We start from the raw sequence: 51,908 nt of genomic DNA, 5'->3' as shown, positions 1-51,908 counted from the left end.
CTACGATACCGAGATCGCGTCGGTCGGCTTCGATCATCGCAAGGCGATCCAGCCGGTCGTCAATCATCTGCTCGATCTCGGCCATCGCGACGTCGTCGCCATCATGGCGTTCCTGAACGTGAGCGATCGCGAGCGCGATCGCCTGGCCGGCATTGAGCATGCCTTTGCCGGCCGTGGCGTCAGGTTTCCGCGCGACCGCGTGATCTTTGCCGGTGGCAGCGGCCTGCAGGATGGCCGCAACGCGTTCCGTACCGCGCAGGTGCGCTTTCCCAAGGCGACCGCGGTGATCTGCGCCAATGATCTGCTCGCCGCGGGCACGATGATGGAATGCGCGGCGCGCGGCCTCTCGGTGCCGCGCGATCTGTCCGTGGTCGGCTATGGCGATCTCGATATCGCGGCGGCGATGAACCCCGCTGTCACGACCGTCCGGACCCCGGCCGACGAGATGGGACGCATGGCCGCCAACAGCCTGCTGGCGACGCTTGCCGGCGCCGGCGGCGTGCAGCACATCGAACTCGCCACCGAATTGATCGTGCGCGGCAGCACCGGTCCGGTCAGGCCGACCTGAACCCAAGGAGGATTTTTCGTGAACGCGCTCCCGCCCAAGCGGCCATCATCAGTGCCCTATCTCGACAAGGTCTACGACGTCGCGTTCACGCCCGATGTCACCTATGGCGTCGGCGGCGTCGGCTATGTCGCGGGGCAGGGACCGGCGCGCTATCGCGACCTCAAGCTCGACGTCTACCGGCCCCTCAGCGACGACAAGGTGCTACGACCGGCGCTGATCCTCGCCTTCGGCGGCGCGTTTCACCGCGGCACCAAGGGCGCGGAAGTATTCGAGGGCGAGAATCCCAGCACGGCGATGGCGGACTATTGCCGCGAGTTCGCGCGCCGCGGTTACGTCTGCTTCTCGATCGACTATCGGCTGATGCAGGAGGCGCCCGATCCCGGCGTCACGCCGTTCCTGCTGCCGGGCCAGCCCCAGAACACCGACCGCATCGACTTCGTCCGCAACATCCTCGGCCTGCCGCCGTGCACGCCGCAGATGATGGCCGACACGCTGGAGGCCGCGACCGACGATATGACGAAGGCCGTCAATTTCGTGCGCAACCGCTCGCAGGCCTATGGCGTCGACGTCACGCGCATCGTCTGCGGCGGGTTCTCGGCGGGGGCTGGGATCGCACTCAATTCCGCGTTTGCCGAGCGGGCACCGGTTGCCGCGGTTGTCGCACTGTCCGGCCGTATCGCCGGCCCGACCATGGACGTTCATCTGACGGACGGTGCGACGGCGCCGGCTGCGCTGCTGTTCCATAGCGAACATGATCTTCCGGTGATTCTCGGCGGCATCGCGGAGATGCGCGATCATTTCAACCGCGTTGGAATAGCCAACCGGTTTGTCCACGTCGCCGACGCCGATCATTTCTACCGGCGGACCGCGACGGTGCAGCGCGCCGATGGAAAGGCGAGCGACGTCGAGACGGCGATGGCCGAATTTCTCTACGACACGCTTCGCCTTGCGGGCACCGTCACGGCTGCTGCGTGATGTCTGATCCGACAGTCACCATCGCGACGCTCGAAGCATTTGCCGACGCCTGGAATCGTCACGCGATCGACTGATGTCGTTCATGGCTGACGATTGCGTGTTCGAGGCCAATGCCGGACCTGATGTGTCAGGCACGGTATTCCGCGGCAGGGACGAGGTGCGCCGTGGCTTTATGCGCGCCTGGCAAGCCTTCCCGGATGCGCGTTGGAGCGATGCGCGTCACTTCATCTCGGGTGACCGCGGCTGCTCGGAGTGGATTTTTTCCGGGACCGGCGTCGACGGCAAGATCATCGAAGTCGCCGGCTGCGATCTGTTCCGGTTTCAGGGTGACAAGATCGCGGTGAAGAACTCGTTTCGCAAGCATCGGAGCTGAGATCGCGCCTGAACGTTCAAGTGCGCCGCCACGGCGTGACGCTGACATCGTGCGCGGCGTCGATCAGCTGCGACTCGCCGGCGTGAAGCCCGTGCGCGGCGAGCACCTGCTGTGGGGTGCGGGCGGGGACGCCGGGAAAGCACGGCTCGCCGTCGGGGATGCGCACGCGCGGCGCGACCGACAGCCAGAACGTGTCGTAGCGGTCCATGAACATGCCGAACACGCTGGGGCCGCCGATGATCGCGACGGTGCCCGATGTGACGCCGGCTTCGCGGCTTGCTCTCTCGAAGGAACAGCCGGCGGGATTCCACAACAGCGCCTTTGGATTGGTCGGGTCGGGCGCAATGGCCTCGACCTCGCCGGTTAAAATGATGCGCCGGCGCTTCGGGGCATTCGGCTGCTCCTCCTCGGAGTGGCGGCCGTGCACGACCAGATCGGCGCGATCGAGAGCTGCGGTGAAGAACCGCTTGTCGCCCTCGATCTTGAGATCGTCAGGCATCACATTATGCGCATTGGCCAGCCGGCCGTCGGCGGAGACGATGACATAACCCTCGATACGCAGCGCCGGCACGCGTCTTGTCGTCCGCTGTCGGCGCTTACTGGTTGACCGTGGTGACGACGCTGTCGACCGGCCGCGAGCTCACGGTCGGCAGCTTGACGTCCTTGGCGAGCTCCTGCTCGTATTGCGGCAGCACCGTCGCCGGGAATTTCGCGCGCATCGCGACCACCTTGTAGCCGCCGGCCTTCAACTGCGTCAGCAGTGTCGGCAGCGCCTCCGCAGTGTGCTTCTGGAAGTCGTGCATCAGGATGATGCCCTTGCCGAGCTTGCTGAGCCTCTTCATCACGGTGTCGATCACGGCTTGCGAATTCTTCGACTTGAAGTCGAAGGAGTCGAGGTCGCAGGAGAAGATTGCGATGTTGCGGGTGCCGAGATAGGTCACCATCTGCGGCGGGTGCTGCAGTGCGGGGAAGCGGAAGAACGGCGCGGGCGAGACCTCGAGCGCCCATTTGACCGCAGCCAGTCCGCGCTCGATCTCATCCTTCCTCTGATCATCGGTCAGCTTCTTGTTGCTCTGATTTTCGTGCGACCAGGTGTGCGAGCCGACCGTGTGGCCGGCCGCATAGACCTGCCGCAGGATCTCGGGATGGTAGGTCGCGTGCTTGCCGATCGGGAAGAAGATGCCCGTGGTGCATTCATCCGCCAGCGCCTTCAGGACCGCCGGCGTGTTGGCCGGCCACGGACCATCGTCGAAGGTCAGCACCACCTCGTGGTCGCGCAGGAAGTCGAGCTGCTTGAAATGCTCGAAGCCGAAGCCCGGACCGCCCGTGGTGTCGATCTCGACGGTGCGGGCGACGCCGAGCGCATTCGGATTGTTGCAGGCGGCACGTGCCGGCTGCGGGGGTTGCTGCGGCGGGGCCGGAGCTGCGGCGACGGGGGCCGGGGCAGCAGCTGCAGGTGCGGGAGCTGCCGCCTGTGGTGCGGCCGCTGGCGCGGCGCCCTTGGCTGCCGGCGTCTGGGACCAAGCTGCACTCGACGCGAGCAACGACACCGTCCCCGCGAAAATCAGACCTGCCGCAATGCGCATGGTGTGTTCCTTGCTGATCCCGCTCCCGGTACGGCCTGTTGCCGTGGCCGGGCGGCTCTCACCCCGTAACGAGAATACCCTAGTTGGATCGCCGCCGCCAAGGCAACGGACGTGGCGGCTTTGTGTCCAAAATCCCCGCCCGATCAGTTAATTCCGGGGATTACCACGCATCACGCCGCCGCGAGAGTCCGGGCGATTGCGGTCTTGATCCGTGTGTCCTCTGGTGTGACGGACTCCGGGAAGATGTCGGCGATATAGCCGTCGCGGCCAATCAGGTATTTGTGGAAGTTCCAGCGGGGCACGTCCTTCGGTCGCGCCTCGGCCGCCCATCGATAGAAGGGATGCGCGGTGGCGCCCTTGACGACCGCCTTGGCTGCGATCGGAAAGGTGACGCCATACTGGTGCTGCGCCGTCTCGGCGATCTCGGTCGGGCCGCCCGGCTCCTGACCGCCGAAATCATTGGAGGGGACGCCGATGATGACGAAGCCGCGATCGCGGAATTCGGTCCAGAGATCCTGCAGGCCGGCATATTGCGGGGTGAAGCCGCAGAGCGAGGCGGTGTTGACGATCATCAGGGGATGGCCGGCATAGTCGGCGAGGCGGATGTCGCCACCTGCCAGCGCCGGGAACGAGAAGGCGTAAGCCGTGATCCGGCTCATCGCGGGCAGCTCGGCATGCACGGCGCGCGAGCCGGCCGCAGCAGCCAGTCCCGCCACGATCAGTGTCCTGCGGTCGATCATGGTCATGTCCCCGGACAGATTGTGCGGGGATCATAGTCCAGGTTGCAGGTCTGAAGCTTCAAGATGCCGTCATTGCGAGCGAAGTGGGCTACGAGTGTTCCGCCAAGCTTAGCGCAGCGGCACGATGAAGTCGGTGCCTTCGCCGGTCTCGCCCTGGTTCACGCCGAGGTCGGAAACGATGATCGATCCGCCGGTGCCCAGCATGTCGGTGATCCGCGCCATCGTGTCGGTGGGAATGGTGATGCGGTCGAGCGCCTCGGTCGGGCTGTTCACCGTGGGCTGCGGCTTCGTCTCGATTGCCGCGGCGCCCGTCATCTTGTGGCGGCGGGAGGGCCGATCCTCGTCGTCGATCCGCGCGGCATTGCGGGTCGGCAGCGTGACCACCGACCAGTGCAGCGCATTCGTATCGGTCTTGTCGGCTTCCGCCGTGAACACATGCGTGCCCAGCGGCCGGTCGCTCGCCGCGATCGTCACCGGCGAGTCGAACAGCGGCGCAAAGTTCTGCCGCACGTAGAGCTTGGAATCCTTGCGGCTGATATAGACCGCGATCTGGCCGGTGCGCTTCGGCACGTCGGCCTTTGCAAGGGCCGGCAGCCGAGCCGTGTCCTTCTTCGCGTCGGGTGCGTCGGCCGCCTTCACCGGCTCGGCGGGCTTGTCAGTGTTCTTGGCTGCATCGACCTTCGGCGCCTCGGCGCCGGCAACGTCGGGCTTGGCCGTATCGGATTTGGCGGCATCCGCCTTCGGTTCATCAGCCTTTGGTTCATCAGCCCTGGCTTCGACCTTCACATGGTCGCTTGCGGAGATCTCGGTCTTCGCGGCGTCGGAGCTGGCGGTAACAGGCGTTTCACCGATCGTCTTCTTGTCAGCGGCCGCACTGCTGTCGCGGGCGGCTGCATCGGTGGACTTGCTCTTGGCCGGCTTGTCCGTGATTGCGGAGGTTGCGGGCTTGTCAGCGGCGGCCTGCGCGTCCGGTTTGGCGTCGTCGGCCTTGGCTAAATTGGCCTCGCTTTTGACGGCATCCTTGGTCGCTTCCTTGGTCGCTTCCTTGGTCGCTTCCTCGGGCTTGTCGGCGACGGAGGAGGCGGCATCCGACATCGTCGCCGACGCGCTGGCGGCCGGCATCGCGCCGCTGGCATCAGCGGTATGGGTGTTGTCGCGCAGCGAGGCCTGTTCGACATGACCGACCGTCGAACGCAGCTCGAGGCTGGTCTCCGGCTTGTCCGCGCCCTTGTCGCCCTTCACGCCGAGCGGCGCATCGCCCTTCGGAACATCGCCGGCGACCGGTTGCGGGACGACCCGCTGCGTCACCAGCAGCGGATGCGAGAAACTCTCCGGAGAGATTGTGCCGGGCGTGACGATCACGCGGGCGCCCAGCCGGGTCCAGTTGTACATCTTGACCGCGAACGCCATCGGCATGCGGATGCAGCCATGGGAGGCGGCATAGCCGGGCAACACACCGGCGTGCATCGCGATGCCCGACCAGGTGATGCGCTGCATGTACGGCATCGGCGCGCCGCTGTAGATGTTGGACTGGTGGTATTTCTGCTTCTGGATGACGCTGAACGCACCCATCGGGGTCGCATGCCCCTTCATCCCCGTCGACACCGGGCTTTCGGCGTACAATCCATTGGCGTCGTAGACCCGCACCCTCTGCTGCTCGATCGAGACGTTGATGATCACCGCGCCCTGCGGCTTGGTGCCGGTTTCCTTCTCGGCGCCGGCGTCCTTCCTGGCCGGATTGCGCCGCGGCTTTGGCCGGTGTGGCGGTGGCGCTGGCTCAGCCTGGCTGCCGTAATAGGTGGTGTCGCCGTTCCAGTAGTAGAGCGCCGCATCGGCCGGCGCGGAGGCGCCGACGGTGCCAGCGGCGGTCAGAATCGCAAACTGCCAAAACCGCTCATTTGCGAAATCAAAAATCGAAGTCCGACGGCCGCTTGCGCGCATATTCCGAATCCCAGTCCAGACTAATCTGTTGGTTGTTGCAGACGGAAAACACGTTCACCAGCACAAGGGTCCTAACCCCTGCGTGATCGCGTGATTTTCACGGAAAGCGTAACAAAAAAGCCTCACATAAGGTTAAAGCGGCGCTGACATCACCAACCTGTTTGCGCCTACCGGTGCGGCCTTTGCGCACTACATAGGCCGAGACCCACCCGCGGAGACCTTTATGACGTCGAGAAGTGTGAGCCTGTGTGACCTTCGTGTTCTGTCTCGTTGGGGGTCTGCGTTGCTGCTTCTGGCGGTGGCCCTGGCGCAGGCCGGCCCGGCGACTGCCGCTGACGACCCGGACCTGATCTTCCGCCGCTCGACGGTGTTCAAATGGCTAAGTCCCAACGACAAGCTCGCGACCTATGGCGTCGACGATCCCGAGGTCGAGGGCGTCGCCTGCCACTTCACGGTACCGGAGAAGGGCGGCTTCAAGGGATGGATTGGCGTAGCCGAGGAAGTCTCTGATATCTCGCTGGCTTGCCGGCAGATCGGGCCGATCCGATTCAAGGACAAGATGAGCCAGGGCGACGACATGTTCAGCAAGCGCCGATCGCTGTTCTTCAAGAAGATGCAGATCGTCCGCGGCTGCGATGCCAAGCGCAACGTGCTGGTCTACATGGTCTATTCAGACCGGCTGATCGAAGGCTCGCCGAAGAACTCGACCTCGTCGGTGCCGATCATGCCCTGGGGGGCGGCCGACGCCAGCGTGCAGAAATGCGGCGAGTTTATTCAGTAGCCAAAACAGATGGTTCGGCTGCGAACTTCAGCCTATGCGCAAATCGGCTATCGGCTCAGCTCTTAACTTGCCCGAACTGCCGGGCACGGAAGTCGAAGCCGGACCGTTCGGGCCGGACATTGGTGTCGCGGCACCCCACCAGCCGGACCAGCTTTTGCGGCGCGCATTCATTGTCGCCCATGACATGCGCGCCCTGATGCGACATCGCGCCCGCCATCTGTGGCTCGCCGGGCTTGCGGGTCGCGGAATCCTTACCTGCACCCATGTTGCCATTGCCCACGACTGACATCCTTCGTTGGATTGGGGGACGACAACGTGCCACCACGAAGATGGTTGCACGGCGGGCACATCAGTCGGCGGGAACCCAGATGCGGTTCACGGGTCGACTTTGCTGCGCTGCAGTCTGTCTCACCAGAGGAACGTTAAGAAAGCGGCAGTGACCGCGGTCCGCCCAACTCGGGCTTTTGGCTCGAATTTCATGCGCCGCGGATCGATCCGAATAGCTCCAGTAAGGCGGTACCGCTGAAATTACTCGTCTTTTTTGGCCAATGTTTCGTCGCACCGTGGCTGACGAAACAATTCTCGCTCCCACGAAACCATTTTTTGCTTTTGGCGCAGAACTCCGGAAACGCCAGATCGTTATCAAACCGTCAACCAAACGGCGGCGACGCCGATCGCAATACCGGAGACAGACAAATGCGGACCATCAGCTTCATCCTCGCCTTTGCCTTCGTGTTGGCCGGTCCGTCGCTGGCGGGTTCTTCGGACAATGGTCTGCCCGGCATCGGCACCTTCTCCTATAACGGCTCGCCGATTTCGACCTCGACGCCGGTGGTGATGGCCGCCAACTAACCGCGACAAGCAAACCGAACAAAATCGCCGGTAAAGGCTCCATATGTTGCTTCGTATCTGTTCCGCGGCCATCCTCACGTCCTTCGCCTTCGCTGGCGCCGCGCAGGCTCAAACTCAGCTTCCCCTCGAGTCGGTGCAGCTTCGTACGCTGTTCAAGATGCCCGACCAGCGTGAGGAATTCGTCCGGCAGTGCGTGCCGCATATGGCGGGTCGTTGGGCGCACCCCGATGCTGTTTGCGGCTGCTTGCACGACCATGCCGCAGCGGTTGTCGATGACGCCGATCTGCGTCAGGCCGTCTTGCGTGGCATCAGCGAGACCGGCGTGCCGACGATCGAGACCGACTGGGTGCCGCGGTCCAAGCAGTCCGAGATCGGACCGACTTTCACCAAGATCGCCAAGCCGACGCTGCAATGCATGTTCGAGCCGTCGACGACGACGAACTGAGCGGTACGCTCTCAAAGCGACGACGAAAATTGCGCCTCGCAAATGCGGGGCGTTTTACTTTTTGGCAAACCGCGGCACGCAGGTGATGCTGCGCACCACGCCGTTCTGGTTCAGTTGCGCGCCCGTGACCAGCTTGATCTTCCCAGCCGGGCACGATCCGTCATCGACCAGCACGCGCTGACCGACGCGCAGATCCACGATGTTGCGCTCGTGCGAAACGGCCTGGGCCTGTTGGGCCGAGGCGCCGAAATTGGTCGCGACAATTGAAAGGGCGCTGAACAGCACGCCGAATCCCATGCGCTGCACCGCGGCCTCCCTCACTTGTTCTGGATCTTCAGCCCGTCAGGGCCGACATTGATCTGGAGGCCGTCGGGCTGCTTCTTGGACTGATAGACGTTGTAGCCGAGTACGCCGACCACGACGATCAGCGCGCCGATGATCAGATACAGGACGTTGCGATTGCCGGGCATCCAGTATCTCCAACGATGGCGCCGATTGAACGCGGCGACCTTAGTCAGGCGGTGCCGATTCTCATAGGGCGCGGCCTTGCTTGCGCGGGCTTCGATGATTTGCGGTGGGCACGCAGCGCAGCCAATGAGGCCTTTGCCAATTGTTCCGCCGACGCAACGAGCTGCGGAACCGGATGACCGGAGAATCCGAGCACGAAGCCCGGCAGCGGAGGAGCGCGGTGATAGGTTTCGGCGAGCAGCCAGCCGCCGACGCCGGCGGCCGCCTTCGCCTCTGCTGCAACGAGCGGATCGGTCGACGGCGCGAGGCGTGCCACCAGATGCAGGCCTTGCGAGGGGACCGGAACCGTGAGTTCGCCTTCGGAAGCTGCCGCCAATGTCGACGCCAGCACATCGCGCGCGTCGCGATAGAGTTTGCGCGACTTGCGCAGATTGGCGGCGAAGGCGCCGGAGTTCAGCATGTCTGCGACCGCGCCTTCCATCAGCGTACCCGGAAAGCGGTCGAGCGCGGCGCGCGCTGCCGTTACCGGACCGACCAGTTGCTCGGGCAGGGCGCAATAGCCGATCCGCAATCCCGGAAACAGCGTCTTGGCAAAGGTGCCCATGTAGATCACGCGGCGCAAATGATCGATGCCGGCAAGCGACAGCAGCGGCGCGCCGTCGTAGCGGAACTCGCTGTCGTAATCGTCCTCGAACACGAAGGCGCCGGCCTCCTTGGCCCAGTCGAGCAGCTCAAGCCGACGCGGCATCGACATCTGCACGCCGAGCGGAAACTGATGCGACGGCGTGACATAGGCGGCGCGCGCTGTCGGTGCGGATGCGCGTCCCTTGGCAACCCGCATGCCCGACGCATCAACTGGCACCGGGACCGGACGATAGCCGCAATGCTCGATCGCGCGCCGCGCCGCCGGATAGCCGGGATCCTCGCACCAAACCTGGTCACCGGGTTTGAGGATCGCGCCGAGCACGATGCGCAGCGCGTGCAGCGTGCCCGACGCCAGCATGATTTGATCGGGATCGCAGCGCAGCCCGCGCGCCGACAAAAGGTGATCTGCGATCGCGGCGCGCAATTCGCGATTGCCGCGGGGATCGCCGTAGTGGAGATGCTCGGGTCCGAACGCGCGCAGCCGGCGGCCGGCAAACGCGCGAAAACGCTGCAGCGCGCGTGCATCGATATGGGTGCAGCCGAGCGACAGTGCGTTGTGCTGCGGCGGCTCGATCATGATCCTGGTCTTGCGGGCCGCGCCGGCTTGCGCCGGGATCCGCGCGGCGACGAAGGTGCCGGAGCCTGTGGTTGCGACCGCAAAGCCGTCGGCGATCAGCCGCTCATAGGCCGTGGTGACCGCGTTGCGGCGGAAGCCGGTCTGCTTGGCGAGCGCGCGCGACGGCGGCAGCGGCTCGCCGGGTTTCACGATGCCGCCGACGATGGCGTGACACAGCGCCTGATAGAGCCGGTGCTGCGAGGCGGCGCCCTGCGTGATATGGGGGCCTGCAAGATCGAGCGGCAGCTCGGCCTTGCCCGGCGAAGACTTGGCCGGCGCAGACTTGCCTGGCGGGGATTTGCGCAAATTGGTCGGAATTTTTCGCATGGAATTGGCACTATCGCAGACCAAATCGTCAGCTACAACTGTTCTAACGTTCCAATCCAGCGAGGCATTGCCGTGACCGAAGGCGCATCCACTCCCTCCTATCCGCTATCGTCCCGCAACCGGGTGAAGCGCCTCCACGAACGCGGCTTCTACGACCATGAGACCGTGCACAAGATCCTCGACGCCTCGATGATGTGTCACGTGTCCTACGTGATCGACGGCCAACCCTATTGCACGCCGACCTTTTTCTGGCGCGAGGGGACGAAGCTCTATTGGCACGGCTCGAGCGCGAGCCGGATGCTTAGGAACCAGACGGAGGGCGAGCGGGTGTGCCTGACGGTCGCCCATCTCGACAGCCTGGTGCTGGCGCGCTGCGGCTTCAACCACTCGGCCGATTATCGCGCGGTGATGGCGTTCGGCAGCGCCTATCTCGTTACCGATCCCGAGGAGAAGCAGCGCGCCGTCGTCGCGATGGTCGACCGCTTCTTTCCCGACCGCACCGCGACCTTAAGGCCGAGCAACAAGCAGGAGATCAAGGCGACCTCGTTCATCGCGATGGAGATCGAGGAGGCCTCCGCAAAGGTTCGCTCCAAGGGCGTCGCCGACGATGACGAGGATTACGAGTTGCCGATCTATGCCGAGCGTATCCCGGTCCGCACGGTGCTCGGCGCGCCGGAGCCGTGTCCGCGGCTGCTCGACGGCGTGACGCGGCCGGCGACGCTCGATGGCTATTCCGAAGGCCGCCTGCTCGGAGATGCATTGCGGGATGCCTATTTTGCGGAGTACCCCGCCGGCTGAGATCGGGTTACGGTGGCGCTCCCGCCTTCTGACATCCCCTGACGGAGCTGCTGCATGACTGCCGATACGCAACAACGAATCCTTGCTGCCGTTGATGAAGGGTTCGATGCGCAGCTTGCGACCACGCAGGATTTTGTCGCGATCCCCTCGACCCGCGGCGCCGAGGGGCCGTGCCAGGACATGATCGGCGATCTGCTGCGCCAACGCGGCTATGAGGTCGACGACTGGCACATCAACGTCGACGATCTCAAGGATCTGCGCGGCTTTGGCCCGATCGAGCATGATTTCTCCAAGGCGCGCACCGTGGTCGGCACCTATCGGCCGGCCACCAATACCGGCAAATCGCTGATCCTGCAGGGGCACTGCGACGTGGTGCCGACCGGCCCGCTCGAGATGTGGGCGACGCCGCCGTTCGATCCCGTCATCAAGGACGGGAGGATGTACGGCCGCGGCGCCTGCGACATGAAGTCGGGCACCATCGGTGCCCTCTACGCGCTTGATGCGATCAAGAAGGCGGGGCTGAAGCCGACGGCGCGGATCCATTTTCAGTCCGTCATCGAGGAGGAGAGCACCGGCGTTGGCGCGCTCTCCACCTTGCAGCGCGGCTACCGCGCCGATGCCTGTCTCATCCCCGAGCCGACCAACGGCAAGATGATCCGCTCGCAGGTCGGCGTGATCTGGTTTCGCCTGAAGGTGCGCGGCTTCCCGGTGCATGTGTTCGAGGCCGGTGCCGGCTCCAATGCGATCATGGCGGCGTATCATTTGATTCATGCGCTCGAGAAGCTCGAGATCGCCTGGAACGAGCGCGCCAAGAGCGACCGCCATTTCAAGGACGTCAACCATCCCATCAACCTCAATCCGGGAATCATCAAGGGCGGCGACTGGGCCTCCAGCGTGCCGGCCTGGTGCGACGTCGATTGCCGGATCGCGGTGTTGCCGGGCTGGTCGATTGCGGAGTGCCAAAAGGAGATTTTGGCCTGCGTCTCGGCCGCTGCGCGCGACCACCGCTTCCTCTCCAACAACCCGCCGCAGGTGGAATGGTCGGGCTTCCTGTCGGAGGGCTACGAACTGGTGAATTCCGAAGCGCCCGAAGCGGCCTTCGCCAAAGCGCATCAGGCGGTCTATGGCGGGGCGGTGGAAGACCGCGCTTTCACGGCGCTGACCGACACCCGCTTCTACGGGCTGAACCACAACATCCCGAGCCTGTGCTTCGGCGCCACGGGAGCTGCGATGCACGGCTTCAACGAATATGTCGATCTGGAATCGCTGCGGCAGTCGACCAAGGCCACCGCGCTGTTCATCGCCGAATGGTGCGGGGTGGAGAAAGCATAGCCTTTTTGTGTGGCGTCCCCAGATAGTTTAAGCTTAAAATAAAGACTGGGCGGCGGGCCCAGCCGGTGGCAAAGTGCCGTCCGGCCGCCAGTGCAATCCGGCCGCCAGTGCCGCCCGGTCGTCAGTGCCGCCCGGTCGCCGGCGAATCTTCGGGGAGCCACGATGCGCGATTGGGATGATGCCTACGCAAATTCGGCCCATGTGCCGGGGTCGGACAAGCTGCCGGCGCTGTGGGCGGAGCGCGCGGCTGCCTATCGCGCAGGGCTCAAATTATTCAAGCCTGATATCGCCTATGGATCGGGAGAGCGGCAGCGTCTCGACCTGATCCTGCCGGACGGCGACAGCAAGGGCCTCGTCGTCTTCGTGCATGGCGGGTACTGGATGCGCTTCGATAAATCGTCGTGGACCGACCTCGCAGAAGGCGCGCGAAACCACAGCTGGACGGTGGCGCTGCCGAGCTACACGCTGACACCGGCCGCGCGCATCTCCGCCATCACGGCCGAGATCGCGGCCGCGATTGCCTCGGCTGCGGCCCAAGTCTCCGGCCCGATTCGGTTAGCCGGCCATTCCGCGGGCGGCCATCTTGTTACGCGCATGCTGTGTGACGACGGCCCTCTCGAACCTGAGGTCTACAACAGAATCGCGGCGACGCTGTCGATCAGCGGTCTGCACGATCTGCGGCCGCTCCTGAAGACCAGGATGAACGATACGCTCGGGATGAGCATGGACGAGGCAACGCACGAAAGCGCCGCCTTGCATCTGCCGCGGGGCAAGTCGCCGCTCACCGCCTGGGTCGGCGGGAGCGAGCGTCCCGAGTTCATCCGCCAGGCCGAGCTGATGGCCAACATCTGGACCGGCTTCGACGTGCCCACGCGCCTCGTCGTCGACCCCGGGTATAACCATTTTACTGTTGTCGATGGGCTGAAGGATCCATCCTCCGCCATCACAAGATGCCTTGTCGGCCTCGATTGAGGGCCGCGGATCGATCGGGAGGATGTGTCATGAGCAGTAACGCCTACGATCCCACGGCCGAGGGCGCCGAGACCGACTTCGCCCGGAAAATGTCGTATGGCGACTATCTGCAACTCGATGCACTGCTCGGCGCCCAGCACCCCGTCTCGGACGCGCATGACGAGATGCTGTTCATCATCCAGCATCAAACCTCCGAGCTGTGGATGCGGCTCGCCATCCACGAGCTCCGCGCTGCGCGAGCCGCCATCGCCCGCGAGGAGGTGTCGCCGGCGATGAAGATGCTCGCGCGTGTCTCCCGTATCTTCGAGCAGTTGAACAGCGCCTGGGACGTGCTGCGCACCATGACGCCCAGCGAATATACCCATTTCCGCTCGCGGCTCGGACAGTCCTCGGGCTTTCAATCGTTTCAGTACCGGCAGATCGAATATCTCCTCGGCAATCGCAATGCCGCGATGCTGCAGCCGCACGCGCATGACGCCGAGGTGATGACGTTGCTCGAAACCGAGCTTGCCACGCCGAGCCTTTATGACGAGGTGCTGCGGCTTGCTCACCGCAGGGGGCTCACCATGCCCGCGACCGTCCTGTCACGCGACGTCCACGAAACCCATCACTTCGATGAGGGGGTGATGCAAGCCTGGCGCCGCGTCTATGAGGCTCCCGAAGCCAACTGGATGCTCTATGAGCTCGCCGAGAAACTGGTCGACTTCGAGGATTATTTTCGCCGGTGGCGCTTCAATCACGTGACGACGGTGGAGCGCGTGATCGGCTTCAAGCGTGGCACTGGCGGCACCGGTGGGGTCAGCTATCTCAAGCGGATGCTCGTGGTCGAGCTGTTTCCCGAACTGTGGCGCGTCCGCACCATCCTGTGAGCGAGTGGCCATGACCGAAACGAAATCGCAACTGCGCGTCTACGACGACACCAGGGCAATGTTTCATCTGCCCCCGGATGTCATCTATCTCGACGGCAACTCGCTCGGTACGCTGCCGCTGGGCGTTGCCGAACGCGTGGCGCATGTCGTCACAGCCGAGTGGGGCGACGAGCTCATTCGCGCCTGGAACACCGCCGGCTGGTACGTGCAGCCGCGCCGTGTGGGCAATCGAATCGCCCGCCTGATCGGCGCCGAGCCAGGCACCGTGATGATGGGCGACACGCTGTCGCTGAAAGTCTATCAGGCGCTTGCGGCCGCGCTCGACATGAACCGGGAGCGCAAGGTCGTTCTCTCCGACACCGGCAATTTCCCGACTGATCTCTATATGGCGGAGGGGCTGATCGCGACGCTCGGGCGCGGCCATCAATTGCGGCTGGCGGCGCCGGAGGAGGTCGAGGCATCGCTGTCCGACGACATTGCGGTGCTCTATTTGACCGAGGTCGACTACCGCACCGGCCGTCGCCACGATATGCTGACGCTGACCAGGAGGGCGCATGCGCTCGGCATCGTCACGGTCTGGGATCTCGCGCATTCGGCCGGCGCGCTGCCGGTCGACCTCGCCGGTGTCGGCGCCGATTTCGCCGCCGGCTGCACCTACAAATATCTCAACGCCGGCCCCGGCGCGCCGGCCTTCCTCTACGTCGCGCCACGTCATGCCGATCAGGCGCGCGCTGCGTTGTCGGGCTGGATGGGCCACGCAAATCCGTTCGCCTTTGATCTCGGTTATCAGCCTGCCGGCGGTGTCGAGCGCATGCGCGTCGGCACACCGCCGGTGCTGGCGATGGCCGCGCTGGAGGCATCGCTCGACATCTGGGATCGCGTCGATATCGCCGAAGTCCGCGCGCGCTCACTGGCGCTCGGCGACCTGCTGATCGCTGAGGTCGCGCGACGCTGCCCGTCGCTGAAGCTGGTGACACCGCGCGCGCACGCGCAGCGCGGATCGCAAATCTCCTTTGCCTTTGCCGGCGGGTATGCCGCCATGCAGGCGCTGATTGCCCGCGGCGTGATCGGCGACTTCCGGGCGCCGGACATCATGCGCTTCGGGATCACACCGCTCTATATTGGCGAAGCCGAGGTGATGAAGGCCGCCGGGATCATCGACGAGGTGATCAATGGCGAGGTGTGGCGTCGGCCGGAATATCAGGTCGTGAATGCGGTGACGTGAGCAGTCATAGCTGCTGCGGCCACAGCGCCTTGACGATCGCATCGAGCCCATCCGTCAGAGCCGCGGGACCGGGCTGCAGGATGATCGTCGACTTGATCTCGACGATGCGATCGTTGCGCACCGCCGGAATTGCGCTCCAGCCGTCACGCTTGCGGATGCGGTCGGGGACGACCTTCTTGCCGCACCAGGATGCCAGGATCACATCGGGCGCGGCGGCGCGCACGACATCAGGTGAAATGATGCGATCCTTGGCCGCCTTGTGAACGCGCAGATGCGGAAGTGCGTCCTCGCCGCCGGCGATCTCGATCAGCTCGGAGACCCAGCCGATGCCGCTGATCAGGGGATCGTCCCACTCCTCGAAATAGACCTTTGGCCGCGGTGCCGGACGCGGCGTCGCTGCAATCGTCGCAAGCCGTTGCTCGAGATCTTGCGCGAGCCGCTCGGCGCGTTCGGCGGCGCCGACGATGGCACCCAACGTGCGGATCATCGCAAAAATGCCGGCAAGGTCGCGCTGGTTGAAGACGTGGACGGCGACGCCGGATCGAACCAGATCGGCGACGATGTCGGCCTGCAGGTCGGAGAAGGCGAGCACCAGATCGGGGGCCAGCGCGAGGATCTTTGGAATGTCGGCGGAGATGAAGGCGGCGACGCGTGGCTTCTCGCGACGGACCTGTGGCGGCCGCACTGCGTAGCCGGAGACGCCGACGATACAGTCCTGCTCGCCGAGCAGATACAGCGTCTCGACGGTCTCTTCGGTCAGGCAGACGATTCGACGGGGAGGGAAGTCGTGCATCCCGAACGATATGCAGAATTGGCGGCACGTTGTCACGGCGGCCATAACGTCATGGTCGTCATTACCTCGGACGTCATTGCCGGGCTCCGTCAGGCAATCCATCATGCCAGGGAACATCGTTGAAGAAACAACAGGGAGAGCCCATGACGCTGCTCGAAAAAATCCAGTCGATGAAGATGCCGTTCGCGGAACTGAAGGGCGTCACCTTCACCGCCGCCGACAAGGATCGCGTGGTTGCCCGCATGGTGGTGCGGCCGGAACTCTGCACCCTCAACCACACCATCCATGGCGGTGCTGTCATGGCGTTCGCGGATTCGGTCGGCGCTGCCGCCACCGTGATCAACCTGCCGGAGGACGCCAAGGGCACGACGACACTGGAGAGCAAGACCAATTTCATCGGCGGCGCCAAGGAGGGAACCGCGGTCATTGCCACCGCGACCCCGGTTCACCGGGGGCGGCGGACTCAGGTTTGGCAGACCCGGCTGGAGACCGAGGACGGCAGACTGGTTGCGATCGTGACCCAGACGCAGATGGTATTATGATAGCATAATCATATGATTTCCCAATCAAGTCATGGGTTATTCAAATGAATCTAGACACTTGAATTATATGGTGCGATGCACAATATAATCCGGACTAGGGATTCGACGCCTCCTCGAGGGCTATCACGAGGAGTTATGAAATGAACTATGATTCTATCAGTACAACGGTTGCCAAGGGCACCGTGCGAACCCTGAGCCAGCAGGAGGAGCTTCCGCTGCTGCGCGATCACCTTTTGAGACTGGACCGAACCAGCCGGCATGATCGGTTTCATGGCTTCATCGATGACAGTTTCATCCGTCGTTATGCCGAGCGGTGCGCCAATGATGGCACCGTCATCATCGCCTATTTCGAGGATGGCGTCGTCCGCGGTGCAGCCGAGCTGCATCCGCCGGAGCAGTCGCCGGACGCCCAGCCGGAGATCGCCTTCAGCGTGGAGCGGTCGGTCCGGCGCAAGGGCGTCGGCAGCATCCTGTTTCGCAAGCTGATCGCTGAGGCCCACGCCAAGGGCTACACCAGCCTAAGGATCACCACCGGCGCGCAGAACGACGCGATGCGGGCGCTCGCCAACAAGTTCGGTGCGCACCTGACCTTCCGTCACGGCGAATCCACCGGCAGCATCGACCTGAGCGAGCAGAGCCAGAGCGAGCCGGCGCCGGCAGCAGCCGCGGTTTCGCCGGTCGAGGCCGTCCGCGCGATCGCCGACATCAACCGTGCCTATTGGCGGATGGTGATGCAGATGTCGGGCTGGGGCCGGGCCGCCTGAAGCATCCGCCAGCAACAAACGAAAAAGGGCAATTCGCTCAGCGAATTGCCCTTTCTTTTGATCAATCAGTTTGTTGGTCAGGTGCCGGTGCGGGCCGCAAAGCGGCGGACCACGCGGCGCTCGACCACGATGGAGCGCTGTGCGCCCTGTTCGCCGGCGATCACCCGGGTGGCCGTGCCGGTCCGGGCGCTGACACGCGCGGTCTTCCTGACCTCCGCCAGCACCTCTTCATAGGGCAGGCCCATCAGGGAAGACGCGATCTCGGCCTGGCCTTCCACGTCATCGGTGATGCCGATGGCGGCGAAGATTGCCTCCTCCAGCGTCGGCGGATCATGCCGTACGCGCCGGGTCCCATACTTGGTGTTCCAGTCTCCGCTCATCGCCGCCTCGCTTCTGAATCGCGGGTGATACGTAAGTGGCCTTATGTTGCATTGCAATATGAAACTGATGTGGCATTTCAGCCATGCGTTCAGGGTCTCTCGATCTTGTGAGCGTCATAAAGCTCAAGAGTGGTCGCCGCAGCGGCCAAGGGCTGCAGCGAGCGCACCAATTCGCGGGTGGCAGGGACCGCGAAATGGGTCTGCAGCGCGGCGAGATCAGCCCATTGCTCGAAAAACACCAGCCTAAGCGGATTCTCGCAGTCGATATGGACGGTATGTGAGATGCAGCCGGGCTCGGCGCGCGAACGGTGCACGTGTTCGAGACTTAGCCGCCGCACTTCGTCAAAGCTGTCGGGGCGGGCGGTCACGCTGCCAGTCACCACGATCATGCCGCCCCCCCGTTCGTCCTATGGCGCGGCTTCGGCCGCCCCTGAGAAATCCGCCGGCTGCTGCGGCCAGCGCTTCAGCGCCGCGCGCCCGGCATCGGTCAGCACATAGATGCCGCGCTCGGCGCGATCGAACCAGCCATAGACATTGTGCAACAGGATCTTGCCGGCGTCCGGAAAATCGACGCGCAACTCGCGCACCTTGCGCGGGCCGTTCGCAAGCGCCGAGGCGCAGGCCAGCGCCTGCTGCCGATAGGCGGTCATGATCGGCGCCCGGGTCGAGCCTCCCAGGACCGGATCACCCTTGCGCTTGCGATGCTCGGCGATCAGCCGCGACCGCTTCTTCGGATTGCGGCGGGGTGCTGCGGTCGGTGGCTTCACCAGCACCTCGACATCGCCGGTCGAGGTGACGCCGAGCATGCCGAAGCCGAGCCGGCGGCACAGATTGCGGTAGCGTGCATCGCTCTCGCGGCCCTTGCCGCGGATCGAGATCTTTGCGGCGATCCAGACCTCGTCGGCGGCGCCGGCGCGATCGACCGCCTGCAGGATCAGTTCGAGATTGAACGCAAGCTTGAGTTCCCCGACCACGACCACCGGCGGATCGCCGGTACTTAGCGCGACCAGATCGCAGCCGCCGACCTCGCCCTTGACCGTGAAGCCGAGCTTTTCGAGGAAGCGTTTGACGGGCAGATAAAGCGCGGTTTCCAACGGTAGGCTCCGGCGGCGCCCCAGGCCGCGACTCGATTCGCAGCAGCATAGCGCGGATTTGCGCCGGCCGGATTTGCCCTATGTCGGCCTGAGCGGCTAATGTTGCTGCCGGGACAAGGCGCAACAATTTCTATGATCAAGAACGGGCTCTATCACATCACGATCGACTTCCTCGACAGCGTAACCGGCGGCAATCAGGGCGTCATGGTGCTGCGTGACGGCCAGATGCGCGGCGGCGACTCGTTCTTCTACGCCCACGGCAGCTACACCGCGGCGGACGGCAAATGGAAGGGCGAGGTCACCAACCAGGAGCATTCGCCGACCTATGGCGAGCGGCCGGTGTGGGAACGCAAGGTCGTCACGATCGGGTTTACCGGCACCTACACCGACGAGACCGCAGAAGGCGACGGCATCGCGCTGGCGGGCAAGCAGAGCATCCGCTTCAAGTCGAAGCTGCGGCTGCTGATCCCGGACTGAGCAAGTCGAGCGACTGCCCGGCGCGATGCGCCGCCAATGCCTCATCGGCAAGGACGTCCAGTTTCCCGGCCTTTGCGTCCCGCTCAATCGCTGCGTCGAACCGCTCCGCATCGGTCTCTTCGATGTCGTTTGCTTTGATCACACCTTCTAGACCCGTCCGTTGACCGGCAGCAGTGCGCCGGTGACGGCGCCGGCGGCGTCGCTGGCGAGGAACAGGATGACGTCGGCGAGTTCTTTCGGCGTCACCCATTTGGAAACGTCAGCCTTCGGCATCGCGGCGCGATTGGCTGCGGTGTCGATGATCGAGGGCAGCACGGCGTTGACCGTGACCTTGCCCTTCAGCTCGGCCGCGAGTGCTTCGGTCAGGCGATGCACGCCGGCCTTCGAGGCGGCATAGGGGCCCATGCCGGCAGCGGCCTGCAGCGCGCCCAGCGCGCCGATGTTGATGATGCGACCGGCGCCGGTCGAGGAAAGATGCGGGATCGCGGCGAGCGAGGCGTTCAGCGCGGTCATCACATTCATCGCATACATGCGCTGCCAGGTCGCGGGCTCGCCGTCGGCGACCGACTCGAAGGTGAAGCCGCCGGCGATGTTGATCAGCGCATCGAGCCGGCCGAAATGCGCAGCGGCCTTGTCGATCGCCGATCTGGCCTGCGCGGCGTCGGTGAGATCGACGCCGCCGAGTTCGATGCGATCAGCCGTCGCAGCAACGGACGACGCCGCGTGATCGATACCGGCGACGCGCGCGCCCCTTGCGAGAGCCTGTTCGGCGACCACCTTGCCGAGCGCGCCCAGGGCGCCGGTGATGACGATGACTTTTCCGTTCATGTGGTCTCCGTACAGGCAAAAGGCAGGCGCCCACTATGATCAGGCGGATTTCATTTGCAATGCCGCGAATTTCGCTACCTACTGCGGGTATTGTTCAATTCATTCGCGCAAAGGATGTTTGCGATGCCCGCACCCAGGCCATGCGAAACGCATCTCGATATTGTGAAGCTCCAGCACGGCTTGCCGCATCTGGCTCAAGCGCTCAAACGCCAACGCAAGGTCAAGGTGGTGGCGCTCGGATCGTCATCGACCGCGGGTGCTGATAATATTCTGCCGTTCCCGCCGCGACTCGAGATGCTGTGGCGAAGCCAGAAACCGTCCTTCGGCCGGATGATTGATGTGATCAACCGCGGCATCGGTGGTCAGGAGGCGCCGGAAGAGTTCTCGCGCATCGAATCCGATGTCATCGCTGAAGCACCGGTGATGGTGATCTGGCAGGTCGGCACCAACGCCGTCTATAAGAACTACAACTTCGATCAGGTACAAGCGACATTCCAGGCGGGACTAGACGTGCTCGCCGGGCTGCCGCTCGACGTCGTGGTGATGGATTCCCAGTACACTCAGGCCATCATAGGAACGCCTGACGTACTCAAGCTTGCCAACCAGTTCATGCCGATGATCGCCGAGGTCGCAGCAAGCAGGCAAGTCAACTTGTTCCGCCGTTTTGCGCTGATGAAGCAATGGGTCGATGCCGGAATTCCGTTGTCCGAACTCGATGACGGCGCACAGGAGCATCTTCATACAAGTGACTGGGCGACCGATTGTGTGACGCAGGCTTTGCTCGGTGCGATCAACGATGCCGTGACACGCGAGCTGATCACGTAAGACTACGGGTGTCGCGCGATCAGTAAAATTTGCCGCAGTTCTGTAAGTCGATCGCAGAATCCTTCCGGTAGAAGTGAACTCCGACCAAGGCAGGGGTTCGTTATGGGATATCTTCCGGATCACGGTTTACCGCTTGTTCAGCTTAAGGAGCAGCGGCGCGACCTCGTGGTGGCGCTGCAAAACCGCAACGGGCCGGTGGGCAGCTGGGAGTTGATGCAGATCGCGGCGATCCAGCAAGCGATCTCCGCATTCGAGGACGTCATCGCCGATCTCGACGCGGAGCTCGAGGCCGCGGCCTAGAGCGATTTCGAGCGAAGTGGATACCGGTTCGCGTCAAGAAAACGCGTCAAGACGAGAATCGCCATCACGCCCGCAAATAGCGGCCTTCAAGCGCCTTGCGCTCGGCCTGTCCGAGCCCGATTCCATCCCGGAAATAACCATCGAGGTTGCCGTAATCGGCATCGATCGCCTCGAACGCAGCGTGCAGGAACGCGGGCTGCACGGCGCCGAGCACCTGCTTGACGTCGTCGGGAAGCTCGGTGCTGGCGGACGGATCGCGCTTGTAGAACTGGTTGGTCAGGAGATAGTCGTCCGCGATATCATCGCCGGGCACGCCGAGCGCGTGCAGGATCAGCGCGCAGGCAAAGCCGGTGCGATCCTTGCCGGCGGTGCAGTGGATCACGAGCGGCGCGCGATCTTCGAGCAGATGGGCAAACAGTGCGCGATAGCGCGGTGTGTTGTCCTGCACATAGCCACGATAGGAATCCCGCATCACCTCGACCGCGTCGGCCTTCGATGGTGGCCGGCCGCTCGCGGCGATCGCGCGCAGCGCGGCCACGACGGTCGGCTCGACGGGAAGTGAATGCACGGTGATTTCGGCCATGACGCACGGCGCTTCAGTTCGTTCGGTCACGCCGCGGAAGTCGAGTGCGCTTCTGACCCCGAGTCCGCGCACCACCGCGATGTCCGGCTCGGTGAGATGGCCAAGATGATTGGAGCGGAAGACCTGCCGCCAGCGCACCGTTCGTCCATCCCGCGTCGGGTAGCCGCCGAGGTCGCGAAAATTGCTCGCGCCGGAAAGATCGAGATGGCGGGCAGGGATTTCTGACATCGGACCAACCTGTGCTCACATCGTCGCGGACTTGACGCAGGACTGGTCTATAGCTGGCCTCTCGGTGGGAGAATATGACTTATCCTGGGAGCGTCACCTTCGGCAGGGCGACCGGTGATGGCCTGCAACCCGGCATGAAAAAAGGGCCGAAACCTTGGTTCCGACCCTTCTTTACTGTTCCGACGCTGCCAGATGTGTCCTGCGCGCCGTGCCCCTCGATCGCGCCGGCATCAATGATCCCGGCCCGGTTTGGCGTCTTCGATCGCCGCCTGATGGTACCAGCTGTCGCTGCAGTTGCTGGTCTCAACCTGTGCCGCAAGTTCGAGCGCCGTGCTGGCGTCGCCATAGCGACGTCCGCCGAGAGCTGCGCGGCCCCCGGACGGGAATTGATAGATCTTGGCAGATCCCTCATTTAAGCCTGTGTTCATCATCGCAAAGTCTCCTAGGTCCGGAATGCGAACCACCATCGTGCGCCCGACTCCTTCGTGCGCCGTTACCGTCGTCTGGATATCGGCCGAGGCCCGTGAGGGTGCAAGGTGACTAAGACGTAGTCACATTCTGTTTAATTCATGGGCAATTCCGCGTTTGCCTCCTGCGGGGCAGTATGCAGATGACCAACGCTTGGGCCGGAGTGATGGTTGCTAGAAGCTTGCTAGGCGCGGGCGGGCGGGAGGCGAACTGTCACACGACACTGCCACGGCTTTAATCGGCAGGGCGGTCTCGGCCGGATTTGCCGGAGAATCGGGCGCTCGCGCAGGTCTGAAAGCGGAATCTGGCTGCCCAAAACGCATGCCAGCCGCGCTCCTATGTCGCACCAAAAAATCCGATGTCCGCTGTGGACATCAGCGAGCGGGGCGGGCGCCGCATTGCAGCGACTGGCATTTTAATTGCTTGGGTAGCAAGTGGCCGATGGTGGCCGGGTACACGTGCGGCGATCGACTTGCTTTCGGTTTCCTCACGTTTTTGCATCATCAACAGAGAGGTTCAATGACCAAGTACAAGCTCGAGTATATCTGGCTCGACGGATATACGCCGACGCCGAGCCTGCGCGGCAAGACGCAGATCAAGGAATTCGCGTCGTTTCCGACCCTCGAACAGCTTCCGCTCTGGGGGTTCGATGGCTCGTCCACCCAGCAGGCTGAAGGCCACAGCTCCGACTGCGTGCTGAAGCCGGTCGCGGTTTACCCCGACGCTGCGCGCGAAAACGGCGCACTGGTGATGTGCGAAGTCATGATGCCCGACGGCAAGACGCCGCACGCCTCGAACAAGCGCGCCACCATCCTGGACGACGAAGGCGCATGGTTCGGCTTCGAGCAGGAATATTTCTTCTACAAGGACGGCCGCCCGCTCGGCTTCCCGTCGGACGGTTATCCGGCGCCGCAGGGCCCGTACTACACCGGCGTCGGCTACTCGAACGTCGGCAGCGTCGCCCGCAAGATCGTCGAAGAGCATCTCAACCTCTGCCTCGCCGCCGGCATCAACCACGAAGGCATCAACGCCGAAGTGGCGAAGGGCCAGTGGGAATTCCAGATCTTCGGCAAGGGCTCCAAGAAGGCCGCTGACGAAATGTGGATGGCCCGCTATCTGATGCTGCGCCTCACCGAGACCTACGGCATCGACATCGAGTTCCACTGCAAGCCGCTCGGCGACACCGACTGGAACGGCTCGGGCATGCACGCCAACTTCTCGACCACATACATGCGCGAAGTCGGCGGCAAGGAGTACTTCGAGCAGCTGATGTCGGCCTTTGAGAAGAACATCATGGACCACATCTCGGTCTATGGTCCGGACAATGACAAGCGCCTGACCGGCAAGCACGAGACTGCGCCCTGGAACAAGTTCAGCTACGGCATTGCCGACCGCGGCGCCTCGATCCGCGTTCCGCACTCCTTCGTCAACAATAGCTACAAGGGCTATCTGGAAGACCGCCGCCCGAACTCCCAAGGCGACCCCTACCAGATCGCATCGCAGATCCTGAAGACGATCTCCGAAGTTCCGACCGGCGTGAAGGCTGCGGCCTAAGATCCCGTTGGACCCGGACGGCAGCGTCCGGTATCGCAATCCGGTCCGCCAAGCGAAAGCTTGGCGGACCTTTGCGTTTTAATGACATCGCTTGTGCGTGGCTTCACACGGAAAGCGGTTTCGCTGCGTTATGAACCGCGCTAGACAACGCGGGCAATTTGCGCTGCCGGGGACGCGGCACTTGTTTGAGGGGTTTTACAAGGTTCGATTCGAGCTCGGCGGCACCGTTGGCCGCAGCGTGATGTATGTCGGCGAAGGCGGGATGCTCGGCGGCAACTCGGCCTTTGCCCATATCGGCACCTACCGGAAGAACGGCGACGAGGTCGCCATCGAGATCAAGACCGTTCGCCACAACCCCGATCCGAACTACCGCGCGATGGCCGGCACCGACGACGCGACGCTGATCGCCAAAGGCGGGCCGGACGGCGATCTCTATCGCTTCAAGGGCGAGCTCAAGGAATTGCCCGGCGTGTCCTTCCAGTCGGTGATGACGCCGATCACGGCGGACGAAATGCCGATCGCTGGCGGCGTCGGCGAGGGCTGCGTCGTCAACGGCCTCTATTCGATCCACATCCGCATGCTCGACGGGGTCGATGGCGGCCTCACCGGCGTGATGCTGCTCAACAATGGCCGGATCCTCGGCGGTGACGCCTTCTTCTACTATCTCGGCACCTACACCTCCGAGAACGGCCGCTGGAAGGGCCAGATCCTGAATCAGGAGCATACGTCGGCGAAGGGCGAGAACCCGATCTTCGGCGGTCACGAGGTCGGCATCGGCTTTGCCGGAACCTGCGACGAGGAGGGCGCCGTGCTCGATGCCACCGCGCTTGCCGGCAAGCGCAGCCTTCGCCTCACGGCGTTGCTCAAGTTGTTGCGGCGGGCGTAGGCTCCAATGGACAATTCAGTCCGCGTGCTCTCGACATTGGCGCTGAAGGGCGCCGTGGCGCGGCTTGCCGAGACTTATCGAACGACAAGCGGTGTCCGGATCAATGCCGATTTCGCACCGACGCTTGCGTTGCTCGAGCGCCTGCGTGGTGGCGAGGCAGCCGATCTCGTGATCCTCACCCGCGAGGGCCTCGACGAGATGATCGGCGAGGGCCGTGTTGTCGCCGACAACTCAGTCGATCTCGCGCGCTCCTATGTCGGGCTCGCGGTGAGGGCGGGCGCGGCGCATCCCGATATCGCATCTGAAGCCGGGCTGCGCGCAACGCTGCTCGGCGCGCGGGCGGTCGCCTATTCGCGGCTCGGCGCCAGCGGCATCCTGTTCGCACGGCTGATCGAACGGCTCGACATCACCGCGGAGATCAACGCGCGCGCGGTGATCATCCCGTCGGGCTTCACCGCGGAAAAGCTCGTTACCGGCGAGGCCGATCTTGCGGTTCAGCAGATCAGCGAGCTGAAGCAGGTTGACGGCATCGATGTCGTCGGTCCCATTCCGCTGAATTTGCAGACCGCAGCGGTGTTTTCAGCCGGCCGCATGACGGCGTCGGGGAACGCTGATGCCGCCGATCATCTGCTGCGCTATCTGGCCTCGGCCGATGTCGCGCCGGTGCTGCGCACGACCGGGCTTGAGCCTTGAATTTGCCGGCCTGGCGACGCAACCTCCACCCATGATCAAACGCCTCCATGCCATTGTCGTTGTCGCGGTGCTGGCTGCGCCGGCGCTTGCTTATGCGCAATCGGCCGATCTCGTACTGTGCGACCGCGTCGCAGCCAGTCCCTCCGATCCCGACAAGCCGGCCGACGTCAAGGGCGTGCAAGAGATCGCCGTATCAGACATTTCGACCGCGATCAGATATTGCGCGGTCGCGGCAAAATCGTCGCGCCGGGCGATGTACCAGCTTGGCCGCGCCTATGCCGCCAACCACCAGATAGCGGAGGCGGCCGCCGCCTGGCGCAAGGCCTCCGACAAGGGTTCGACATCGGCGATGGTCGAGCTCGGCGTGCTCTATGGTACCGGCACCGGCGTCGCCAAGGACGAGGCGCAGGCCCGCCAATTGTTCGAGCGCGCGGCGCAGGCGGGCAATGCGCGCGGCATCAGCAATCTCGCAGCGCTCGGCGGCAGTGCGGCCTCCGATCCGGCCCGGGCGCGCGAATTGCTCGGCAAGGCTGCGGAGACCAATCCCGAGGCGCAGTATCAGCTCGGCATGATGCTGGCGGACGGCAAGGGCGGCGCGCAGGACGACGTCGCGGCGCGGGCGCTGTTCGAGAAAGCTGCCGCGCAGAACCACCCGGGTGCGCTGGAACGCATGGGCGCCTTCGCGCAGGCCGGTCGCGGTGGCCCGAAGGACGCTGACGCCGCGAAAGGCTATTACGAGCGTGCCGCGGCGCTCGGTGACGAGGATGCCAAGAAAGCGCTGGAGCGCGCCCGCTGTCCCTACGTCATCAAGGACAAGCGCGGCAATGCGGTGACGAACCTCTGCTTCTGATGTGTTCGCGGCGCAGCGGCTTCAATCCTTGATGAGGAGGACGCCGCCGATGACGAGCGCGATGCCGACCAGTCGTGACACCGACACGGGATGCGGTGTTAGCCCGAAGAGGCCGAAATGATCCATCGCGATGCCTGCGATCATCTGACCGGCGACCACAAGCGCCAGTAGTGTGGCAGCTCCCAACGACGGCAACAGCAAGATCATCAGCAGGATGAACACGCCGCCCAGGAGGCCGCCACTCCAGGCCCACCACGGCGTTGCCCTCACCAAATTCCACGACGGTACCGGCTCGCGCCGCACCACGAGCACTACGACCATTGTCAACAGACCGCCGAGATAGCTGACGAGCCCGGCCCAGGCGGGCGAGTTCAGGGCGGAGCGCAGATTGCCGTTCAGGACCTGCTGAACGGACACGCTGATGCCCGCACCGAGCGCGAGCAGGGAGAGAAGCCAGACTTGCATGTGATGCCCCTAAAGACCGATCGGGGAAGTATTCCCGGTCTGGTTCTGATGGCAACGACAGGCATGCGTGCGGGCTCGCTGCGAAACGCATGGAACGGGCTTCCACCCGGGCTCCAGATCGAATAAGAGGCCGCAACCTCCTATTTCCCACATGTGTCATGATCCGCCTCGATAACGTCTCAAAGCAAGTCGGCCACCAGATCCTCTTCATCGAAGCCTCCGCAGCGCTGCAGAAGGGCGAGAAGATCGGCCTGGTCGGGCCCAACGGCTCCGGCAAGACCTCGCTGTTCCGGATGATCTCGGGCCAGGACATCCCCGATGAGGGCCAGGTCTCGGTCGATCGTGGCATTTCGATCGGCTATTTCAGCCAGGATGTTGGCGAAATGTCCGGCCGTAGCGCGGTCGCCGAGGTGATGGACGGAGCAGGGCCCGTCAGTGAGGTCGCGGCCGAGCTCAGGGAACTCGAGGCCGCGATGGCCGATCCCGATAAAGCTGACGAGATGGACGACATCATCACGCGCTATGGCGAAGTGCAGCACCGTTTCGAGGAGCTGGACGGCTATGCGCTGGACGGCCGGGCGCGCGAGGCGCTGTCGGGCCTCGGCTTCAGCCAGGAGATGATGGAGGGCGACGTCGGAAAGCTTTCCGGCGGCTGGAAGATGCGGGTCGCGCTGGCGCGCATCCTCCTGATGCGGCCCGACGTGATGCTGCTGGACGAGCCGAGCAACCATCTCGATCTCGAAAGCCTGATCTGGCTCGAGCAGTTCCTCAAAGGCTATGAGGGTGCGCTGCTGATGACGTCGCATGACCGCGAGTTCATCAACCGCATCATCAACAAGGTGGTCGAGATCGACGGCGGCCAGCTCACCAGCTATTCCGGCAATTACGAATTCTACGAGCAGCAGCGCGCGCTCAGCGACAAGCAGCAGCAGGCGCAGTTCGAGCGGCAGCAGGCGATGCTGGCCAAGGAGATCAAGTTCATCGAGCGCTTCAAGGCGCGGGCCTCGCACGCGGCCCAGGTGCAGAGCCGGGTCAAGAAGCTCGACAAGATCGAGCGCGTCGAGCCGCCGCGGCGGCGGCAGACGGTGGCATTCGAATTCCAGCCGGCGCCGCGTTCGGGCGAGGATGTCGCCAGCCTCAAGAACGTCCACAAGGGCTATGGCAGCAAGCGGATCTATGACGGACTGGACTTCATGATCCGCCGCCGGGAGCGCTGGTGCGTGATGGGCGTCAACGGCGCGGGCAAGTCGACATTGTTGAAGCTGGTGGCCGGGGCAACCGAGCCCGATGACGGTGCGGTGACGGTCGGCGGCAGTGTCAAGGTGGGCTATTTCGCCCAGCACGCGATGGATCTGCTCGACGGCGAACGCACCGTGTTCCAGTCACTGGAAGATGCGTTTCCGCAGGCCGGCCAGGGCTCATTACGCGCGCTTGCCGGTTGCTTCGGCTTCTCGGGCGACGATGTCGAGAAGAAATGCCGGGTGCTGTCGGGCGGCGAGAAGGCGCGTCTGGTGATGGCCAAGATGCTGTTCGATCCGCCGAACTTCCTGGTGCTGGACGAGCCGACCAACCATCTCGATCTCGCCACCAAGGAAATGCTGATCAATGCGCTCGCCGAGTTCGAGGGCACCATGCTGTTCGTCTCGCATGATCGGCACTTCCTCGCCGCGCTCTCCAACCGTCTGCTGGAACTGACGCCGGAGGGCATCCACCAGTTTGGCGGCGGCTATACCGAATATGTCGCGCGCACCGGGCAGGAGGCTCCGGGGCTGCGTAGTTAGGTTCGGCGCTCCGCTACTTCGTCATTCCTTCCACAAAGCCAATTGCACGCGTCTGGGCATCTGCTGATGCAGCGGCATTGGCGGGAATGGATTGGCGGCGTTGGCCGGGGTCGTCGAAATCGTGGGTCGCGCCCGGATAGAGCACGACGTCGATCTTGCTGCCGGCAACGATGGAGCGCTGGGCGACGTCCTGGCACTCCAGCGGCGACACTTCCTCGTCGTTAGAGCCGAGCAGCATGGTGATCGGTGCGCCTGACGTAAGCGTCTGCGCCAGCAGCGCCTTTGGTCCGCAGCCGGGATAGAACGCCAGCGCCGCGCGAAAGTCCGATGTTGCCGCGCCCTGCCGCTGCATGACGTTCAGCGCGGTGCTGCCGCCGTTCGACCATCCCTGCAGGAAGACGCGGTTGCCGACGATGTCATTCTGGCTGCGCAGCCAGCTCAGTGCGCCCTCCGCATCGAGCGGCCGCACCGTCAGTTCATTGACATCAGCGCGATCCGGATCACCATGGGTAAAGCGGCCAAAGCCGTGGGCCTTGCCGCGCGGACCAAAACTGTCTGGCAGTAGCGCGACGTAACCGCGGTCGGCCCAATATTGGCCCCACATCACATGCCGCTTCGACAGGCCGCCGGCGTTGCACTCGGCGGACGGACTGGTGCGCGACACTAGGGTGCAGCCCTTGTTGACGTTGATCGAGTACGGCCCGCCGCGGCCATGCAGCAGCACGATCGCAGGGTGAGGGCCTGACGATGGCGGCTTGAACAGATAGGCGACGATCTCGGTCTTGCCGTCCGCGCTCGGAAAGAACACGGTGTTTGGCGCGGTGGGGGCTGCGCGTGACGGAAGCGATGTGAGCATCAGCAGCACGGTGAGCTGAATCGCGCGATTTGTCATGGCCGCACACTAGCAGCTTTCGGACGAATTGCGGCGGATCGGCCGCGCCAGCAATGCAACGGCGCATGGCACGCCGCAATGGGCCCGCCTTGTCGGGTCCCGGAGCGCCCGTTACCATTTGCCAAAAAACGGGAGTGAAACGGCCATGAAGCAGATCAGGATCGGCGACATCACGATCGACGCAGTGATCGAGCGCGAGGGACCGTGGCGGCGGCCGCAGGATTTCTTCCCGGCCTATGACGATGCCGTGTTCCGGCATCACCTGCCGACCATGGAGCCGGAGGTGTTCGATGCTATCAGCGGCATGATGGTGATCACCTATCAGACCTTCGTGGTCCGCACACCGCGCTACACCATCCTGGTCGATACCTGCACCGGTGAGGACAAGGGCCATCCGCCGCCGTTCGATTTCCCGGGGAAAGAGCGCTGGCGCAACGAGCTGTTCGCGCTCGGCATCTCCTACGAGCAGATCGACTACGTGTTCTGCACCCATCTGCACATCGACCACACCGGCTGGAACACGACCTTGCGCGACGGGCGCTGGGTGCCGACGTTCCCGAACGCGAAATACGTCTTCCACCAGCGCGAATATGCGGCCTGGGAGGCCGAGAACGCCAAAGGCGCCAATCCGCCGGGGACGGTGTTTCGCGACAATTGCCTGCCGATCGTCGAGGCCGGGCAGGCGCTCTTGGTCGATGACGACTACGCGCTCGACGACACCGTTACGCTGATCCCGACGCCCGGCCATTCGCCGTGCCATTGCTGCGTCAACATTGTCTCGAAGGGCCAGCGCGCCGTGGTCGCCGGCGATCTGATGCACCACGTAATCCAGTGCCGCGAACCGGACTGGTCCGCGAAGCCCGATTGGGATCCGAAGCAGTCGGCAGCCTCGCGCCGGAAGTTCTTCGCCTCGGTTGCCGAGACCGACACCCTGATCCTGCCGATTCATTTCCCGACCCCGACGGTCGGCCTGATCAAGTCGGACGGCGACCGCTTCGACTATCGGTTTAAGCGGGAGTGGAGCGTTTCAAGCGAAGTGGATACCGGTTCGCATGAAGAAAACGCGTCAAAATAACAATCGAGGGCAGCGCGGGAATATCAGCGGTTCAACGCGACATCTCTGAACCCCGCCGCCAGAGGCCGTTTCGGCATCAAACGGGTCTCGTCAGCCGTCTAGCGTCAAGGAGCGCCTCACCCTAGGCGGACCAGGCGTGGCCGGCGCGTGACCTGGGTGAGAAATCGATCGAGCCCGCTGCAAAGTTGATGCGCGAGATCCTCGTTGATCTGGAATTTCGAGACTGTCCCGGCGCAATTGATCTCGAGACGTGCGCGCAGTGGGTCGGTACACTCCGTCGCGATCGTGACGTTCGTTACGTTCAGAATGGTCATTTGGGTTCCCCTCAGCCTTGATGAATTCCGCCAATCCTTATTTCGGAACGACGGGATGTCCCTTCTTCTTTTTTTCCTCGATGAACCTAACGCCGACCTCGGTGCCATCGACACGGATCAGTTCGCAGCGGCGAAAGGCCAATCCCCGCGATGAGAGCACGAGGAAGAATTCGTGCGCCCCGAGAACTTCGAGCGTTCCGTCGACTTCGAGCCGCGCTCCGCTCTGGGAGACGTCGAGCAGAGCGCAACTGCGATGCCAGGTGCCGTCGACTCCCATGAGGTTCACGGGGTGGCGGGTTTCGAGCCGGACGCGCCCGGCCTTGCGGTCTCCGTAAGCCATCACGGTCTCCGCGGCGCGGCCGACGGTGCGGCGGTCAGATCACTGAACGAGCCAAACCGCACCACGCGCTGGGCGTTTGAAAGCGGCATTGCTTCAAATCTCTCTCGGGCGAGTTCAAGCTCCTGTTGCGAGATCCTCGGCGCGACCGTCCGGCTGTTGATGATGGCCGCCGTCGTATTCCAGTTCAGCCGCGATGCCCGGCAGGCAATCACAAGCCCGTGGATCTCGGCGGACTCCATCAGCGGCTCGATCGTCTCGGTCGGCACGGCCGCCAGCTGTGCCAAGGCTGCGACAACATTGTGGTGTTCGCCTCTCACGGCGAAACGATTGACGCTGGAATCGTTCAATTGACCCGAATTGTTGAGCGCCATGACCGCAGCCTTCGCTTCGGTGTAGTCGATGGCGACAGGCGGTTTTGCCCGGGCGCGGGCGGCAGCGCTGGCATCGATCGCCGTTCGGATCGCGGCTTGTGACGATGGAGGCGCGGTCTTGAGGAGTTTGGCCTGGAGGCGTGTCGCGCATCTTGCGACGAGATCGCCGAGTGCTCCGGGCGGCAGGTCGTTGCGCGCGACCAGCGAACAAGCGATGTCCTCGTCGCGCTCCGCGGTATCTATGAGCATGGCAAAGCCTGCGCTCGTAAACTTCGTACCGGGATTGCTTGCCAATTTGCGAAGGACGCTGCTGTCCCCCCGCATCAGTAAGACATCGGTAAGCTCATCGGTGACGTTCTTTCGGGCTGCGATCGCGCAAAGGTGCTCTTCGGCACGCAACCAGGCGATGTCGATCAGATCGGCATCAGGGATGCAATCACAGTTGCGCAGGATCGGAGCCGCGACGTCGGCGTCATCATGATTGGCTAGGCGCCGCGCCAGCTCGCTGGGCACCAGGCGCGAGTCGGCAAAGGCGCGGCTCAGCGTGGTCAGGGTCCGCAGCTCGACGCCTTCCATCAAGCGAACCAGGACGTCATCGAACACGCCGATGTGGTGCTCGTTGAGCCGGTGGGCGTCCTCAAGAAAAAGACCAACCACCTGCCGCAACATCCGCACACGGCGGTCGGACGGGCCTGCTTTCAGAACATGGTCGAGTTCGGCAATAAGATCGGTCGAGGCAATGGCTGTCATTGCGGCACCTAAAAATGCTCCGCGACAGGGAACTACATTGTTCCCAGAACCAGTTTGCTCTCCGAATATTAATGCCCCCATAGAGTTTTATGGATACAAATGCCCGGTAAGGTGGAAATCCCGCCAAACGCTATCGAAAATCGGCAGCAGCCGCACTTTGTCATATTGTTTAGCCCGATATTGCACCGCAACTACCTCATTGTGTTCGTTGGGCGATTCGGAACCGGAGCGTTGATTCAATCAAAGATGTCGGCGCGCGCAAAGGCGCGGCGACAAGTGCCAATTTTCAAGATCGTTTCAGATGAACAACAGTTCGATGGCGCCATTGCTGGTGCCGAGGGTCTATCGATTTAACGATGTCGATGCCTTCAGGAGTTCGATCAGAAACCTGAACGTGGATTTCACGCCGCTCGCCCGGAGAATTTCGGCCGAGCAGGTGATCCTCAACCTGCCGGGATGCGACATCAACTACACGCAATCGTTTCCGCGGATTATCGATGCGCAATTCGCGCACGGTACCACGGCAATCGGTTTCACGATGGACGACGGCGTTCCGATCCGGTTCAACGGCGCCGAACGTGATCGTGCGGCGCTCGTGATCGGCAATGGCGGTGCCTTCTTCACCACCGTCGAGAAGACGCCACGCCAATACACCTCGATCGTCTTTACGCCCGAGATCGTCGATCGCGGCTGGCCCAATTCCATTGTCAAATTCAGCATCCACGAGATCAGCCAGCCGGCGCAGGATCGGCTGCGCGAGGTGGTACGGCAGGCCATGCTCGTCACGTCGCAGCAAGTCGCGGCAGCCGAAATCGTCGCCACCGGCACCGCGATCAAGGAATCCCTGCTCGCGGCGATCGACGACGCCTTCGCCGGGATCGTTCCAGGCGAGTGGACGAGGCGGGTCAACACGACGCGTCAGTTCAAGGTTTTCAACCAAGCGCGAGCCGCACTGGCCGGGAACGTGGCTCACCCGATCTACAGCGGCGACCTTGCCAGGGAGATCGGCGTGTCCGTGCGCACCCTGCACGATGCCATCCAGCGATATCGAGGCATGAGCATGCACCGCTATTTGCGCCTACGGCGGCTCTGGCTGGTACGCCAGCAACTGCTTGGCGGCGCGCCCAGCGTCAAGGCTTGCGCCCTGGCGTACGGCTTCTGGCACCTGAGCGACTTCTCCAGGGCCTACCGCTCGCAGTTCGGTGAATCGCCGTCCGAGACGCTGGCGGCATCGCGTTCGTCCTGACCGCCGCTCGCGATCTGGCCCGATTGACAAGGTCAGCAACAACAGGCTTGCACGGAATCTTAACGGCCGCCGATGAGCATGTTGCCCGGTCTACTCTAGGGATTGGTGATGTATCCTCGGCGGTTTGCGCGTGTTCGTCCGGCAGGTGTTGTGTCCACTTCGGTCAAGCTTTTGCTCGAACCGAAGACGCCGCTGCTCGAATGCAAGCTTCTGGACTATTCGGCCGGAGGCGCCTGCATCGAGTTGCAGCGCGCGGTGCAGTTGCCCGAACGTTTCGAAATGTTTCATGGCAACATCAGGAAACGTTGCCGGCGCGTCTGGACGAGAGGTCTGCGCGTCGGCGTCTCATTTTGAGCGTTCGAGCATTTAGCGTTCGAACATTTCCCCGCGAGCGTCAATTGACGCCACATCGGGTCGCGTATCACGCGGCCCGATACTGTTTCGATTGAGCAAGCAGGAAGAAAAACTGGCGAGGGGCTCAGGCGCCGCTTTCACACTTCTTCATGAAGGAGTTCTTGGCAGCGCCGGCGAGCTTCTTGCCGTCCGAGCCGACCGCCTTGGTCTCGCAGGTATCGGTCGTGCACTTCTTCATGAACGAGGTCTTCGCCGCGCCGGCGAGCGCCTTGCCGTCCTTGCCGACCGCCTTTGTTTCGCAGGAGGCGTCTTGTGCAAATGCCGAGCCGGCTGCAAAGGTCGCGATCACGGCAGCCAAGAAAATCCGCTTCATTTGGGTCTCTCCCTAAACCAAACCAGTGACCGGATTGGATATCGGATTCTTGACCCGATCAAGTTCCCATGGCGGATTTTGGCGGTAAAATGCCCAATGACGGGAGAAAATTTCCTGTATTGAGCGCGGAACAAAATGGAGGAAGCACGGAATGGACTTCGAGACGCTGGTACGGACACGCCAAAGCGTGCGCGGGTTCAAGCAGCAGCCGGTGGCTCGGGCGACCATTGAGGAGATCATCGAGGTGGCCAAGCGGGCGCCGTCCTCGATGAACACCCCTGGCACGTCCATGTCCTGACCGGGGCGCCACTGGAAGAGGTGCGGCGGCGCAACATGGAGGAGATGATCGCCGGCGCCAAGGCGAAGCGCGACATCGTCAGCCATGGCGAATATGAGGGCGTCCACCGCGGCCGCCAGGTCGACATCGCCAAGAAGCTGTTCGGCGCCATGGGGATTGCCCGCGACGACAAGCCGATGCGGCAGGATTGGGTGCTACGCGGCTTTCGCCAGTTCGACGCTCCGGTTTCGCTGGTCTTGGCCTATGACCGGATCCTGGATCCCGGCGCGGTCTGCCATTTCGACCTCGGCGCGCTCTGCTACGGCATCGTGCTGGCGGCCTGGGACCGCGGGCTCGGCAGCGTGATCAACGGGCAGGGCATCATGCGCTCGGACATCGTGCGCGAGGTCGCCAATATCCCGGAAGACCAGGTGATCATGACCTGCGTCGCCATGGGCTATCCCGACGACAGCTTTGCCGCCAACGCGGTACGGTCCGATCGCGAGGCCAACAGCGATTTCGCACGCTATATCGGCTTTGTCGACTGAGGCGAGGAGTTCACTTCTGATGCGACGCTGCAAATCGGCCGCTGTGATGCTCCGGCGGCAATCTCATGCTGGTCAGAACGCCGTCGTTCGGTAGCGACGGGCACATGCTGTTCGGCGCGGATGGGACGGCGATCTGGGCGCCGATCGTCGATCGTTTTCTTAAGGCTAACGACCTCGTGCTGCGCGACAAACTGCTCGACGTTCCCGTACGGCTGGCACAATCGCGCGGTCGTTGACCGCGTCGCGGGATATCGAATTCCGCGCGATGAAACCGCCGCACGTCGTGCACTGTGAGCGTGCGTTTTCGCTGGTCCCGCCGATCCAAAATGCGCTACCGGTTTTGAAACACAACAGCGCAGGCGAGGACATCAGATGAGCGATGACGAGCAAACGGCAATGATCCGCGAGACGGTCGCGAGATTCGTCGATCGCGAACTCATCCCGCTCGAGCCGCAATACCTCAAATCGAAACTGCCCGGCAGCGACCATCCCGAACTGACCGGCGAACAGCGCAAGCGGTTGCGCGACGTCTCGAAGGAACTCGGCTTGTGGGGCCTCGATGCGCCCGAGGATCTCGGTGGTCACGATTTGCCGACGCACACCATGGCCGCGGTGCATGAAGAGCTCGGCCGCTGCTGCGTGCCGTTCGTGCTGCCGCCGGATTCGCCGAATTTGCGCATGCTGCAGGCGGCCGGCACCGAGGCGCAGAAGACAAAATACCTGCAGCCCTATATCGAGGGCCGGATGACGTCGGCGATCGCGATCTCCGAACCCGGCGCCGGCGGCGATCCGGCGGGCATGAAGACGCGGGCGGTGCTCGACGGCGAGCAGTGGGTGCTGAACGGCCGCAAGATCTGGATCAGCAACGCGCGCGCCGCCGATTTCATCATCGTGATGGCGCGCGTCGGCGGCGACCAGCGGCAGGGCGGCATCACCTCCTTTATCGTCGAGAAGGGCACGACGGGCTTCATCATCGAGCGTGAAATCCCGATGCTTGGCGGCGGCTCGACCTACGAGATCGTGTTCGAGGACTGCCGCGTCCCGAAGGACTCCGTGCTCGGCGAGGTCGGCAAGGGCTACGCGCCGATGCAGCTACGCCTGCGCACGCGCCGGCTTGAGATGGGATCGACCTGCATCGGCATCACCAGGCGCGCGCTCGACATGTTGTGCGAACATGCGAAACAGCGCGAGACCTTCGGCGTCAAGCTCGCCGAACGCCAGGCGATCCAGTGGTGGATCGCTGATATGTCGACGCGCATGCACGCCTGCCGGCTGATGGTGCGCGACGCCGCTGACAAGACCGACCGCGGCGAGGACATCAGGCATGAGGCGTCGATGATCAAGGTGTTCGCAACAGAAATGGCCTACGAGGCCTGCGACCACGCCATGCAGACGCTCGGTGCGCTCGGCATGACGCTGGAATTGCCGCTCAACGCGCTGTGGCAGAAGGCGCGCCTGATGCGGATGTATGAAGGCCCGAGCGAGGTCCATCGCCAGGCGATCGCGCGCCGCGTGCTGGGGCTGCGCGGGGGCTAGGATTCGCCTGGTCGCCGCTCACGTCGCGATATCGACGACAATCTTGCCGGTCGCGGTCCGGTTGCGGATCGCGGCATGCGCATCGGCGATCGTTGCGAGCGTGAAGTGGCGGGGATCGAGGTGCGGCGCGACCTTGCCGCTCTCGGCCAACCGCGTCGCCTCGCGCAGGATCTCGCCGTGATGCGGGCGACCTTCGCCGGTCAGCAGCGGCAGCAGCGTGAACACGCCGGAATAGCTTGCCGCGCGGAACGACAGGGGTGCCAGCGCGTGCGTTCCCCAGCCGAGCGCACTGACGACATGGCCGAAGCGGCGGACCGCGTTGAAGGAGGCATCGAGCGTGGCGCCGCCGACGGTGTCGAACACGATGTCGAAGCCGCGGCCCTGCGTGTGGCGGTCGACATAGTCCTCGACGCTCTCTTTGGTGTAGTCGATCGGCGCCGCACCGAGGCGTTCGATCAGGGACAGGCTGGTCGCTGAGCCTGTCGCCCAGACCTCGGCACCGAAGGCGCGCGCGATCTGGATCGCGACGTGGCCGATGCCGCCGGCGCCGCCATGGACCAGCACCTTCTGTCCCGCGGTCACATGCGCGCGATCAACCAGGCCTTCCCAAGCGGTGATAAAGATCAGCGGCAATGCCGCCGCCTCGCGCATGCTGAGATTGGCGGGCTTCAGCGCCAGCAAACTGGCGTCGACTGCGGCATAGTCCGCGAGCGAACCCTGCAGGCCGCCGACGCCGCCGGTCATGCCATAGACCTCGTCGCCCTTGCGAAACGCCGTGACACCTTGGCCGACGGTTTCGACCACGCCGCTGAGATCGATGCCGAGCACGGCCGGCAGCGGCTGCCGTGCATGCGCTGCCTGGCTCGCGGCGATCTTCAGATCGAGCGGATTGACGCCGCTCGCCTTGATGCGAACCAGCACCTCGCCTGGGCCTGCTTGCGGTTGCGTGATCGCGGTCTGGCGAAGTGGCGCATTGGGGGCGTCGATGATCAGGGCATGCATTGAGGGCGTAGCGGTCATGGTCGAACTCCGTTGTTGCCCTAAATCTGATGATTGCATAATTGTTTGAAAATCGACAATATTGTACATTGGCCATTCATGTTTGACTGGATGCGCCATGGAATGGAGCGATCTTCGGGTTTTCCTCGCTATCGCGCGGGAGGGGACGCTTGGGGCGGCGGCGCGCAAGCTCGGACAAAGCCAGCCCACCATGGGGCGGCGATTGCGCGAGCTGGAAACGTCGCTCGGCCAAACGCTGTTTCAGCGCACCGCCGATGGTTTCGTGCTGACTGACGAAGGCACCAGCGTGCTCGTCCATGCCGAGCGCATCGAAGAAGAAACGAATGCGCTCGAGCGCCAACTCGCTGGCCACAACCGCCAGCTCGACGGTCTGCTGCGCATCTCATCGTCGGATTGGTTCGGCGCGCATCTCCTGACGCCGGTGCTCGCCGAGTTCGCGAAGCTTCAGCCGCGCGTGGTGGTGGAACTCCTGACCGACGCCCGCATGTACAGCCTGCCCCGCCGCGAGGCTGACATCGCCTTCCGCATCCGTCGCTTCGACGAGGCGGAGGTGATCTCGCGGAGGCTCATACATATCGATTACGGCGTCTATGTCAGCGCCGGCAGTGCCTACGAACCAAGGCCAGGCGACGGGCGTGGCACACCGCTGATCACGATGGACACCGCCTTCGGCGGCATGCCCGATGCCGTCTGGCTGAAGCGGATGCTGCCGCATGCGCACGTGGTCTCACGCAGCAACAATCGCGACGTCCAGGCGCGGATCTGCGCCGAGGGCGCAGGCGTCGCAGTGTTGCCGCGTCCTCTTGCGGATTCAATCGACGGTTTGCGGTTGATCGACCTCGGTGCGCCGCCGCCCGGGCGCGACACCTATGTCGGCTACCATCGCGATCTCAAGCGGCTCGCGCGGTTGCGCGCGCTGCTTGATCTCCTGATTGACCGGCTCGCGAACTGACGTCAGGCAGCCCGCACGTCGGAGAGGAAGCGGTTGACCTGGCCGGCGAGGTCCTTCGACTGTGTCGAGAGCTGTTCGGCTGCGCCCAGCACCTGGGTCGCCGCGCTGCCGGTGTCGTCGGCGGCATGCTGGACGCCGGAGATATTGGAATTGACCTCCTGGGTGCCGCGCGCGGCCTCCTGGACGCTGCGCGCAATCTCCTTGGTCGCGGAGCCCTGTTCCTCGATCGCGGCGGCAATGGCGGTGCCGATCTGGTCGATCTCGGTGATGACGTCGACGACGTTCTGGATCGCGGTGACGGTCTCGTCGCTGGCGGCCTGAATCGCGGCGATCTGCTCCGAAATCTCGGTGGTCGCCTTTGCGGTCTGGCCGGCGAGCGACTTCACTTCGGATGCGACGACGGCAAAGCCGCGGCCGGCTTCGCCGGCGCGCGCCGCCTCGATGGTGGCGTTGAGCGCGAGCAGATTGGTTTGTGCCGCGATGTTCTGGATCAGGGTCACGACGTCGCCGATCTTCTGCGCGCCCTCGGCGAGCGAGCGGGCGGTGTCGCCGGTGCGGCGGGCATGGTCGACCGCGCGCGCCGCGATCTCGGTCGAGGTCGAGACCTGGCGCGCGATCTCTGAAATCGAGGACGTCAGCTCTTCGGTCGCGCTCGCCACCGTCTGCACGTTGGTCGAGGTCTGCTCCGACGCAGCCGCGACGATGGAGGCCTGGCGGTTGGTCATGGCAGCCGTCGCCGACATCGATTGCGCGGTCTGTTCCATTACCGACGATGCCGCCGACAGGCCGCCGACCAGCTCGGTGACCTTCATCTCGAAGGCACGGGTGAGGTCGTCGAGCACGTGGGAGCGGCGCGTCTTGACGTTGTTCTCGGCTTCCTTCTCGGCGGCCAGGCGATCGGCTGCGATCCTGTTGTCCTTGAACACCTGCACGGCGGCGGCCATCGCGCCGATCTCGTCGTGGCGCGCGGTGCCCGGGATCGCCTCAGCGACGTCGCCGGCGGCAAGCCGCGACATGCGGCCGGTAAGGGCGGCGATCGGGTTGAGGATGCGGCGGCGAACAATGACGATCAGACCGGCGCTGGCAACCGCGACCGCGATCAACCCGATCAGTGCGACCACGAAGCTGAAGCGCGCCGACGAATAGGCGGCCACGAGCCCCTGTTCGGCGTTGTCGTAGAAGGCGTCACGCACGGTGATGATGGCGGCCAGGCCGACCTGGGATTCGACGAAATAAGTGTCGACGTCCTGCTCGTATTTGCCCGACACCGCGCCTTCCTTGGCGAGCTTCAACGACTTGCCGAAGCGCTCGACATAGTCGGCCTGCATCTTGCCGAGCGCCGACGCGACATTTGCCGATGTCGCCGGGTTGTTGCGCAGTTCCTGCAAGGTCGAGAGGATCTGCTCAGTGCGGCCGGTGCTGCGGAACAGCTCCAGCCGCTCCGGCTCGGTCGCGGCGCGCTTGGCCCCGACCAGCGCCTTGTGCAGGCTGGCATTGAGCCCGCCGATGTCGCGCAGCGACCAGGCGACGTTGGCGTAATTGGCCTGGCGATAGGCATTGCCGTCGAGGCCGGCGAGCCGGCGCACCTGCTCGTCGAGCAGCGCGGTCACCCCGGCGTTGAAAACCGAATTGTCGGCGACGATTTTGGTCGCCGCGGCGCGGCGCCCATCGATGGGGCCGGCGATGGCCGTCGCGATGGCGTCACGAAGGGCGGTAAACTTGACCTTAATTGCATCGATCGCGCCTGCGATCGCCTCGCCATCGTCGAGCGATCCCGGGAGGGTGGCGCGCACCTGGTTGACCCTGGCGAGTGCGCTGTCGGTCAGCTGGCGCAGCCTGTCGAGCTCGGCCGTCTGCTTCTGTTCGATCGCACCGCTCCCCATCAGCACGTTGGTGGCGTAGCCGCGTTCAGGGTTCAGGTTGCGCGGGATATCGCCGACGGCGCGGACGATGTCGAGCCGGCTCTGCGCGGTCGAAGCCTTGTCTATCGTCTGGTACTTGGTGACAGCGACATAGGCCGCGAGAACGCCGCCGACCGCAGACAGCGAGACGATCGCAGCCGTCAGGAGGGTACCGATTTTCATGGGATGCGCGCCGTGACGAGAGGGGTGTGAGAGCCTCAACCGTACCGGGTGCGCATTAATCTTGGGTTTACGATACAGAACCGCGCCGGCGCTTCGGGCACACGATATCTCGGCCGAAAGTCGAATCCGGTTCGCGGCGGCGGCCGCCCCGTGTCCGGGACGGATTAGGCTTCAGTGCTCGTCTTCGCCAGCGCTCTTGGTTGTGGTGCGATGCTGAGTCGAACCGGTCGAGCCCATCTCGCCGCAGGGAAGCTGTGTCCAGCTGCCGTCGGCGGCCTGCTGGTAGGCCTGGCAGCCGGCGGACGCGGTGGATTTGTCGTCGGCCTTCTGGTGGTCGGAACTCTTCGCCAACGCAGGGGTGGCAACCGCAGCAAAGGCTGCGAGCGAACCTGCGAAAACCAGCCTTGCGATCCGCATGTCGGGTTCTCCTTCGAAGCAGGGCGCATATCGGGAAATGAATTTGGCGATTTTTGGCCGCTGCGGGCCGGTTGCAGGGGATTTGCTTAATGGCCGGAAAACGGGCGGCATGGGCGATTAAGGTTTGTGAATGCCACCGTGCCGTCGCGACCGTGTGGTAGGGTCTGACCGTCATGACCCACCGCATTCTCGTCCTCTACGGCTCCTACCGCTCGGATCGCATGGGCATCCGGCTCGCGCATTTCGTCATCGATGGCCTTCGGGCTCGCGGCGACGACGCCGAATTGATCGACGCAAGAGAGGTGGGCCTGCCGATGCTCGACCGGATGTACAAGGAATATCCGAAGGGGCAGGCGCCCGCGGCACTCGAGACGCTGGCCGGAAAAATCCGCGGCGCGGACGGCTTCCTGTTCGTCACCGGCGAATACAATTGGGGCATCCAGCCCGGGCTGAAGAACCTCACCGATCATTTCCTCGAAGAATGGTTCTGGCGGCCGGCCGCGATCGCGAGCTATTCGGCGGGCCGTTTCGCCGGCGCGCGCGCCGCGACCGCCTGGCACGGTACGCTCTCGGAGATGGGCATAGTCGTGGTCTCGAGCACGATTGCCGCGGGTCCGATCGCACATACTCTTTCAGAGGACGGCAAGCCGATCGGTGAAGGCGGCAAGGCACTGGAGCGCGCCTTTCCGCGCTTTGCCGACGATCTCGCGTGGTGGATCGAGGCTGCCAAGGCGCAGCGTGCGCGCAAGGCGCCGCCGTACTAAAGATGTGGGCGTCTATTCCTTCGTCCTGACATAGCCCGCCAGCCGCGTCTTCTGCTCCGAGCACCAGGTCGTCATGCCGGCGCGGCGCTGGTCGAGGTCGGTGGTCTGGGTGGCGATCGCGACGTCCGTCATCAGATCGTCGGACTGTTTCTCGCCCATTTTGCCGCCGGTATGCATGAACGCGATCGCCTTGCGGACCTGCTCGGTCGTGCCGTCGGGCAGCTGCATTTCCTGCGCCTTCTGGACGAGGTCCTGATAGACCACGTCGGTGCCGGGACATTCGACCTTGGCAGCAAACGCCTGCAGCACATTCGTGACATAGGTCAGGCGCGGATCGGCGGCATGGGCCGGCGTTGCGGCAACAAGCAAGCCCGCGATGACCAGAGCGTAACGCATGAATTCCTCCCAATGTTTTCGACGCTTTTTTGCGAGGCTACCGTTCGCGGGAACTCACTGCAACACCTGAGACACACCATCGCACCGAACCGATCAAACAGCCGTGTTCCATGCGGTGCTGCCACGATTTCAGCACGATTGCGGCACCATGTGGCACGGGATGACACAGGGGAGAATGATCGTGCCGAAGTCGGGGCTTGCGGTGGTGCTGTTGGGTTCGCTCGCGCTCGGCGGCTGCATGCAGACGACACTTTCGCCGGTGACGGACGCCGCCATGACGCCGCGCGACCGGCAGTTGCTAGCGCATCCGCCTTACGCGCAGGCCAGCATCCCCGAGCAGTTTCAGCGTCACATCGTCGACTACCGGCGCCGCGAGCAGCCCGGTACGATCCTGGTCGATACCGACGCACGCTATCTCTACTACGTGCTGCCCGAGGGCAAGGCGATCCGTTACGGCGTTGCGGTCGGCGAGGAGGCGATGGCGTTCTCCGGCGTCGCCACTGTCGGCCGTCTGGCCGAATGGCCGGATTGGGTTCCGACGCCCGAGATCCAGGCCCGGCTCGGGCCGTATCCGGCCCGCGTTGCAGGTGGGCCGGCCAATCCGCTCGGCGCGCGCGGCATCTACCTTTACCAGGGCAACAAGGACACGCTCTACCGCATCCACGGCACCAACCAGCCCGAATATATCGGGCAGGCGATTTCGTCGGGCTGCATCCGCATGAACAATGCCGATGTCATCGACCTCTATCAGCGGGTCAAGCCAGGCGCGACAGTGGTCGTGCTGCCGCCAGGGCAGAATGCTTAATCGCCAGAGCGCGTAGTCGTCACAGCGCGCAATCCACCATCGGTCAGCAGCAGGTCGGCGGACTGCGGTTTCCCGCGTCCGCCGTCCAAGTCATCGTCAGCGCACCGGCATCGGCGGACGAACCACCGGGCCGTCGTCGTCGGCCTCAACAACGGCGGATTGCGGCGGCGACTGTAGCGGCAGCGGCGCAACAGCCTGTGGCGCCGGTGCAGCAACCGCCGGCAGTGGTGCGACTGACGTCCGCCCGGTTGGCACCGGGGGTGGCGGCGGCGGGATATATGCCTGTACCGGGCGGCGGACCGGCGGCGGTACGACGGCCGCGTGCGGTGGCGGCGGTACCGCGGCGCGCGGGCGCGGCGGGACTGGTCGCTGCTCGATGGCTCTGGTTTCGGTCGTCCTGGCGGCGCGCTGCGACAGTTGATCCTGGCTCGCGTTGAGCTGGGCGATGTTCGCCTTGAGTTGCTCGATCTGCTGTCCCATGGACGCGAGGTCGCGCGCCATCGACTGCAGCAACTGCGCTTGATCAGGTGCGACTGTAGCTGCAGTCGGCGCTGCCGGAGCAACTGCTGCAGTTGGCGCCGGTGCTGCGGCTGGTGCAGGTGTGGCTACGGCGACATCCTGTGACGGAGCCGCCGGCGCTGCGCCTGCCGCCGGTTGATCGGCGGTCGCCGCTTGCACTGCTGGCGCGGCCTGTTCGGGAGCGGACGCAGCCTTGCCGGGAATCAGCGATGACAGCATCGCGACCTGTGGCGTCAGCTCCCCAACCAATTGCTTGGCGCGATCGCCGTAATGCTGCCACGCGGCGGCACCCATGGCGCTGATGATCGCGAACACGAACCAGAAGCCGCGGATCGCCCATCTGTTGGGGCGGGGCGGAGCGCGATCATGCAGGACATCGTCGAGCCGGATGTCGTCGGCCGCGGTGGCGCGATACATCGGCGTAGCCGGTGGCACGGGCGTGACCGGCGGTACGGACGCGATCGGCGGCGCAGACGATGGAGCCGCGATGCTTGGACCGAAATGCGGCTCGCGCTGCTCGGGCGATCCCGTACTTACCGGTGCGAGCGTGGGGGCGGCGCTGTCCGTGCGTGACGGCGCGAAATTTGGTTCGATCGCGAAAATATCGTGCGGATCGGCGTCTTTCATCATGAGCGTAGATTGCATTGGCGGTCCCCGTTGTCAGTCCAAGGTCAAACCGCAAATGGGCGGCCGGCGCTTTTACGTCCTGTATCGACCCCTAGCCCTGTCCCCCACCACTCCAGTCCGGTTTGACCAAAGCATGGCGAGAGGGTGGAGAGCTTGCGGTGTTTCGGGAACCCGATTTGGAGCGAGGGGGCATCTCTCGGCCCCGGAAGGGGGAGCCGGATGACCCGTGGTGTTTGTGGCCCAATCGACACACCCGAACGGAAATCAGACCGCCCGAACTGCGTCTTGCCGCATCATGCCTCCGTTCCGCCCCGATTGGATTCAGCTGATAGGCGGATGTTGAATTTTCGGCTTGGGCTGGGGCGCGAGTTGGGGATGCAACATGTCACGCGACGGTACTGTTTCTTCGGACGTCGGCGTCAAACGCAGCGCATACAGCGCTGCGGCTCATGCGCGAACAGCGCTCCGCCTGTTCGCCATCGCGATCGGCGCCGCCTCGCTGGCGGCCTGCGCACAATCCTCCGTTGTCAGCCAGCGCTCGCAGGCGCTCGCGAGCCGGCCAGCGTTGATCGAGCCGACACGAACCGCGGCATCGCCGGCCCACACGCGCGTCGCGGTCGCGCGCACGCACACGCCTTACGCGTCGCGCAAGAAGCCGGATGACAGCAAGATTGCATCTCAGGGGCTCGCGAGCTTCTACAGTGAGGGGCAGCAGACCGCGAGTGGCGAAAAATTCGACGGCCGTGAACTGACCGCCGCGCATCCGACATTGCCGTTCGGGACCAGGCTGCGGGTCACGGACGTCAAGACCGGCCGTTCGGTGACGGTGCGCGTCAATGACCGCGGACCCTACGTGCCCGGGCGGATCGTCGACGTCTCCTATTCGGCGGCGCAATCGCTCGGCATGGTCGGCAAGGGCGTCGCAAACGTCAGGCTTGATGTGGTCGAGTAGCCGACAAGGCGATTGCAGGCGGCGGTACCACACTATGGCAAGAGTTCCGGATTCGGGATTTTTGCCGGTGCGATCGGGGAAAAGTCCCGGATCATGCGCGCTTTAATCCTGTTGGTCCGCGCGACCGGCACAAATAGGATTGTCGTCGCTGCTTCCCCGCGCTCTCCTTTCACAGGCGCGTGGATTTCTACCCAATGAACCTTTCCCCGCCTTTGCTGTCCCGCAGAAGGCGGGGTTTTTCTTTTGGGCGACAAGTGCCCACCTTGATGAGAAAGACAGCGCAGGCGCGACCGCACGTTGCGCTTTGCTGCATCTCGAACAAAAGCTTCCACCAAATTGTCACGCTCCTGGCGAATTGCGGCCCAACGTCGCTGCCAACAGACGGCCCGGTGGAGCGCGTCAACAAGGGATAGAGCGTTGGCCTACAAGATGATCGCAGAACGCGAGAACGAGACGGTCAGAATCGAGCGAGAGAGCACGTTCCTGATCGTCGCCAAGGCGAAGGTCTGGGCGAGCGAGGGATGGCAGGTCGTCATCACCGACAAGGACGGCAAATCCTACCCGCCGGAGGAATTCGACAAGTTGCTGGCGGCGTGACGACGATCAGGCGCTAGCGCTGTACCGAGATCAGCATCATCATCGGGCGCTCGAGTTCCTCGGCCAGTTCGGGCACTGCTGCGATCTGCTCCTCGGTCGGCGAGAATTCCTCGACATGACGGATTGAAAAGCTGGCAGCCATCAGCGTGTTGAGCGTCGTGCCGATCGTGCGGTGATATTTGAGAACGCCCTTGACGTACCAATCGGTCTGGCGTTCGCCTTCGCTGAAGTAGCGGTTGACCGGCCAGGTCTTGCGGCCGTCCTCGTCGTGCGACCAACGCGGATGCGCGGCCGCCATGTAGAGGGGATGTTCGATGGTGAACACCAGGAGCGAGCCCGGGGCGAGCGCGCGATACAGCATGCGCGCCAGACGATCGAAATCCTTGATGTAGTGGAATGCGAGGGCGCTGTAGGCGAGATCGAACGAGGCTGGCGGCAGTTCGAGCGTTTCGAGGTCGGCGATCTCGTATCTGATTGCCGGATCGCGCGTCATGGCAGTTGCGCGGGCGATCATGTTCTGTGAGAGGTCGATGCCGAGCACGGCCGATGCGCCTTGCTCCCGCATCCAGCGCGACGCCCAGCCGAAGCCGCAGCCGAGATCGACGACGCGCTTGCCTGAGACGTCCGGGAGCATGGCACGGATCGCTGGCCATTCGGGGGCGCCGACGAGCCCGCGGACCTGCCGCGGCAGTTGGCTGTAGCCGGCAAAGAAGCCGGGATCGTCATAGATGTTTTGCGCCATGGTCGCGGTGCTCGGAATAAATCGTTGATCAACTGTGTAGCCCGCCGGCGCGGCGGGTGGGAACGGTCGATTTTCGCTGGCAGCAGCAACCAGACATCTGGCGATTTCCCCGGTGCTACGGCTTGCGTTCATCAGAGATTCCGGGAACTCTCCTGCGACAAGCACCAGACAAATTTCATTTGGGGGAATTCGCCATGGCCTTTTCACTCTACGACGCGACGGTCGCCAACTATCTGCAGATCCTTGGCGCGGTCTCGACTTTCCTCGACAAGAGTCTGGCGCATTTCAAGGAGAATGGCGTCGATCCTGCCGAGATCGTCGAAACGCGGCTGTTTCCGGACATGCTGCCGTTCCGCTTCCAGGTCATATCGCTCGCGCATCATTCGCGCGGCGCGATCGAGGCCGCGCGGAACGGCGTGTTTGTGCCACCCTCGGGCCCACGGGACCTCGACTATACCGCGCTGCAGGCGTTGGTGACGGATGCCCGCAATGAACTTGCTGCATTGGCGCCTGATACGGTCAACGCACTGGTCGGCCGCGACGTCACGTTCAAGGTCGGCGAACGGTCGATGCCGTTCACGGCGGAAGGCTTCCTGATGTCGTTTTCGCTGCCAAACTTCTTCTTCCACTCGACCACGGCCTACGACATCCTCCGCCACAAAGGCGCGCCGCTGGGCAAGCGCGACTTCATGGGCCGGTTGAACCTGAAGAAATGAGCGCCGGGGAACATCAGCGATTCCGATGAAGCTTCTGGTTTTCGGCTACGGTTATGCGGCGCAGGCTGTCGCCGAGCGCTTGCGCGGATCGGGCGCCGAGATCGCGGCGACCGTCCGGACGCAAGCAAAGGCCGACCTGCTGGCACGGAGCGGCGTCCGCACAAGGCTGTTGTCGGACGCGCACCACGATCCCACGATCGCGGATGAGATCATCGCGAGCGACGCGATCCTGGTGTCGATACCGCCGGATCAGGGCGGGGATCGTGTGCTCGCGGCCTTTGGCGAGGCGATCGCCGCGGCGCCGCGGCTGCGCTGGATCGGCTATCTCTCCACCGTCGGCGTCTATGGCGACCATGTCGGCGGCTGGGTCGACGAAACGACGCCGGTTGCGCCACGCGAGGGCCGCTCGCGGATCAGGGCGGAGGCGGAGCAGGCCTGGCTCGACTTCGGCGCGGCGCGCGGCAAGGCCGTGCATCTGTTTCGCCTTGCCGGGATCTATGGTCCAGGTCGTAACCAGCTCGTGCAATTGGCTGCGGGCACCGCGCGTCGGATCGTCAAGCCCGGCCAGGTCTTCAATCGCATCCACGTCGCCGACATCGCTGCCGTGATCGAAGCCTCGCTGAAGCGGCCGCGCGGCGGCGCCATCTACAATGTCAGCGACGACGAGCCCGCGCCGCCCCAGGATGTCGTCGGCTTCGCCGCGCAGCTCTGCGGCGTTGCTCCGCCACCTGAGCTTCCGTTCGAGCAAGCCGACCTCACGCCGATGGGACGGAGCTTCTATGGCGAGAACAAGCGCGTTCGCAACGGGCTGATCAAGCGCGAACTCGGTGTCGTGCTGCGCTACCCGAACTATCGGGAGGCACTGGCGGCACTGCGGGCGAGCGGCGAGGGGCCAGCCTAGGCGCGCTCGGGCGATTTGCTCCAGCGCGGCACCGGATCGAGCGGCGTGCGGTAGAGCTCCTGGTTGTCGGCATCGGTGACGCGCACCGCGCAGCCGCGCGCCTTCAGCTCGGGCTTCACCTGCGACAGCTCGTCGGCCAGCTGATCGGCGCGATCGGAGGCGACGCTGATGTCTTCGAGGATGATGGTCCCCTGATTGCGGAACTCTTGTCCCACCACGAGATCGAATTTGTAGTACGGCATTCCGAAATTCTCCGCCGAAGGTCCCTTACTTTCGGTATGCAGCACAGGATAACACTGAGTCGACGGTTCCCTAAGGCACATCGCGCACAATCATCGAGCGATCGGCGCAAAATCGATGTGCAGCGGGTGGTGTGTGATGCGTGAATGCGCAGCGTTGATGAATACGTCCGTAGTTCACCGGAGATTCGCCGTAACGTTTCGTTAATTCGACTCGCGCAGCGCCTGCCGCGCGCGCCATTTCGGGCCGGGGCCGCGCATGTAATGCCGCTCGGGCCGGTAGGGATTGCAGACGCTTTCGATCAGCGCGAGCAGTGCATTCAAGCGGCGGCGCAGCGGCGTCATGTGCGCGCCTTAGTGCAGCTGGCCGAGCACGGCCGCAAACGGCAGCTCGAAAACTTCGTCGCCGAGATCGTCGGTGACATGCAGGATCCAGTTGCGCCAGTCTTCCGCGCTCGGGATCATGACGTAAGTGCGCACCAGCCGCTCGGCATGCTCGCGCGCTTCCGAAAGGTTCATGGCAGCGCCGGTTCGGTCCACCAGGACGTGTTCGTCGTCGGAGCAGTGGAAATAGAGGGCGGTCATGTTCTGATTCCCATGAGGCGATTCTCACGCGTTGAGATAGCAGCGCGCAGCCTTGCCGAGAATCCGGGTGATACCCCATCGGTAAACTACGGGGAATACAGCACATTTGAATCAACTGGCCGTGATGACACCGTGACGTCAGAAAATCGCCTCACCGATCGCGACCTCGCTGCGCGGGCCGAGCACGATGACCTTTCCCTCAGAATCCTTCGCACCGAGGATCAGGAGTTCCGAGGTGAAACCCGCGATATTCTTCGGACCAAAATTGCAGACGCAGACGACCAGCGAGCCGAGCAGCGCTGCCGGCTCGTAATTGGTGATCTGCGCGCTCGACCACATGATCCGCTCAGTGCCGACATCGACGCCGACCTTCCAGGACGGGTTGCGCGCGCGGGGAAACGGCTGCACGTCGACGATCTTGCCGATGCGGATATCGAGCCGGGCGAAATCGTCGTAGGCGGCGATCGGTTTCAAGGGAGACATCCTCACCGCTCCTGAAAGGCGAGGCGGACGCCGAGGGCGATGTAGATCGTCCCGACCACGCGGCCCTGCCACCGCCCGATGCTTCGATTCCGCGTGATCCATGGGCTGATCTGGCCGGCCGCCAGCGCCAGCAGCGAGGTGTAGGCGGCGCTCATCGCGACGAAGATCAGGCCGAGCGTTGCGAACTGCACGACCGCGGAGCCGTGGCCGGGGTGGACGAACTGCGGCAGGAAGGCCAGGAAGAACAGGGCGGTCTTCGGATTGAGCACCTCCGCCCAGATCGCCTGGCGGAACGCGCGCCGCGCATCAACCGGCTGTGCGGCAGGAAGCGAAAGGTCGTCGGTCTTCGCGAACAGCGCGCGGATTCCGAGCACGATCAAATAGACCACGCCGGCATACTTTACGATTGAGAACGCCAGCGCCGAGGTCATCAGCACCGCCGACAGGCCGAATGTCGCCATCGCAGTATGGACGAGATCGCCAAGCGCGATGCCGAACCCGGTCGCGACGCCGACGCGCGGCCCGCCGGTCACGGAGCGCGCGAGCACCAGCAGCACGGCCGGGCCGGGGATCAGGAACAGGCCGAGCACGACGGCGGCATAGGTGAGCAGAGTGGTGATGTCGATCATGACGTTTGTCCCGGATGTTGAGCTGCGGTGATGGCCTCTGCCTCGAAGCGGCGCTTCGGATGAACCAATTCCTCGGCGCTTTCGACAATGCGCATTTCCTCGGTCCCCCTCAGCGCGGTGCGCTCCAGCACCGCGAAGATCGCTGACGCGGCGTGGCTGAGCGCATCTGGTGTCTCCGATCCCCGAACGCGTGCTGAGACGAACAGCGCGGCGAAGAGATCGCCGGTGCCGTTCGGGCTGATCGGCAGTCTTGGAGTGCGCACCCGCCAGGCCTTGGTGCGTTCGATCGCGAGCGTCTCGATGGCGTCGTCAGGCGTCCCGGCGAGTTCGGCGCTGGTGACGATGACCGTCGACGGCCCGCGCGCCATCAGTGTGCGGGCCTGCGCGATCACCTCATCGGTCGTCGTGGCCGGCGCGCCGCAGAGCCATTCGAGCTCGAAATGATTGGGAGTGATGATGTCGGCGAGCGGGCACAGCTCGTCGCGCACCAGCGGCGGGATGTCTGTTCGCACGAACAGGCCGCCGTCGCGATCGCCGAGCACGGGATCGCAGCAATAGAGCAGGGCCGGATTATTCGCCTTGGCGCGGGTGACGAACTCGGCGACTTCTTGGGCGATGTCGGCCGAGCCGAGATAGCCCGACAGGATCACCTTCGCGCCGTCGACCGCGCCGCGTTCCTCGATCCCGCGCAAGAGGTCGGCGACCAGTTGCGCATCGAGCACCCGGCCGCGGATGGTCTCATAGCCCGGCCGGTTGCTGAGCAGCGTGGTCGGCACCGCGACGACGTCAATGCCGTGCGCCTGCATCGGGAACACGGCCGCGCTGTTGCCGACATGGCCCCACGCGACTTGCGACTGGATGGAGATGACGGTCATGCGGCGGGTGCGTCAGCCGAACAGTGCGGCATAGATCACGTAGATCCAGCTCAGGATACCGTGGATGATCGCCCACAGGATCGAGTGGTTCTTGGTGTAGGAAATCGCGATCGCCAGCGCCGAGCCGAACCCCACGCCATATTTCGCACCCTCGACGCGAACGCCGTAATATCGGTTGCCGTTCATGGGGATCCTTCCGGGTGGGCGAGGGGCGGCGGGTGGGGACAGGGTAACCCGCCGATCATCGCGAGTTCAACGGCGGATTGTGCTGCGCCAATCCGGCCCACACGACGGGGATGGAGTAGAGCGCGCGATCTCCCAAATCGCCGTCGTGGCGAAAGCCAGGATCCATAGCCACCGATCTTTGTTGTGAGAGGGGCTGCGGCCTCAGCTTCGCGCAATAACTGACATTTTGGGTAATGGATCCTAGCTTCCCAGGCTGTGCGAGAAGTCGCGCTGCTTGCGACGGGATGGCTGCATCGGCCAGCAAAAATGCTCAGTCAGG

At 64.0% G+C, this 51,908-nt stretch carries 68 protein-coding genes and 1 pseudogene (1 of these 69 running past the window's edge); 35 read left to right on the top strand and 34 right to left on the bottom strand.

Going from position 1 to position 51,908, the window contains the following annotated elements; translation table 11 throughout:
* The 3 genes from UP10_RS16480 to UP10_RS16470 all read left to right on the top strand — a co-directional run.
* A protein-coding gene (locus UP10_RS16480) for a LacI family DNA-binding transcriptional regulator (RefSeq protein ID WP_044588383.1) crosses the window boundary here: on the top strand, positions 1-568 show its 3' portion. It extends 467 nt beyond the left edge of the window; 568 of the gene's 1,035 nt are visible here — the last part of the coding sequence; its start codon lies beyond the left edge, outside the window; its stop codon occupies positions 566-568.
* Positions 569-586: 18 nt separating this feature from the next.
* On the top strand, positions 587-1,543 hold the full coding sequence (locus UP10_RS16475; protein WP_156180057.1) for an alpha/beta hydrolase: 957 nt from the start codon (positions 587-589) through the stop codon (positions 1,541-1,543).
* A gap of 73 nt (positions 1,544-1,616) precedes the next feature.
* Positions 1,617-1,916 carry a nuclear transport factor 2 family protein gene (locus tag UP10_RS16470; RefSeq protein WP_044588381.1) on the top strand — a complete coding sequence of 100 codons (300 nt, stop codon included), beginning with the start codon at positions 1,617-1,619 and terminating at the stop codon, positions 1,914-1,916.
* Between the two features lie 16 nt (positions 1,917-1,932).
* On the opposite strand, the gene UP10_RS16465 is transcribed toward UP10_RS16470, so the two are convergent.
* From UP10_RS16465 to UP10_RS16450, 4 genes are all read right to left on the bottom strand, one after another.
* Entirely contained in the window at positions 1,933-2,487 is a 555-nt protein-coding gene (locus UP10_RS16465; protein ID WP_044588380.1) for a dihydrofolate reductase family protein, read from the bottom strand.
* Positions 2,488-2,512: 25 nt separating this feature from the next.
* Positions 2,513-3,502 carry a polysaccharide deacetylase family protein gene (locus tag UP10_RS16460; protein WP_044588379.1) on the bottom strand — a complete coding sequence of 330 codons (990 nt, stop codon included), beginning with the start codon at positions 3,500-3,502 and terminating at the stop codon, positions 2,513-2,515.
* 170 nt (positions 3,503-3,672) lie between these two features.
* Positions 3,673-4,242, bottom strand: a complete 570-nt coding sequence (locus UP10_RS16455; protein WP_044588440.1) for a glutathione peroxidase — start codon at positions 4,240-4,242, stop codon at positions 3,673-3,675.
* A gap of 108 nt (positions 4,243-4,350) precedes the next feature.
* Positions 4,351-6,183: a L,D-transpeptidase gene (locus UP10_RS16450; RefSeq protein ID WP_044588378.1), complete on the bottom strand. Its 1,833-nt coding sequence runs from the start codon at positions 6,181-6,183 to the stop codon at positions 4,351-4,353.
* Between the two features lie 223 nt (positions 6,184-6,406).
* Between UP10_RS16450 and UP10_RS16445 the strand changes: the two genes are divergently transcribed.
* Positions 6,407-6,964: a CreA family protein gene (locus UP10_RS16445; RefSeq protein ID WP_044588377.1), complete on the top strand. Its 558-nt coding sequence runs from the start codon at positions 6,407-6,409 to the stop codon at positions 6,962-6,964.
* Positions 6,965-7,019: 55 nt separating this feature from the next.
* Here UP10_RS16445 and UP10_RS16440 read toward each other — a convergent pair whose 3' ends face one another.
* Positions 7,020-7,253, bottom strand: coding sequence for a hypothetical protein (locus tag UP10_RS16440; protein ID WP_044588376.1), 234 nt, complete (start codon positions 7,251-7,253; stop codon positions 7,020-7,022).
* A 407-nt stretch (positions 7,254-7,660) separates the two neighbouring features.
* On the opposite strand from UP10_RS16440, the gene UP10_RS45275 reads away from it, so the two are divergent.
* Positions 7,661-7,816 (top strand): hypothetical protein, encoded by a 156-nt coding sequence (locus UP10_RS45275; protein ID WP_197086833.1) that lies wholly within the window; start codon positions 7,661-7,663, stop codon positions 7,814-7,816.
* A 43-nt stretch (positions 7,817-7,859) separates the two neighbouring features.
* On the top strand, positions 7,860-8,261 hold the full coding sequence (locus tag UP10_RS16435; RefSeq protein ID WP_044588375.1) for a hypothetical protein: 402 nt from the start codon (positions 7,860-7,862) through the stop codon (positions 8,259-8,261).
* Positions 8,262-8,315: 54 nt separating this feature from the next.
* On the opposite strand, the gene UP10_RS16430 is transcribed toward UP10_RS16435, so the two are convergent.
* The 3 genes from UP10_RS16430 to pdxR are packed head-to-tail and all read right to left on the bottom strand — an operon-like array spanning position 8,316 to position 10,317.
* Entirely contained in the window at positions 8,316-8,558 is a 243-nt protein-coding gene (locus UP10_RS16430) for a DUF6719 family protein (protein WP_044588374.1), read from the bottom strand.
* A 20-nt stretch (positions 8,559-8,578) separates the two neighbouring features.
* Entirely contained in the window at positions 8,579-8,731 is a 153-nt protein-coding gene (locus UP10_RS45270) for a hypothetical protein (protein WP_197086832.1), read from the bottom strand.
* Between the two features lie 44 nt (positions 8,732-8,775).
* The gene (gene pdxR / locus UP10_RS16425; protein ID WP_044588373.1) at positions 8,776-10,317 is read right to left on the bottom strand and encodes a MocR-like pyridoxine biosynthesis transcription factor PdxR; all 1,542 of its coding nucleotides are present in this window, start codon (positions 10,315-10,317) and stop codon (positions 8,776-8,778) included.
* 72 nt (positions 10,318-10,389) lie between these two features.
* Between pdxR and UP10_RS16420 the strand changes: the two genes are divergently transcribed.
* The 5 genes from UP10_RS16420 (at position 10,390) to kynU (ending at position 15,513) form a co-directional block, all read left to right on the top strand.
* Positions 10,390-11,115, top strand: coding sequence for a pyridoxamine 5'-phosphate oxidase family protein (locus UP10_RS16420; RefSeq protein ID WP_044588372.1), 726 nt, complete (start codon positions 10,390-10,392; stop codon positions 11,113-11,115).
* A gap of 54 nt (positions 11,116-11,169) precedes the next feature.
* Complete coding sequence (locus UP10_RS16415; RefSeq protein WP_044588371.1) at positions 11,170-12,447, top strand: ArgE/DapE family deacylase; 1,278 nt, start codon at positions 11,170-11,172, stop codon at positions 12,445-12,447.
* Positions 12,448-12,609: 162 nt separating this feature from the next.
* Entirely contained in the window at positions 12,610-13,419 is an 810-nt protein-coding gene (locus tag UP10_RS16410) for a hormone-sensitive lipase (RefSeq protein ID WP_044588370.1), read from the top strand.
* A gap of 29 nt (positions 13,420-13,448) precedes the next feature.
* Positions 13,449-14,288: a tryptophan 2,3-dioxygenase gene (kynA, locus tag UP10_RS16405; protein WP_044588369.1), complete on the top strand. Its 840-nt coding sequence runs from the start codon at positions 13,449-13,451 to the stop codon at positions 14,286-14,288.
* A gap of 10 nt (positions 14,289-14,298) precedes the next feature.
* Positions 14,299-15,513 (top strand): kynureninase, encoded by a 1,215-nt coding sequence (gene kynU, locus UP10_RS16400; RefSeq protein ID WP_044588368.1) that lies wholly within the window; start codon positions 14,299-14,301, stop codon positions 15,511-15,513.
* 4 nt (positions 15,514-15,517) lie between these two features.
* Here kynU and UP10_RS16395 read toward each other — a convergent pair whose 3' ends face one another.
* Positions 15,518-16,306, bottom strand: a complete 789-nt coding sequence (locus UP10_RS16395) for a cobalamin-binding protein (protein WP_044588439.1) — start codon at positions 16,304-16,306, stop codon at positions 15,518-15,520.
* Between the two features lie 143 nt (positions 16,307-16,449).
* Between UP10_RS16395 and UP10_RS16390 the strand changes: the two genes are divergently transcribed.
* Both UP10_RS16390 and UP10_RS16385 read left to right on the top strand, forming a co-directional pair.
* Positions 16,450-16,848 carry a PaaI family thioesterase gene (locus tag UP10_RS16390; protein WP_044588367.1) on the top strand — a complete coding sequence of 133 codons (399 nt, stop codon included), beginning with the start codon at positions 16,450-16,452 and terminating at the stop codon, positions 16,846-16,848.
* A 140-nt stretch (positions 16,849-16,988) separates the two neighbouring features.
* Positions 16,989-17,612, top strand: a complete 624-nt coding sequence (locus UP10_RS16385) for a GNAT family N-acetyltransferase (protein ID WP_044588366.1) — start codon at positions 16,989-16,991, stop codon at positions 17,610-17,612.
* Between the two features lie 77 nt (positions 17,613-17,689).
* Here UP10_RS16385 and UP10_RS16380 read toward each other — a convergent pair whose 3' ends face one another.
* The 3 genes from UP10_RS16380 to UP10_RS16370 all read right to left on the bottom strand — a co-directional run bounded on the left by UP10_RS16380 (position 17,690) and on the right by UP10_RS16370 (position 19,086).
* Positions 17,690-17,992: a hypothetical protein gene (locus UP10_RS16380; RefSeq protein WP_044588365.1), complete on the bottom strand. Its 303-nt coding sequence runs from the start codon at positions 17,990-17,992 to the stop codon at positions 17,690-17,692.
* A gap of 89 nt (positions 17,993-18,081) precedes the next feature.
* Positions 18,082-18,381, bottom strand: a complete 300-nt coding sequence (locus UP10_RS16375; RefSeq protein ID WP_044588364.1) for a putative quinol monooxygenase — start codon at positions 18,379-18,381, stop codon at positions 18,082-18,084.
* Between the two features lie 18 nt (positions 18,382-18,399).
* Entirely contained in the window at positions 18,400-19,086 is a 687-nt protein-coding gene (locus tag UP10_RS16370) for a DUF2161 domain-containing phosphodiesterase (RefSeq protein ID WP_044588363.1), read from the bottom strand.
* A 132-nt stretch (positions 19,087-19,218) separates the two neighbouring features.
* On the opposite strand from UP10_RS16370, the gene UP10_RS16365 reads away from it, so the two are divergent.
* Positions 19,219-19,563, top strand: coding sequence for a GrlR family regulatory protein (locus UP10_RS16365; protein ID WP_044588362.1), 345 nt, complete (start codon positions 19,219-19,221; stop codon positions 19,561-19,563).
* 147 nt (positions 19,564-19,710) lie between these two features.
* On the opposite strand, the gene fabG is transcribed toward UP10_RS16365, so the two are convergent.
* Positions 19,711-20,391, bottom strand: coding sequence for a 3-oxoacyl-ACP reductase FabG (gene fabG / locus UP10_RS16360; protein WP_044588361.1), 681 nt, complete (start codon positions 20,389-20,391; stop codon positions 19,711-19,713).
* 114 nt (positions 20,392-20,505) lie between these two features.
* On the opposite strand from fabG, the gene UP10_RS16355 reads away from it, so the two are divergent.
* Together UP10_RS16355 and UP10_RS16350 are read left to right on the top strand one after the other, a co-directional pair.
* Positions 20,506-21,216 (top strand): SGNH/GDSL hydrolase family protein, encoded by a 711-nt coding sequence (locus UP10_RS16355; protein ID WP_245302263.1) that lies wholly within the window; start codon positions 20,506-20,508, stop codon positions 21,214-21,216.
* Positions 21,217-21,318: 102 nt separating this feature from the next.
* Positions 21,319-21,516, top strand: a complete 198-nt coding sequence (locus UP10_RS16350; protein WP_044588360.1) for a hypothetical protein — start codon at positions 21,319-21,321, stop codon at positions 21,514-21,516.
* 64 nt (positions 21,517-21,580) lie between these two features.
* Here UP10_RS16350 and UP10_RS16345 read toward each other — a convergent pair whose 3' ends face one another.
* Both UP10_RS16345 and UP10_RS16340 read right to left on the bottom strand, forming a co-directional pair.
* On the bottom strand, positions 21,581-22,327 hold the full coding sequence (locus UP10_RS16345) for a tyrosine-protein phosphatase (RefSeq protein ID WP_044588359.1): 747 nt from the start codon (positions 22,325-22,327) through the stop codon (positions 21,581-21,583).
* 230 nt (positions 22,328-22,557) lie between these two features.
* Entirely contained in the window at positions 22,558-22,758 is a 201-nt protein-coding gene (locus UP10_RS16340) for a DUF2735 domain-containing protein (RefSeq protein ID WP_044588358.1), read from the bottom strand.
* Positions 22,759-23,314: 556 nt separating this feature from the next.
* Between UP10_RS16340 and UP10_RS16335 the strand changes: the two genes are divergently transcribed.
* From UP10_RS16335 to UP10_RS16320, 4 genes are all read left to right on the top strand, one after another.
* On the top strand, positions 23,315-24,349 hold the full coding sequence (locus UP10_RS16335) for a glutamine synthetase beta-grasp domain-containing protein (RefSeq protein WP_044588357.1): 1,035 nt from the start codon (positions 23,315-23,317) through the stop codon (positions 24,347-24,349).
* 181 nt (positions 24,350-24,530) lie between these two features.
* Positions 24,531-25,235, top strand: coding sequence for a hypothetical protein (locus tag UP10_RS16330; RefSeq protein ID WP_044541832.1), 705 nt, complete (start codon positions 24,531-24,533; stop codon positions 25,233-25,235).
* Positions 25,236-25,241: 6 nt separating this feature from the next.
* Positions 25,242-25,928 carry a substrate-binding domain-containing protein gene (locus UP10_RS16325; RefSeq protein ID WP_044588356.1) on the top strand — a complete coding sequence of 229 codons (687 nt, stop codon included), beginning with the start codon at positions 25,242-25,244 and terminating at the stop codon, positions 25,926-25,928.
* A gap of 31 nt (positions 25,929-25,959) precedes the next feature.
* Positions 25,960-26,778 carry a tetratricopeptide repeat protein gene (locus UP10_RS16320; protein ID WP_044588355.1) on the top strand — a complete coding sequence of 273 codons (819 nt, stop codon included), beginning with the start codon at positions 25,960-25,962 and terminating at the stop codon, positions 26,776-26,778.
* A gap of 21 nt (positions 26,779-26,799) precedes the next feature.
* Here the strand turns inward: UP10_RS16320 and UP10_RS16315 are convergent, their stop codons facing one another.
* Positions 26,800-27,243 carry a DMT family transporter gene (locus UP10_RS16315; protein ID WP_044588354.1) on the bottom strand — a complete coding sequence of 148 codons (444 nt, stop codon included), beginning with the start codon at positions 27,241-27,243 and terminating at the stop codon, positions 26,800-26,802.
* A gap of 158 nt (positions 27,244-27,401) precedes the next feature.
* Between UP10_RS16315 and UP10_RS16310 the strand changes: the two genes are divergently transcribed.
* Positions 27,402-29,024, top strand: a complete 1,623-nt coding sequence (locus tag UP10_RS16310; RefSeq protein ID WP_044588353.1) for an ABC-F family ATP-binding cassette domain-containing protein — start codon at positions 27,402-27,404, stop codon at positions 29,022-29,024.
* A 13-nt stretch (positions 29,025-29,037) separates the two neighbouring features.
* Here UP10_RS16310 and UP10_RS16305 read toward each other — a convergent pair whose 3' ends face one another.
* Entirely contained in the window at positions 29,038-29,916 is an 879-nt protein-coding gene (locus UP10_RS16305; protein ID WP_044588352.1) for a dienelactone hydrolase family protein, read from the bottom strand.
* A gap of 145 nt (positions 29,917-30,061) precedes the next feature.
* On the opposite strand from UP10_RS16305, the gene UP10_RS16300 reads away from it, so the two are divergent.
* The gene (locus UP10_RS16300; protein WP_044588351.1) at positions 30,062-30,991 is read left to right on the top strand and encodes an MBL fold metallo-hydrolase; all 930 of its coding nucleotides are present in this window, start codon (positions 30,062-30,064) and stop codon (positions 30,989-30,991) included.
* Between the two features lie 116 nt (positions 30,992-31,107).
* Here UP10_RS16300 and UP10_RS16295 read toward each other — a convergent pair whose 3' ends face one another.
* From UP10_RS16295 to UP10_RS16285, 3 genes are read right to left on the bottom strand one after another with little or no spacing between them, the layout of a single operon-like run.
* Positions 31,108-31,305, bottom strand: a complete 198-nt coding sequence (locus tag UP10_RS16295; protein ID WP_044588350.1) for a hypothetical protein — start codon at positions 31,303-31,305, stop codon at positions 31,108-31,110.
* A 37-nt stretch (positions 31,306-31,342) separates the two neighbouring features.
* Positions 31,343-31,645 (bottom strand): PilZ domain-containing protein, encoded by a 303-nt coding sequence (locus UP10_RS16290; RefSeq protein ID WP_044542622.1) that lies wholly within the window; start codon positions 31,643-31,645, stop codon positions 31,343-31,345.
* Positions 31,645-32,766, bottom strand: coding sequence for a DUF2336 domain-containing protein (locus UP10_RS16285; RefSeq protein WP_044588349.1), 1,122 nt, complete (start codon positions 32,764-32,766; stop codon positions 31,645-31,647). Before UP10_RS16285 ends, UP10_RS16290 begins: the two co-directional genes overlap by 1 nt.
* A 99-nt stretch (positions 32,767-32,865) precedes the next feature.
* Between UP10_RS16285 and UP10_RS45265 the strand changes: the two genes are divergently transcribed.
* The 3 genes from UP10_RS45265 (at position 32,866) to UP10_RS16275 (ending at position 34,366) form a co-directional block, all read left to right on the top strand.
* Entirely contained in the window at positions 32,866-33,120 is a 255-nt protein-coding gene (locus UP10_RS45265) for a hypothetical protein (protein ID WP_197086831.1), read from the top strand.
* A complete protein-coding gene (locus tag UP10_RS16280; RefSeq protein WP_245321762.1) occupies positions 33,083-34,012 on the top strand; it encodes an AraC family transcriptional regulator in 930 nt (309 codons plus the stop codon). Before UP10_RS45265 ends, UP10_RS16280 begins: the two co-directional genes overlap by 38 nt.
* Positions 34,013-34,120: 108 nt before the next feature.
* Positions 34,121-34,366 carry a PilZ domain-containing protein gene (locus UP10_RS16275; RefSeq protein ID WP_044541844.1) on the top strand — a complete coding sequence of 82 codons (246 nt, stop codon included), beginning with the start codon at positions 34,121-34,123 and terminating at the stop codon, positions 34,364-34,366.
* Between the two features lie 124 nt (positions 34,367-34,490).
* Here UP10_RS16275 and UP10_RS16270 read toward each other — a convergent pair whose 3' ends face one another.
* Complete coding sequence (locus tag UP10_RS16270) at positions 34,491-34,739, bottom strand: hypothetical protein (protein WP_044541845.1); 249 nt, start codon at positions 34,737-34,739, stop codon at positions 34,491-34,493.
* A 151-nt stretch (positions 34,740-34,890) separates the two neighbouring features.
* Between UP10_RS16270 and UP10_RS16265 the strand changes: the two are divergent.
* From UP10_RS16265 to UP10_RS16260, 3 genes and pseudogenes are all read left to right on the top strand, one after another.
* Positions 34,891-35,564, top strand: a pseudogene (locus UP10_RS16265) (nitroreductase).
* A 65-nt stretch (positions 35,565-35,629) separates the two neighbouring features.
* On the top strand, positions 35,630-35,800 hold the full coding sequence (locus UP10_RS44315) for a hypothetical protein (RefSeq protein ID WP_156180055.1): 171 nt from the start codon (positions 35,630-35,632) through the stop codon (positions 35,798-35,800).
* Positions 35,801-35,936: 136 nt separating this feature from the next.
* Positions 35,937-37,100: an acyl-CoA dehydrogenase family protein gene (locus UP10_RS16260; RefSeq protein WP_044588347.1), complete on the top strand. Its 1,164-nt coding sequence runs from the start codon at positions 35,937-35,939 to the stop codon at positions 37,098-37,100.
* A gap of 18 nt (positions 37,101-37,118) precedes the next feature.
* On the opposite strand, the gene UP10_RS16255 is transcribed toward UP10_RS16260, so the two are convergent.
* Complete coding sequence (locus tag UP10_RS16255; protein ID WP_197086830.1) at positions 37,119-38,120, bottom strand: zinc-dependent alcohol dehydrogenase family protein; 1,002 nt, start codon at positions 38,118-38,120, stop codon at positions 37,119-37,121.
* Positions 38,121-38,217: 97 nt separating this feature from the next.
* Here UP10_RS16255 and UP10_RS16250 point away from each other — a divergent pair, with 97 nt between their 5' ends.
* On the top strand, positions 38,218-39,072 hold the full coding sequence (locus UP10_RS16250) for a LysR family transcriptional regulator (RefSeq protein ID WP_044588345.1): 855 nt from the start codon (positions 38,218-38,220) through the stop codon (positions 39,070-39,072).
* A 2-nt stretch (positions 39,073-39,074) separates the two neighbouring features.
* Here the strand turns inward: UP10_RS16250 and UP10_RS16245 are convergent, their stop codons facing one another.
* A complete protein-coding gene (locus UP10_RS16245) occupies positions 39,075-41,156 on the bottom strand; it encodes a methyl-accepting chemotaxis protein (RefSeq protein ID WP_044588344.1) in 2,082 nt (693 codons plus the stop codon).
* A 171-nt stretch (positions 41,157-41,327) separates the two neighbouring features.
* Positions 41,328-41,573: a hypothetical protein gene (locus tag UP10_RS16240; protein ID WP_044588343.1), complete on the bottom strand. Its 246-nt coding sequence runs from the start codon at positions 41,571-41,573 to the stop codon at positions 41,328-41,330.
* Between the two features lie 173 nt (positions 41,574-41,746).
* Here UP10_RS16240 and UP10_RS16235 point away from each other — a divergent pair, with 173 nt between their 5' ends.
* The gene (locus tag UP10_RS16235) at positions 41,747-42,337 is read left to right on the top strand and encodes an NADPH-dependent FMN reductase (protein ID WP_044588342.1); all 591 of its coding nucleotides are present in this window, start codon (positions 41,747-41,749) and stop codon (positions 42,335-42,337) included.
* Between the two features lie 12 nt (positions 42,338-42,349).
* On the opposite strand, the gene UP10_RS16230 is transcribed toward UP10_RS16235, so the two are convergent.
* Positions 42,350-42,733: a hypothetical protein gene (locus UP10_RS16230; RefSeq protein WP_044588341.1), complete on the bottom strand. Its 384-nt coding sequence runs from the start codon at positions 42,731-42,733 to the stop codon at positions 42,350-42,352.
* A 175-nt stretch (positions 42,734-42,908) separates the two neighbouring features.
* On the opposite strand from UP10_RS16230, the gene UP10_RS16225 reads away from it, so the two are divergent.
* Positions 42,909-43,538, top strand: coding sequence for a L,D-transpeptidase (locus UP10_RS16225; protein WP_502692202.1), 630 nt, complete (start codon positions 42,909-42,911; stop codon positions 43,536-43,538).
* Between the two features lie 96 nt (positions 43,539-43,634).
* Here UP10_RS16225 and UP10_RS16220 read toward each other — a convergent pair whose 3' ends face one another.
* Positions 43,635-44,702: a hypothetical protein gene (locus UP10_RS16220; protein WP_044588340.1), complete on the bottom strand. Its 1,068-nt coding sequence runs from the start codon at positions 44,700-44,702 to the stop codon at positions 43,635-43,637.
* A gap of 364 nt (positions 44,703-45,066) precedes the next feature.
* On the opposite strand from UP10_RS16220, the gene UP10_RS16215 reads away from it, so the two are divergent.
* Both UP10_RS16215 and UP10_RS16210 read left to right on the top strand, forming a co-directional pair.
* Positions 45,067-45,636 carry a septal ring lytic transglycosylase RlpA family protein gene (locus tag UP10_RS16215; protein WP_050043701.1) on the top strand — a complete coding sequence of 190 codons (570 nt, stop codon included), beginning with the start codon at positions 45,067-45,069 and terminating at the stop codon, positions 45,634-45,636.
* A 417-nt stretch (positions 45,637-46,053) separates the two neighbouring features.
* Entirely contained in the window at positions 46,054-46,233 is a 180-nt protein-coding gene (locus tag UP10_RS16210; protein WP_044588339.1) for a hypothetical protein, read from the top strand.
* A 13-nt stretch (positions 46,234-46,246) separates the two neighbouring features.
* On the opposite strand, the gene UP10_RS16205 is transcribed toward UP10_RS16210, so the two are convergent.
* The gene (locus tag UP10_RS16205; RefSeq protein ID WP_044588338.1) at positions 46,247-46,975 is read right to left on the bottom strand and encodes a class I SAM-dependent methyltransferase; all 729 of its coding nucleotides are present in this window, start codon (positions 46,973-46,975) and stop codon (positions 46,247-46,249) included.
* Between the two features lie 194 nt (positions 46,976-47,169).
* On the opposite strand from UP10_RS16205, the gene UP10_RS16200 reads away from it, so the two are divergent.
* Both UP10_RS16200 and UP10_RS16195 read left to right on the top strand, forming a co-directional pair.
* Positions 47,170-47,691 carry a DUF1993 domain-containing protein gene (locus UP10_RS16200; protein ID WP_044588337.1) on the top strand — a complete coding sequence of 174 codons (522 nt, stop codon included), beginning with the start codon at positions 47,170-47,172 and terminating at the stop codon, positions 47,689-47,691.
* A 25-nt stretch (positions 47,692-47,716) separates the two neighbouring features.
* On the top strand, positions 47,717-48,592 hold the full coding sequence (locus UP10_RS16195) for an SDR family oxidoreductase (RefSeq protein ID WP_044588336.1): 876 nt from the start codon (positions 47,717-47,719) through the stop codon (positions 48,590-48,592).
* Here UP10_RS16195 and UP10_RS16190 read toward each other — a convergent pair.
* The 7 genes from UP10_RS16190 to UP10_RS45255 form a co-directional block, all read right to left on the bottom strand.
* Positions 48,589-48,834, bottom strand: coding sequence for a DUF6894 family protein (locus tag UP10_RS16190; protein WP_044588335.1), 246 nt, complete (start codon positions 48,832-48,834; stop codon positions 48,589-48,591). The genes UP10_RS16195 and UP10_RS16190 overlap by 4 nt on opposite strands.
* Positions 48,835-49,035: 201 nt before the next feature.
* A complete protein-coding gene (locus UP10_RS45260) occupies positions 49,036-49,176 on the bottom strand; it encodes a hypothetical protein (RefSeq protein WP_197086829.1) in 141 nt (46 codons plus the stop codon).
* 9 nt (positions 49,177-49,185) lie between these two features.
* On the bottom strand, positions 49,186-49,416 hold the full coding sequence (locus UP10_RS16185) for a DUF6894 family protein (protein ID WP_044541858.1): 231 nt from the start codon (positions 49,414-49,416) through the stop codon (positions 49,186-49,188).
* Between the two features lie 138 nt (positions 49,417-49,554).
* Complete coding sequence (locus tag UP10_RS16180) at positions 49,555-49,899, bottom strand: tRNA-binding protein (RefSeq protein WP_044588334.1); 345 nt, start codon at positions 49,897-49,899, stop codon at positions 49,555-49,557.
* 2 nt (positions 49,900-49,901) lie between these two features.
* Positions 49,902-50,528: a LysE family translocator gene (locus UP10_RS16175; RefSeq protein WP_044588333.1), complete on the bottom strand. Its 627-nt coding sequence runs from the start codon at positions 50,526-50,528 to the stop codon at positions 49,902-49,904.
* A complete protein-coding gene (pdxY, locus tag UP10_RS16170; protein ID WP_044588332.1) occupies positions 50,525-51,403 on the bottom strand; it encodes a pyridoxal kinase PdxY in 879 nt (292 codons plus the stop codon). Before pdxY ends, UP10_RS16175 begins: the two co-directional genes overlap by 4 nt.
* Positions 51,404-51,415: 12 nt before the next feature.
* Positions 51,416-51,589, bottom strand: coding sequence for a hypothetical protein (locus UP10_RS45255; RefSeq protein WP_197086828.1), 174 nt, complete (start codon positions 51,587-51,589; stop codon positions 51,416-51,418).
* Between the last annotated feature and the right edge of the window lie 319 nt (positions 51,590-51,908).

Origin of the sequence: Bradyrhizobium sp. LTSPM299 (assembly GCF_000938235.1) — a bacterium.
Lineage (GTDB): Bacteria > Pseudomonadota > Alphaproteobacteria > Rhizobiales > Xanthobacteraceae > Bradyrhizobium.
This window is presented reverse-complemented; position numbering and strand designations above follow the sequence as displayed.

Excerpts from the sequence above, each read along its gene's own strand:
- UP10_RS16355 (WP_245302263.1), top strand. The coding sequence starts at position 20,506 with ATGTTTGCGATGCCCGCACCCAGGCCATGCGAAACGCATCTCGATATT.
- UP10_RS16180 (WP_044588334.1), bottom strand. The coding sequence starts at position 49,899 with ATGTCTCCCTTGAAACCGATCGCCGCCTACGACGATTTCGCCCGGCTC.
- UP10_RS16375 (WP_044588364.1), bottom strand. The coding sequence starts at position 18,381 with ATGATCGTGGTGACTGGCAGCGTGACCGCCCGCCCCGACAGCTTTGAC.
- UP10_RS16190 (WP_044588335.1), bottom strand. The coding sequence starts at position 48,834 with ATGCCGTACTACAAATTCGATCTCGTGGTGGGACAAGAGTTCCGCAAT.
- UP10_RS45265 (WP_197086831.1), top strand. The coding sequence starts at position 32,866 with ATGCCCGGTAAGGTGGAAATCCCGCCAAACGCTATCGAAAATCGGCAG.
- UP10_RS45270 (WP_197086832.1), bottom strand. The coding sequence starts at position 8,731 with ATGCCCGGCAATCGCAACGTCCTGTATCTGATCATCGGCGCGCTGATC.
- UP10_RS16230 (WP_044588341.1), bottom strand. The coding sequence starts at position 42,733 with ATGCGTTACGCTCTGGTCATCGCGGGCTTGCTTGTTGCCGCAACGCCG.
- UP10_RS16220 (WP_044588340.1), bottom strand. The coding sequence starts at position 44,702 with ATGCAATCTACGCTCATGATGAAAGACGCCGATCCGCACGATATTTTC.
- UP10_RS16380 (WP_044588365.1), bottom strand. The coding sequence starts at position 17,992 with ATGAGCGGAGACTGGAACACCAAGTATGGGACCCGGCGCGTACGGCAT.
- UP10_RS16285 (WP_044588349.1), bottom strand. The coding sequence starts at position 32,766 with ATGACAGCCATTGCCTCGACCGATCTTATTGCCGAACTCGACCATGTT.
- UP10_RS16365 (WP_044588362.1), top strand. The coding sequence starts at position 19,219 with ATGATCAAGAACGGGCTCTATCACATCACGATCGACTTCCTCGACAGC.
- UP10_RS16300 (WP_044588351.1), top strand. The coding sequence starts at position 30,062 with ATGAAGCAGATCAGGATCGGCGACATCACGATCGACGCAGTGATCGAG.
- UP10_RS16215 (WP_050043701.1), top strand. The coding sequence starts at position 45,067 with ATGTCACGCGACGGTACTGTTTCTTCGGACGTCGGCGTCAAACGCAGC.
- UP10_RS16335 (WP_044588357.1), top strand. The coding sequence starts at position 23,315 with ATGACCAAGTACAAGCTCGAGTATATCTGGCTCGACGGATATACGCCG.
- UP10_RS16250 (WP_044588345.1), top strand. The coding sequence starts at position 38,218 with ATGGAATGGAGCGATCTTCGGGTTTTCCTCGCTATCGCGCGGGAGGGG.
- UP10_RS16235 (WP_044588342.1), top strand. The coding sequence starts at position 41,747 with ATGACCCACCGCATTCTCGTCCTCTACGGCTCCTACCGCTCGGATCGC.
- pdxR (WP_044588373.1), bottom strand. The coding sequence starts at position 10,317 with ATGCGAAAAATTCCGACCAATTTGCGCAAATCCCCGCCAGGCAAGTCT.
- UP10_RS45255 (WP_197086828.1), bottom strand. The coding sequence starts at position 51,589 with ATGAACGGCAACCGATATTACGGCGTTCGCGTCGAGGGTGCGAAATAT.
- UP10_RS16395 (WP_044588439.1), bottom strand. The coding sequence starts at position 16,306 with ATGCACGACTTCCCTCCCCGTCGAATCGTCTGCCTGACCGAAGAGACC.
- UP10_RS16275 (WP_044541844.1), top strand. The coding sequence starts at position 34,121 with ATGTATCCTCGGCGGTTTGCGCGTGTTCGTCCGGCAGGTGTTGTGTCC.
- UP10_RS16310 (WP_044588353.1), top strand. The coding sequence starts at position 27,402 with ATGATCCGCCTCGATAACGTCTCAAAGCAAGTCGGCCACCAGATCCTC.
- UP10_RS16245 (WP_044588344.1), bottom strand. The coding sequence starts at position 41,156 with ATGAAAATCGGTACCCTCCTGACGGCTGCGATCGTCTCGCTGTCTGCG.
- UP10_RS16385 (WP_044588366.1), top strand. The coding sequence starts at position 16,989 with ATGAACTATGATTCTATCAGTACAACGGTTGCCAAGGGCACCGTGCGA.
- UP10_RS16415 (WP_044588371.1), top strand. The coding sequence starts at position 11,170 with ATGACTGCCGATACGCAACAACGAATCCTTGCTGCCGTTGATGAAGGG.
- UP10_RS16305 (WP_044588352.1), bottom strand. The coding sequence starts at position 29,916 with ATGACAAATCGCGCGATTCAGCTCACCGTGCTGCTGATGCTCACATCG.
- UP10_RS16470 (WP_044588381.1), top strand. The coding sequence starts at position 1,617 with ATGTCGTTCATGGCTGACGATTGCGTGTTCGAGGCCAATGCCGGACCT.
- UP10_RS16340 (WP_044588358.1), bottom strand. The coding sequence starts at position 22,758 with ATGATGAACACAGGCTTAAATGAGGGATCTGCCAAGATCTATCAATTC.
- fabG (WP_044588361.1), bottom strand. The coding sequence starts at position 20,391 with ATGAACGGAAAAGTCATCGTCATCACCGGCGCCCTGGGCGCGCTCGGC.
- UP10_RS16445 (WP_044588377.1), top strand. The coding sequence starts at position 6,407 with ATGACGTCGAGAAGTGTGAGCCTGTGTGACCTTCGTGTTCTGTCTCGT.
- UP10_RS16205 (WP_044588338.1), bottom strand. The coding sequence starts at position 46,975 with ATGGCGCAAAACATCTATGACGATCCCGGCTTCTTTGCCGGCTACAGC.
- UP10_RS16455 (WP_044588440.1), bottom strand. The coding sequence starts at position 4,242 with ATGATCGACCGCAGGACACTGATCGTGGCGGGACTGGCTGCTGCGGCC.
- UP10_RS16200 (WP_044588337.1), top strand. The coding sequence starts at position 47,170 with ATGGCCTTTTCACTCTACGACGCGACGGTCGCCAACTATCTGCAGATC.
- UP10_RS16225 (WP_502692202.1), top strand. The coding sequence starts at position 42,909 with ATGATCGTGCCGAAGTCGGGGCTTGCGGTGGTGCTGTTGGGTTCGCTC.
- UP10_RS16195 (WP_044588336.1), top strand. The coding sequence starts at position 47,717 with ATGAAGCTTCTGGTTTTCGGCTACGGTTATGCGGCGCAGGCTGTCGCC.
- UP10_RS16345 (WP_044588359.1), bottom strand. The coding sequence starts at position 22,327 with ATGTCAGAAATCCCTGCCCGCCATCTCGATCTTTCCGGCGCGAGCAAT.
- UP10_RS16175 (WP_044588333.1), bottom strand. The coding sequence starts at position 50,528 with ATGATCGACATCACCACTCTGCTCACCTATGCCGCCGTCGTGCTCGGC.
- UP10_RS16450 (WP_044588378.1), bottom strand. The coding sequence starts at position 6,183 with ATGCGCGCAAGCGGCCGTCGGACTTCGATTTTTGATTTCGCAAATGAG.
- UP10_RS16240 (WP_044588343.1), bottom strand. The coding sequence starts at position 41,573 with ATGCGGATCGCAAGGCTGGTTTTCGCAGGTTCGCTCGCAGCCTTTGCT.
- UP10_RS16255 (WP_197086830.1), bottom strand. The coding sequence starts at position 38,120 with ATGACCGCTACGCCCTCAATGCATGCCCTGATCATCGACGCCCCCAAT.
- UP10_RS16320 (WP_044588355.1), top strand. The coding sequence starts at position 25,960 with ATGATCAAACGCCTCCATGCCATTGTCGTTGTCGCGGTGCTGGCTGCG.
- UP10_RS45275 (WP_197086833.1), top strand. The coding sequence starts at position 7,661 with ATGCGGACCATCAGCTTCATCCTCGCCTTTGCCTTCGTGTTGGCCGGT.
- kynU (WP_044588368.1), top strand. The coding sequence starts at position 14,299 with ATGACCGAAACGAAATCGCAACTGCGCGTCTACGACGACACCAGGGCA.
- UP10_RS16435 (WP_044588375.1), top strand. The coding sequence starts at position 7,860 with ATGTTGCTTCGTATCTGTTCCGCGGCCATCCTCACGTCCTTCGCCTTC.
- pdxY (WP_044588332.1), bottom strand. The coding sequence starts at position 51,403 with ATGACCGTCATCTCCATCCAGTCGCAAGTCGCGTGGGGCCATGTCGGC.
- UP10_RS16295 (WP_044588350.1), bottom strand. The coding sequence starts at position 31,305 with ATGACCATTCTGAACGTAACGAACGTCACGATCGCGACGGAGTGTACC.
- UP10_RS16460 (WP_044588379.1), bottom strand. The coding sequence starts at position 3,502 with ATGCGCATTGCGGCAGGTCTGATTTTCGCGGGGACGGTGTCGTTGCTC.
- UP10_RS16440 (WP_044588376.1), bottom strand. The coding sequence starts at position 7,253 with ATGTCAGTCGTGGGCAATGGCAACATGGGTGCAGGTAAGGATTCCGCG.
- UP10_RS16410 (WP_044588370.1), top strand. The coding sequence starts at position 12,610 with ATGCGCGATTGGGATGATGCCTACGCAAATTCGGCCCATGTGCCGGGG.
- UP10_RS16315 (WP_044588354.1), bottom strand. The coding sequence starts at position 27,243 with ATGCAAGTCTGGCTTCTCTCCCTGCTCGCGCTCGGTGCGGGCATCAGC.
- UP10_RS16290 (WP_044542622.1), bottom strand. The coding sequence starts at position 31,645 with ATGGCTTACGGAGACCGCAAGGCCGGGCGCGTCCGGCTCGAAACCCGC.
- UP10_RS16390 (WP_044588367.1), top strand. The coding sequence starts at position 16,450 with ATGACGCTGCTCGAAAAAATCCAGTCGATGAAGATGCCGTTCGCGGAA.
- UP10_RS16260 (WP_044588347.1), top strand. The coding sequence starts at position 35,937 with ATGAGCGATGACGAGCAAACGGCAATGATCCGCGAGACGGTCGCGAGA.
- UP10_RS16280 (WP_245321762.1), top strand. The coding sequence starts at position 33,083 with ATGGCGCCATTGCTGGTGCCGAGGGTCTATCGATTTAACGATGTCGAT.
- UP10_RS16350 (WP_044588360.1), top strand. The coding sequence starts at position 21,319 with ATGGGATATCTTCCGGATCACGGTTTACCGCTTGTTCAGCTTAAGGAG.
- UP10_RS44315 (WP_156180055.1), top strand. The coding sequence starts at position 35,630 with ATGCTGGTCAGAACGCCGTCGTTCGGTAGCGACGGGCACATGCTGTTC.
- UP10_RS45260 (WP_197086829.1), bottom strand. The coding sequence starts at position 49,176 with ATGACGCCGCTGCGCCGCCGCTTGAATGCACTGCTCGCGCTGATCGAA.
- UP10_RS16325 (WP_044588356.1), top strand. The coding sequence starts at position 25,242 with ATGGACAATTCAGTCCGCGTGCTCTCGACATTGGCGCTGAAGGGCGCC.
- kynA (WP_044588369.1), top strand. The coding sequence starts at position 13,449 with ATGAGCAGTAACGCCTACGATCCCACGGCCGAGGGCGCCGAGACCGAC.
- UP10_RS16185 (WP_044541858.1), bottom strand. The coding sequence starts at position 49,416 with ATGACCGCCCTCTATTTCCACTGCTCCGACGACGAACACGTCCTGGTG.
- UP10_RS16430 (WP_044588374.1), bottom strand. The coding sequence starts at position 8,558 with ATGGGATTCGGCGTGCTGTTCAGCGCCCTTTCAATTGTCGCGACCAAT.
- UP10_RS16270 (WP_044541845.1), bottom strand. The coding sequence starts at position 34,739 with ATGAAGCGGATTTTCTTGGCTGCCGTGATCGCGACCTTTGCAGCCGGC.